The sequence below is a fragment of the Modicisalibacter sp. genome, assembly GCF_055145905.1.
On the sequence record NZ_JBSREH010000001.1, the window covers coordinates 114,324 to 170,309 of the forward strand.

Here is a 55,986-nt window from a genome sequence, read left to right on the forward strand (position 1 = left end):
CTGGTGCGCACCGGCCTGGCCGTGCACATTGCCGATCCCGGGCTCGCCGGCATGATCCTGCCGCGCTCGGGGCTGGGCCACAAGCACGGCATCGTGCTGGGCAACCTGGTGGGGCTGATCGATTCCGACTACCAGGGCGAGCTGATGGTCTCGGTCTGGAACCGTGGCCGCGAGCCCTTCGTGCTCGAGCCCGGCGAGCGCCTGGCCCAGTTCGTGCTGGTGCCGGTCGTGCAGGCCGACGTCACGGTGGTCGACGACTTCGCCGCCAGCCAGCGCGGCGAGGGGGGCTTCGGCCACTCCGGCCGACACTAGGGTTTGTCCGAAAAGTCGGCGAGCGACGACCAGGCAAGGCAAAAATCAGCGAAAAAGCGGAGTTTACGGGGTGTAAATGAGCATTTTGAGATGATTTTTAACGCAGCATGGTCGAGCGCAGCCAGTTTTCAGACAAAGCCTAGGCAGACCGGGCCGCCGAGGGCGGCCCACCACCGGCGGACGACCATCCGCCTCGTTCGTTTTGCATCCCATGACCAAGGAGGGACCCATGAGCGATATCACCCCATCCATCTTCCGTGCCTACGACATCCGCGGCACCGTCGATGACACCCTGACCGAGGCCAATGTCGAGCTGATCGGCCGGGCCATCGGCAGCGAGGCCGCCGAGCGCGGCGAGCAGACCGTCATCGTCGCCCGCGACGGCCGCCATTCGGGGCCGCGCCTGCAGGCCGCACTGATCAAGGGACTGACCGCCGCCGGCCGCGACGTCATCGACATCGGCATGGTGCCCACGCCAGTGCTCTACTTCGCCACGCACACCCTCGAGGGCAGCGCTTCCGGCGTGATGGTCACCGGCAGTCACAACCCGCCCGAGTACAACGGTTTCAAGATCGTGCTGGGTGGCGAGACGCTCTCCGGCGACGCCATCACCGCGTTGTACCAGCGCATCGTCGACGACAACCTGACCCACGGCGAGGGCAGCGTTCGCGAGCACGACGTGCGTGACGCCTATCTCGATCGTATCCTCGGCGACGTCAAGCTGGCCGGCCCGATCAAGGCGGTGGTCGATTGCGGCAACGGCGTGGCCGGCGAGCTGGGGCCCCAGCTGGTCGCGCGCCTCGGCGCCGAGACCGTGACCCTGTTCGACGAGATCGACGGCGACTTCCCCAACCACCACCCGGACCCGGGCAAGCTCGAGAACCTCGAGGACGTGATCCGCACCGTCAAGGAGACCAACGCCGACATCGGCCTGGCCTTCGACGGCGACGGCGACCGCCTCGGCGTGGTCACCCCCAAGGGGGAGGTGATCTATCCCGACCGGCTGATGATGGCCTTCGCCGAGGACATGCTCACCCGCAATCCGGGCGCCAAGGTGATCTTCGACGTCAAGTGCACCGGCAACCTCGCCAAGGTGATCGACGAGGCCGGGGGCGAGCCGGAGATGTGGCGCACCGGCCACTCGCTGATCAAGGCGCGCATGAAGGAAACCGGCGCGCAGCTCGCCGGTGAGATGAGCGGGCATATCTTCTTCAAGGAGCGCTGGTACGGCTTCGATGACGGCCTCTACGGCGCCGCGCGACTGCTGGAAATTCTCTCCAAGCAGTCCGGCGACGCCGATGCCTTCTTCGCGCACTTCCCGCAGGATCTCGGCACCCCGGAACTCAACGTCAAGGTCACCGACGACAACAAGTTCGCGATCGTCGACAAGCTGGCGCGCGAGGGCGACTTCGGCAACGACGGCGTCAAGACCACCCTCGACGGCATCCGCGTCGACTACCCGGACGGCTGGGGTCTGTGCCGCGCCTCCAATACCACGCCGGTGCTGGTGCTGCGCTTCGAAGGCAAGAGCCAGGAAGCGCTCGAGCGCATCCAGGGGTGCTTCCGCGACGCCCTCAAGCAGGTCGCCCCGGACGCCGAACTGCCGTTCTGATCCCCACCCCGCCGCCGGCCTGAGGGCCGGCGGCGCCCCCATCCTGAGGAGACCGATCGCCCATGAGCGAACAACCCCGCGATCCCCGCCTCGTCGTCGAGGTGCTCTCCGAGGCGCTGCCCTACATCCAGCGCTTCTCCGGCAAGACCGTGGTCGTCAAGTACGGCGGCAACGCCATGACCGAGGATACCCTGATCGACTCCTTCGCCCGCGACATGGTGCTGATGAAGGAGGTCGGCATCAATCCGGTGGTGGTCCACGGCGGCGGCCCGCAGATCGGCGAGCTGCTCGCCAAGCTCCAGATCGAGTCACGCTTCGTCAACGGCATGCGGGTCACCGATGCCGAGACAATGGATGTGGTCGAGATGGTACTCGGCGGGCTGGTCAACAAGAGCATCGTCAACCTGATCAACCAGTGCGGCGGCAAGGCCATCGGCCTGACCGGCAAGGACGGCGCTCAGATTCGCGCCCGCCAGCTCAAGGTCGAGCACAAGACGCCCGAGATGGCCGCCTCGGAAATCATCGACATCGGCCACGTCGGCGAGGTCGAACACATCTCCACGGACCTGATCGAGATGCTCACCGCCCGCGACTTCATCCCGGTCATCGCGCCGATCGGCGTCGACGCCGAGGGCCGCAGCTACAACATCAACGCCGACCTGGTGGCCGGCAAGGTCGCCGAGGCACTCCAGGCCGAGAAACTGATGCTGCTGACCAACGTCGCCGGCCTGATGGACGCCGGAGGCGAGGTGCTCACCGGACTGACCACCGAGCAGGTCGACGCCCTGATCAGTGACGGCACCATCCACGGCGGCATGCTGCCCAAAATCCGCTGCGCTCTGGAAGCGGTGAAAGGCGGCGTGGCCAGCTCGCACATCATCGATGGCCGCGTGCCGCACGCCACCCTGCTGGAGATCTTCACCAACGCCGGGGTCGGCACGCTGATCTCGAATCAGCCGGCACCCGGGGAGACGGCCTGACACACCGCCCGACGGCAGGATGACCGCTGCTGCCGAAAACGCCTGAGCATGGTTTGCTACCAGGCAGACCCGCCAGTACGATTGGGGACATCATAAAATATTAGAAGAATCCTCATGACGCAGGTAACCACCAAGCAGAACCGCCGCGAGCAGATCCTCCAGGCGTTGGCGCTGATGCTCGAGGAGGACAGCGGCAAGCGCATCACCACGGCCTCGCTGGCCCGCCAGGTCGGCGTCAGCGAAGCCGCGCTGTACCGCCACTTTCCCAGCAAGGCGCGGATGTTCGAGGGGCTGATTGAATTCATCGAGTCGACCCTGTTCGAGCGCATCCGGTTGATCCTCGACGACACTCAGGAGGCCCTGCCCCGCTGTCAGCATATCCTCATGCTGCTGCTGGGCTTCGCCGAGAAGAACCCGGGACTGTGCCGGCTGCTCAACGGCGACGCCCTGACCGGCGAGACCGCCCGGCTGCGGGTACGCATGGGCCAGCTCTTCGAGCGCCTGGAAACCCAGCTCAAGCAGGTACTGCGCGAGGCCGAGCTGCGCGAGGGGATGCGCCCCTCGATGCCGGTCCCCGCCGCCGCCAACCTGCTGCTGGCCTACGCCGAGGGGCGTATCGGCCAGTACGTGCGCAGCGACTTCCGGCGCCGCCCCACCGAACAGTGGGACACCCAGTGGGCACACCTGTCCCGAGAGCTGCTGGCCGGCGTCGCCCAGCCCCAGGCCGGCTGATCAAGATCCTGAAAACGACGACGCCCGGCCTGGAGCCGGGCGTCGTTCATCATGCGGGGCAACACGGAAGCCGGAATCAGGCCGCCATTGTCATCTCGCCGAGCTGCTGGCGAATCTTCTTCATGGCGTTCTTCTCCAGCTGGCGGATGCGCTCAGCCGATACGCCGTAGACGTCCGCCAGTTCGTGCAGCGTCGCCTTGTTCTCGGCCAGCCAGCGGCGCTGCAGGATGTCGCGGGAGCGGTCGTCGAGGCTCGCCAGCGCGTCCTGCAGGCGGCGGGTCGAGTCGGCCTCCCAGTCACTGTCCTCGAGCTGGGTCGCCGGGTCGTAGCTGGCATCGTCGAGGTAATGGGCCGGCGCCTGGTAGCCCTGCTCCTCCTCCTCACTGGGCGAGGCGTCGAAGCCGGCGTCGAACGCGGACAGGCGACCTTCCATCTCGCGCACCACCTCGGGCTTGACGTCGAGATCCTTGGCGATGGCATCGACCTCATCGCTGTTCAGCCAGGCCAGGCGCTTCTTGGCGCTGCGCAGGTTGAAGAACAGCTTGCGCTGCGCCTTGGTGGTCGCCACCTTGACGATGCGCCAGTTTCGCAGCACGAACTCGTGAATCTCGGCCTTGATCCAGTGCACGGCGAACGACACCAGCCGTACGCCCTGGTTGGGGTCGAAGCGCTTGACGGCCTTCATCAGCCCGACGTTGCCTTCCTGAATCAGGTCGGCCTGGGGCAGGCCGTAGCCGGAATAGCTGCGGGCGATGTGCACGACGAAACGCAGGTGGGCCATGACCAGCCGGCGCGCCGCCTCGAGGTCGTTCTCCTCGTGCAGGCGGAAGGCGAGCTCGCGCTCCTCGTCGGCGGTCAGCACCGAAATGCTGTTGACTGCCTGAATGTAGCCGTTCAGGTCATGGCCGGGTGAAAGCTGGCCAATAGGCTGAAGACTTGTGCTCATGCAAGATGTCTCCATGTTGCCCTTGAAGGATCGATGCCGCGTGACCTCGATCCGGTAACCGTTAGTGTTCTAACCTTGTTTCCCCAACCTCGGACCCTCAGCGTAGAAAGAAGTTCAACTTTCGTGCAAGCCGCCGGGGCACCTGTACAGGGAGTTTCTTGATCCGAGTCTAGCGTGGGCGCATGTCGGCCAGGTGACGATGCACGGCGATCCAGCCGCCCAGCCAGCCCACCAGTGTACTCGAAAGCAGGAGCATTGTTGAGCCTTGCCAGCCCAGGGCGGGCATGCCGAAGTGCGCGCCGTAGCTCTGGGCCAGCTCGTGCAGCGGCGCCGCCAGCCAGCGCCCGCCCAGCGCCAGCAGCAGCCAGGCGACCACGCCGCCCCCCAGGCCGTACCAGGCACCGCTGTAGAGGAAGGGGCGGCGCACGAAGGCATGGGTGGCGCCGATCAGCGTCACCACCTCGATCTCCCGGCGGCGGCTCTCCACCGACAGGCGAATCGTATTGCCCACCACCAGCAGAGCACCGAGCCCGAACAGCCCCCCAAGCGCCAGCGTCAGCCGACGCCCGAACGCCGCCAGCCGCCGCAGACGCTCCAGCCAGGCCAGGTCGACACGCACCTCGTCGACTCCCTCGACCGCCTCGAGCTGGTCACCGAGGTCCCGCACCGCCGCGGGCGAGGTATCGACGGGCGAAATCACCACGCTGGCCGGCAGCGGGTTGTCGTCGAGCTCGGCCAGGGCGTCCTCGAGCCCCAGCGCCTGCTGGAATTCGGCCGCCCCCTCGGCGGCGGTGATCAGCCGGGCGCTCGCCACGTCGGGGTGGCGTCTCAGGGTGTCGGCGACTGTCATGGCCCGGCTCTCGCTGACCGAGGGTGACAGGTAGACGGTGAGTGTGGCGCTGTCCTGCAGCCGCCGGCCGACGTCGTCGGCACCGGACAGCGTCAGCCACAGTCCGGCCGGCAGCACCAGGGCGATGCCGATGGCGAGCATGGTCAACAGGCTGCTCAGTGGATGGCGCAGCAGGCGCCGGGCGCTGTCGAGCCCCACGGCCCGATGATGGCGCAGCCAGGCACGAGCGCGACTGTCGATACCCGCTCGCCGGCTGCGCGCCCCGCGCCGCGGCGGCGACTGACGAGACCCCGATGCCTTCTTCATGCGCCCTCCCCGTCGCCGACCTGCTCATCGCTGACCAGGCGCCCTTCCCGCAGGCGCAGCACGCGATGCCGCAACCGCGCGATCAGCGCCAGGTCGTGACTGGCCACCAGCACCGTGGTGCCGATGCGATTGAATTCCTCGAACAGGCGCATGATATCGGCGGACAGCTGGGGATCGAGATTGCCGGTGGGCTCGTCGGCGAGCAGCAGCGGCGGCTTGTTGACCACCGCCCGGGCGATGCCCACGCGCTGCTGCTCGCCCGTGGAGAGCTCGATGGGCAGGGCCCGCTCGCGGTGCAGCAGGCCCACCTTGTCGAGCGCCGCCCGGACCCGCCGGGCCGACTCGTGCGGCTCGACCCCCTGGATCGCCAGCGGCAGGGCGACATTGGCAAAGACATCGCGATCGAACAGCAGCTGGTGGTCCTGGAAGACCACGCCGATCTGGCGCCGGTAGTAGGGAATCTGGCTGGCGTGCAGGCGGTCGATGTCGTGCCCGGCCACCAGCAGCCGCCCCCGGGACGGCCGTTCGAGGCGCATGATCAGCCGCAGCAGCGAGCTCTTGCCGGCCCCGGAGTGACCGGTCAGGAACAGCATTTCGCCGCGGGTGATGCGGAAGTTGATGTCGGCGAGCGCCTCGTAGCGCCCGCCGTAACGCTTGCCGACGTGTTCGAAGGCGATCATGCGTTCACGAATCCGCCGGCTCGTCGCGATCGAACAGGGCCGTCACGAAGTCGTCGGCGGCGAAGGGCCGCAGGTCGTCGAGCGACTCGCCGACGCCGATGAAGCGGATCGGCGTGGCCAGCTGCTTGGCCAGCGCGAAGATGATCCCGCCCTTGGCGGTGCCGTCGAGCTTGGTCAGGGTGATGCCGGTGACCGGAATCGCCTCGTTGAAGGTCTGGGCCTGGGCCAGGGCGTTCTGGCCGGTGCCGGCGTCCAGCACCAGCATCACCTCGTGCGGGGCCTCGGCGTCGAGCTTGGCCATCACCCGCTGGACCTTCTTGAGCTCCTCCATCAGGTGACTCTTGTTGTGCAGGCGACCGGCGGTATCGGCGATCAGCACGTCGACGCCACGCGCCCTGGCGGCAGCCAGCGCGTCGTAGATCACCGAGGCGCTGTCGGCGCCGGTGTGCTGGGCGATCACCGGCACCGAATTGCGCTCGCCCCAGACCTTGAGCTGCTCCACCGCCGCGGCACGGAAGGTGTCGCCGGCGGCGAGCATCACGCTGCGCCCCTCGTTCTGGAAGCGCTGGGTCAGCTTGCCGATGGTGGTGGTCTTGCCCACACCGTTGACGCCGACCATCAGAATCACGAACGGCCCCTCACCCCTGGGCGGCAGGGTCAGCGGTGTGGTCACCGGCGCCAGCAGCGCGCCGAGCTCTTCCTGCAGGGCGCGATACAGCGCCTGGGGATCATTGAGCTCCTTGCGCGAGACGCGCTCGGTCAGGTTGTCGATGATCTCGGTGGTAGCCTCGATACCCACGTCCGCCATCAGCAGCTGGGTCTCGATCTCTTCCATCAGATCGTCGTCGATCTGCTTCTTGCCCAGGAAGAGGCCGGCCAGCCCTTCGGTCAGGTTGGCGCGGGTCTTGCCGAGCCCGGCGCGGATACGCGCCAACCAGCCCCGCTTCTCGCCGCGCGGCTTCTCGCGGCCGGCAGTGGCGCTATCGGCCCGCGGCTCGGGCTCGGGCTCGGGCTCGGGCTCGGGCTCGGGCTCGGGCTCGGGCTCGGGCTCGGCAACAGGCTGTACCGGCGTCGCGACGGTGTCATCCTCGACGGCTTCCTCGTCCGGCGTCGGCTCAGCCGCATCGGCGGGCCGCCCGGCCGGTTCGGCGAGAGACTCGCGGACGGTACCGGGGTCCACCGGCGCCTCCTCGAGCGCGCTGCGGGCCTCGCCGGGCGCGACGTCACCGCCGAGCGCCTCGCGGGCGGCCACCTGCTCGCGCGTCTCGGGGGTATAGTCGGTGACCTCGTCGGCCTCGGGGTCCACCGTGTGGACGGCCGCCTCCGCCTCGGCGGCGGCCGGCGCGGCACGCGTCTCGCCGCCCTCGCCGTCGGGCGCGGCGTCCGCCGGCGCTTCCTCCTCGAGGTCCTCGACCGACGACTGCCGCGGCTCCTCGCGTTCCGCGGCCTCCTGCTGCTTCTTCTTGCGCTTGAAAAAACCGAACATGGGCAGTCAAAACCTGGACGGAAACAATCGCCGTATCCTAACACCCCCCGCTACCACTGTGGACACGGCGCGCGTACAATCCGCCGGTCATGAGCCGTCATCGTCACCGCAAGCCCGCGTCGCGCCGCAACGCCCGGGCCTCGTCCCCGCACAGCGGCAAGCTGCGCCTGATCGGCGGGTGCTTCAAGCGCCGCCTGCTGAGCGTGCCCGACAGTCCCGGCCTGCGCCCCACCCCCGACCGCGTCCGCGAGACGCTGTTCAACTGGCTGGCCTTCGAGCTCGCCGGGCGCCGGGTGCTGGACCTCTATGCCGGTACCGGCGCGCTGGGCTTCGAGGCGCTGTCCCGCGGTGCGGCCGAGGCGGTGTTCGTCGAGGCGCAGCCTGCCGTGGCCCGGGCCCTGCAGGCCAACATCGACACGCTCGGCGTGACGGCACGGCTGGTCAGCGCCACGACCGAGTCCTTCCTGGCCGCTCCCGCCGAAGCGCCCTTTGCGCTGGTGTTTCTCGACCCGCCGTTTCGTCAGGGGCATGTCGCGCCGACCTGCAGGGCCCTGGAGGAAGGCGGCTGGCTGAGCGAGGACGCCTGGATCTACGCCGAGCACGAAGCCGAGCTGGCACCGGAAGTGCCCCCCACCTGGAGGCTGTATCGCGAGGTCCGCGCGGGCGACGCGCACGGCCGTCTCTACCGCCGCACGCCGCCGCCCGCCGGCGGTGCTTGCTGAGCCCCGCGCCACGGCGTAGTCTGCGCAGACACGGCCCCCGAACGCGATCAGCGACCAGGAGAAACGGATGAGTAGCGAACTTTTCAATCAGCTCGAACAGAAGGTGACCCATGCGGTCGAGTCGCTCGAGATGCTGAAGATGGAAGCCGAGGAACTGCGCGAGGAAAACGCCCGCCTCAAGCAGCAGCACGACGAGTGGGAACGCCGCCTGAGCGGCCTGCTGGAGAAGTTTCGCGAGATGGAAGGCAGCGAGACGTCTTCCGTTTCCTGAGCCGCGCCGCGGCCGCTTACAGCGGCCGCGACATCAATACGGCCGCCTCCCGCCGCCCCGCCTCGGCAGGATAATAGTTCGGCCGCCGCCCGTCCTCCCGAAAGCCCATCGCCGCATACAGCGCCAGCGCCGCCGCGTTGGAGGCGCGCACCTCGAGCAGCAGGCGTTCGCTGCGCCAGGCGGCCGCCCGCACCAGCAGTCGCTCGATCAGGAGTCGGGCGATGCCCCGGCGTCGCGCACCGGGCGCCACGGTGATCGCCTGCAGTTCCGCCTCGAAGGGCAGCCGATACAGCGCGGCATAGCCGAGCAGTTCCGTGCCCGTCGCCGAGTCGTACGCCCCCCAGAGTTCGTACGCTGATGATGCCAGCGCGTCGGCCAGCGCCGCCTCCGACCAGGGATGCGCCTGGCCGGCGCGCTCGACGGCGACCAGCGCCTCCCGCGCCGCCGGGGTCAGCCGTTCGAGTACCAGCATCACGACACGACTCCCTCCAGCGACCGCCAGGCCGCCCGCCATTCGGCAAGGCGCGGCCACAGGGCGCGCTTGGCCTCGGCCGACGTCGCCAGGGCCGGCAGCGTCTCGCCCTGCCACAATGGCAGATCCAGCAGCCCGCTGTGTTCCGCGTCGCTCGCCAGCACCCGCTTCAGCACGGGGTCGTCGCCGAACAGCAGGACCCGTTCAGGCTGCCAGCCCCGCCGACGACGCCCGTCGATAAAGGCCCGCAGCCCGTCCTGCGCCTCCTGCAACGGTGATTCGACACTCGGCCCGTCCATCAGCGGCCAGCGGAACGCCTGGAATGCCGGCATCTCGACCTCGATGCCGGCGGCCTGCAGCAGGTTGCCGAGCAGGCGCAGGGCCCGGGCATCGGGAGGCGTTTCGCCGGGCAGCAGGATCAGCCAGCGCCCCTCCAGCGCCGCCACCTGCAGGGCGAAGCGCAGCGCCTCCTGAGGCGCCTCAGGCGTCGGAGCGGCGTCCGCCTGCGTGGCAGCGGGGGCGGCTTGCGGTGTCTCGGGCTCGGCGGGCTCATCGTCAGGGCCCAGCAGGGCCCGGGCCCGCCGGGCGTGCGTGCGCGGCGCCACCGGGGCTTCGTCGCTCGCCACCGCCAGGCGTGGCTCGGACGCGGCCTCGTCGAGCAGGGCGTGCAGGCGTTGCGCCGGCGGACGCGCCGGTTCGCGCGACGGCTCCGGCCAGTCGCAGGCCTGGCTCTCGCGGGCATTGGGCAGGCGATAGCGGCCGACCCAGGCGGTCAGCCCCATGGCCTCCAGATACTGCGAGCGCTGCGGCTCGCCGAGCGGCTCAGCGACCACCGCCGCCTCGGCAGTTGGGCGAGTCGGGGCGCTGGCTGCCGCGGGCATCCCACTCGGCCGGGGTGTAGAGGTGCAGCGCCAGGGCATGGACCGGCCCGGACAGCTCCTCGGCCAGCAGCGCATAGATCTGCTGGTGGCGTTTGACCGGCATCAGCCCCTCGAAGCGCGTCGACACCAGCGTCACCTTGAAGTGCGTCTCGGAGTTCGGCGGCACGTGATGCTTGTGACTTTCGTTCTCCACACTCAGATGCACGGGCTCGAGGGTGTGCAGCTTCTCTTCGATGCGTGCCTGAACACTCATGACCACTCCTCCTGGCAAGAATACAGCCATTGTAACGTCTGGCGGCGACCCGCGATAAGCCGGGTCACCGAGCATGGCGGGCCAACGGTATCCGCCGCAGGCTCAAGGCCAGGGCCAGGCTCACGGTGACGACACCGAGCCACAGCGCCAGCGTCAGCGAGCCGATCGGCGACTCGGGTGCGCCGAGCGACAGCGCCAGGACCAGCCCCACCAGCGCGGTGCCCACCGCCTGGCCGAAGGTGCGTACCGACGCCATCACCCCGGAGGCATTGGCACTGTAGGCCATCGGCACGCCCCCCAGCAGCTCGCGGTTGTTGGGCGCCTGGAAGATACCGTAGCCGATGCCGCACAGCGCGACCCGCCAGATGATATGACCGAGGGTGGTGTCATCGCCCAGCAGCGCCAGCGACAGCATACCCGCCAGAAACAGCGCCAGCCCCAGCGACGAGATCACCGCCGGATTGAAGCGGTCCGCCAGGCGGCCGGCAAAGGGGCCGGTGACCATCAGCGCCAGCGGCCAGGGCGTGAACAGCATCGCCGATTCGAGGGGACTGCGCCCCATGACGCTCTGGAACAAAAACGGCAGACCGACGAAGGCCGCCCCCTGGGCGATGAAGGCACACATCGAGATCGTCGCCGCGTAACTGAAACGGGCCTCGTGGAACATCGCCAGTGGCACCAGCGGGGTCGCCGCCCGACGCTGGCGCCGGATGAAGCCCGCCAGGCAGGCCAGGCTCACCACCAGCGGCACCAGGGCGATCAGGCGCATCCCGCCGTGCCCCAGCTGGTCGAGCGCCAGAACGAAGGTGGAGACCATGCCGGCGGAGAGCAGCGCTCCCGGCCAGTCGAAGCGCCCCGCCTCGGGCGCCTCGCGGGGCAGCGCCCTGAGCGCCAGCAGCAAGGCGGCAATGCCGATCGGCACGTTGATGGCGAACAGCCAGGGCCAGCTGGCCAGATAGAGGATGCCGCCGCCCAGCGACGGGCCGAAGGCGATGCCGAAGGCCACCACCAGCGCACCGATACCGATCGCCGAGCCCAGCAGCCGCGGTGGGAAGATCACCCGGTACATCGACGGACCGATGGACAGCATCGCCGCTGCGCCCAGCCCCTGGACGACCCGCGCCCCCACCAGCCAGGCAAAGCTCGGCGCCAGCGCACAGGCCAGCGAGGCCACGGTGAACACCGCAAGGCCGCCGATGTAGAGGCGATGCCGCCCCAGCAGGCGGCTCAGTGCCGCGAAGGCCAGCAGCGACGAGGCACTGACCAGCTGGTAGACATTGGTGATCCACACCGCCCGGGATTCGCTGACATCCAGCTCTTGGGCCAGGGTCGGCAGGGCGATGTTGACGATGCCGCCATCGAACACCGCCATCAGCGTACCCATCACCAGCACCAGCAGCGCCCAGCGCCGTTGCGGGCCGGGCAGGCCGGTGTCGCCGGGTCGGGTCTCGAACAGGCGACGCGTCAGCACGCCGAAAACGTCCGGCGGCCGCGGCAGGAACGGCAATCAGGGCAAGGCGAAGGCGGCACCGCGTGGTCAGTCCTCGTCGGCGTCCATCAGCAGGTCGTCGTCGATGTCCGCGATCTCGATGGGCTCATCGTTCTCGAGGTCCAGGGCAAGATAGCTGTGCTCGACGACGAGGAAGCGCTCGAACAGCGCCCAGTCCAGGGATTCCGGCCACTGCCGGGTGTCCTCCTCCCAGGCGCGCAGCTCGTTCTCGAGGATGTCCAGATACCGCTCGCGGACATAGGCCTGCAACGCTTCCGGCGTATCCATCTCGGGGATCAGGTACACCGTGCTCTCGCTGTCGACGTCACCCAGCGTCAGGTCGTCGTCCCCCATCACGGGCTCGAGCGAGTTGACCCAGTCGACGAACGCCTGGGTGGGCTTGACGCTCAGGGCGGAGCGGTTGAGCAGTTTCATCGGGATTCTCCTCGCAGACGGGGCGCGACGCCGAAACGCCGCCCGCCATTATGGGCGCTTGGCGCGCCCCTTACCAATGTTTCCCGATCCCGCCGCCGCGCAGTACCGTCAGTCGGCGGCCGGGCGCATCGCCGGGAACAGCAGCACATCGCGGATGGAAGCGCTGTCGGTCAGCAGCATCACCAGCCGGTCGATGCCGATGCCCTCGCCCGCAGTGGGCGGCAGGCCGTGCTCGAGGGCGCGGATGTAGTCGGCATCGTAGTACATCGCCTCGTCGTCGCCGGCCTCCTTCTCGGCCACCTGGGCGGCGAAGCGCTCGGCCTGATCCTCGGCGTCGTTGAGCTCCGAGAAGCCGTTGGCGATCTCGCGGCCGCCGACGAAGAACTCGAAGCGGTCGGTGACGAAGGGATCCGAGTCCTTGCGCCGCGCCAGCGGGCTGACCTCGGTCGGATAGTCGGTGATGAAGGTCGGCTGCTGGAGACGGTGCTCGACGGTCTTCTCGAAGATCTCGATCTGCACCTTGCCCAGCCCCCAGCCGTCCTTGACGTCGATGTCCAGGCGCTCGGCGATCTGGCGGGCGGCGGACGCGTCGGCCAGCGCCTCGGCACGGATCTCCGGGTTGTACTCGAGGATGGCGTCGAACACGCTCAACCGGCGCAGCGGCTGGCCGAAGTCGTACTCGAAGGTCTCCAGCACCTCGCCGTCGGCGTCACGCACGGTGTTGGTCACCGTGGTGGTGCCCAGCACGGAACGCGTCACCTCGCGCAGCATGGCCTCGGTGAGGTCCATCAGGTCGTGATAGTCGGCATAGGCCTGGTAGAACTCGATCATGGTGAACTCGGGGTTGTGGCGCGTCGACAGCCCCTCGTTGCGGAAATTGCGGTTGATCTCGAAGACCCGCTCGAAGCCGCCCACCACCAGCCGCTTGAGATACAGCTCCGGGGCGATGCGCAGGTACATGTCGAGGTCCAGCGCGTTGTGATGGGTGATGAACGGCCGGGCCGTGGCGCCGCCGGGGATCGGCTGCAGCATCGGCGTCTCGACCTCCATGAAGCCGTGGTCCTCGAAGAAGCGGCGCATGGCGCTGATCACCCGGGCCCGGGTCTCGAACACCCGCCGCGAGTCGGCGTTCATGATCAGATCGACGTAACGCTGGCGATAGCGGGCTTCCATGTCGGTCAGGCCGTGGAACTTGTCCGGCAGCGGGCGCAGGCTCTTGGTCAGCAGTTGCGCCTCGTCCATCTTGACGTACAGGTCGCCCTTGCCGGACTTGTGCACCGGACCGCGGCCGGCGACGATGTCGCCGATGTCCCAGCCCTTGATGTCCTCGAGGGTCGCGGCCGGCAGGCCCTTCTTGTCGACGTAGAGCTGGATCTGGCCGGAGGCGTCCTGAATGACCACGAAGGGCCCGCGCTTGCGCATGATGCGCCCGGCCACCGCGGCCTGGCGGTCCAGCGCCTCGAGCGCCTCCTTGTCCTTGTCGCCCAGCTCGGCCTGCAGCGCCGCGGCGGTGCTGTCGCGGCGGAAGTCGTTGGGAAAGACGCTCGTGCCGTGCGCGGCGGCCTGCTCGCGCCGCGCCGCCAGCTTGGCACGACGCTCCGCGATCAGACGGTTCTCGTCCTGGCCCTCGACGGCCGCTTGGTTGTCCTGGTTCGCCATGGTTCTGCCTGTCTATGGAAGGTCGCTATCGATTGTGGCGCGATGAAGGTGCCACCCAGGTCGAGACGCGTCATGAGCGACGACGAGGCAAGACGCGGCGGTGCGAATCAGCGCAGTGGACGCGGTTGTCCATGAGCATGATGAGCAGCGCCGCAACACCGCCTCGTCGAGCGCAATAGCGTCGCTCAAAGGCCTTGTTTGAGGCTGGCCACGATGAACTGATCCAGATCCCCATCCAGCACCTTCTCGCAGTTGCTGGACTGCACGCCGGTGCGCAGATCCTTGATGCGCTGGTCGTCCAGCACGTAGGAGCGGATCTGGCTGCCCCAGCCGATATCGGCCTTGGATTCCTCGGCCGCCTGCTTGGCGGCGTTGCGCTTCTCCATCTCGTGTTCCCACAGCTTCGCCTTGAGCTGCTTCATGGCGAAGTCACGGTTGGCGTGCTGGCTGCGCTGGCTCTGGCAGGCCACCACGATGCCGGTGGGTTCGTGAGTGATGCGCACCGCCGAATCGGTGGTGTTGACGTGCTGACCGCCGGCGCCGCTGGAGCGATAGGTGTCGACGCGCAGGTCGGCCGGGTTGATCTCGATCTCGAAGCTGTCGTCCACCTCCGGCGACAGGAACACCGAGGCGAAGGAGGTGTGGCGACGGCCGCCGGAGTCGAACGGGCTCTTGCGCACCAGACGGTGCACGCCGGTCTCGGTGCGCAGCCAGCCGAAGGCGTATTCACCCTGGACATGCACGGAGGCCGACTTGATGCCCGCCACCTCGCCGGCGGAGAGCTCGGTGATCTCGGCCTTGAAACCGTGATGCTCGGCCCAGCGCAGGTACATGCGCAGCAGCATGTTGGCCCAGTCCTGGGCCTCGGTGCCGCCGGAGCCGGCCTGGATGTCGAGATAGGCGTTGTTCTCGTCCATCTCGCCGGAGAACATGCGCCGGAACTCGAGCTTTTCCAGCGCCGTCTCGAGCTGCGCCAGTTCGTTTCTGACCTCGTCGACGGTGGCGTCGTCTTCCTCCATCACCGCCAGTTCCAGCAGCTCGCGGTTGTCGGCCAGGCCCTGGTCCAGCTGGTCGATGGTGGCGACGATGTTCTCGAGGGTGGCGCGCTCCTTGCCCAGCTTCTGGGCGTAGTCCGGGTCGTTCCAGATGTCCGGGTTCTCGAGCTCGCGGGTGACTTCCTCTAGCCGATCCTTCTTTTCGGCATAGTCAAAGATACCCCCTCAGGACGTCTGTCCGTTCGGACAGGTCCTTGATGAGGTGATTGATCGGATTGATCTCTTGCATGGTGATCCCGTCTTGATGGGCGATGGCGACACCGGACGCCGGCGAGACGACGGCCGGGCGCCGCGTGTCGAAAGGCGCCCATTGTAGCCAAACAGCCCGAGGGCGTCATCCGCATGACGGGCGCCGGGCCCGGCCGAACGGCCGAGCCCGGCGGGGACGTGAAGGGATCAGAAGCGGTAGGTCAGCTGGCCCCCGATGCCGTGGATCTTGTTGTGGTAGTCGGCCCGGTAGCGGCCGGCCGTGCGGGAGGCTTCGTCGACCGAGGCGGTCGCCTCGTCGATGTAGGTATAGGCGACGTCGAGAGTCAGGTCCGGCACCGGCGTCCAGCCCGCGCCCAGCGAGTAGATGGTGCGGTCTCCGGAGGGCACGCGCACGGTACGCACCGCGTCGCGGATCGGCGAGTCATCGTAGGCGATGCCGGCACGCAGCACCCAGGCCGGCGATACCTGATAGGCGGTCCCCAGCGCATACTGCCAGGCATCATCGTAATCCTGGACTTCGGTACGCGTGCCCAGCGGGCTGTTGTTCTCGATCACCAGCTGATCGAAGCTGCTCCACTTGACCAGCGCCGCCCCGGCCATCAGCGTCCAGCGGTCGTTGACGTCATGTGTCACCGAGAAGTCGATGGTTTCCGGCAGGGTGATGTCCAGCGAGGCATCGTAGGAAGCATCGGGCAGCGTGCTCGTGCCACCGGCATAGACATTGCGGGTCTTGAGGTCGCCGTCCAGGGTGTAGTCGACGTCGGAGCGATAGGTCACGCCGAGGGTGGTGGAGTCGACCGGCTTGTACATCAGGCCGAAGGTGAACCCCCAGGCTTCATCGTCGCCCTGGACATTGACGCTGCCGTCACCGAACGGACCACCGTAAGTGGCTTTTTCCAGCTCACCGTCGATGCGATTGTAGGTCACGCCGAAACCGGCCGAGAACTGGTCGTTGAACTTGATCGACAGCGTCGGCTGGACGGTGATCACCTCGACGTCACTGTAATTGCCGAAGTAACGCCCTTCGAAACTGCTCTCGTAGTCGGTGATCACCCCGAACGGTGCATAGACGCCGAGGCCAAAGTGCAGGTGATCGTTGATCGGCTGGACGAAGTAGCCGAAGGGCACCGTCTTGCCCGGCACCATGTCGCCCTCGTTGGTCCCCGGCGTAACGCGGGTACCCAGCGCCGTGGTCCCCGCGGCGTTGTCGATATTGCTGTTGACGTCGAGGTAGGTCGCCCCCGCGGTGACCTGGGCACGGTCGAGAAACGACATCCCCGCCGGGTTGCCGAAGACGATCGACGCATCGGTGACGTTCGAGGTGCGCCCGGCAAACGAGGTGCCCTGGGCACTGACGCTCTGCTCGTTCAACTGGAAGCCCCCGGCCGCAGCAGAGGTCGAGATCGCGGCCGAGACAGCGGCGATGGCGATGGCGAGCTTGTTCCTGTTGTTATGCATGATTATCGACATCCTGTTCCCCGAAGGGCTGGCGGTGGATCGGCTTGCCCATACCGGACAATGAGACGTCTCACCGTTTTGGCTGATCGCCGATATCAAGTCAAGGACAAACGTCCGTTTTAATACGCCCTGTGCCTCCCCCATTGGTCGTATTCCGCTGCACACGCTTCCTTGACCATTGTGTTACCCAAAGGTTTTAAGCTTTCGGTTACCGTCAGGGAGGAATCAGACATGAAAGTGGGTGAACTGGCCAAGACGGCGAACGTGACCGCGGAAACCGTGCGCCACTACACGCGAGAGGGCTTGCTGAGCCCCGTGCGTGACCCCGACAACGGCTACCAGATCTACGATCAGGCGGATCTCAACCGCCTGCGCTTCATTCAACGCGCCCGGACCCTGGGCTTCAGCCTGCGGGAAATCGGCGAGATCCTCGATCACGCCGACCACGGCGACTCCCCCTGCCCCATGGTGCGCGACCTGCTCGCGGCCCGTCTGCCCGAGATCAAGCAGCGCATCATCGAGCTCGAGCGCCTGGCCGAGCGCATGGAAAATGCCCTGGCCAACTGGTCCGGCATGCCCGACGGTGCCCCCGACGGTCATACCATCTGTCGCTTGATCGAGCACTGGAACCTGCCGCAGGAGACTGAACACCATGAGTGATACCGCGACTCGGCGCCAGCCCCATGCGCTGGCGCTGCAGGGGCTGACTTGCAACGGTTGCGTCAACAAGACGCGACGGGCACTGACCGCGCTCGACGGTGAGGCGGACATCGACCTCGACACGCGCCTGGCCCGCGTTACCACCACGGAAGACACCGAAGCGCTCATCGCGGCGATCCGCGAGGCCGGCTTCGATGCCGCGCCCGTCGATCGCGCGCCCCACGCCTTCCTGACCGAGGGCGTCAGCTGCCAGGGGTGCGTCGGCAAGATCCGCCGGACCATTCAAGAACAGGACGCGGCGGCCGTCGTCGAGGGCGAGCCCAAGGCGGGATGGCTGACGGTCGACAGCACGCTGGACACCGCGACGCTGACCGAGGCCATCGAGGCCGCCGGCTACCATGCCGACCCCGCGCCCTTCACGACCCGCACCCGCCAGGTGCCCGGCATGTCCTGCCAGGGCTGCGTAAAGCGCATGCGCGAGGCGCTTCAGGCACGCGACCCGCTGGCGCGGGTCGAGGGCGAACCCGCGGAAAAGCGACTGACGGTGGCCAGCTACCTGCCGGACGCCCTGATCGACACGACGCTCGCCGAGGCCGGCTACCCGCCGGAAACTGCCGATACCGAATCGGCCTCCGCCGAGGCGCCAGGCGCCGCACCCGCGGCGCCCGAGCCCGAAGCCGACGCCAAGCCGTCTCCGGCGTCCACGGCATCCGAGGGGCAGCCCCGGAACCTCGAGCTGGCGCTGTCCGGCATCACCTGTGCGAGCTGCGTGCGGACCATTCAGCAGGCGCTGGATGCCACCGACGGCGTCGCCCGGGCGGAGGTCAACTTCGCCAGCCGCACCGCCTCGGTCAGCGGCTCGGCCTCGCCGGAGGCGCTGGTCAAGGCGGTGGAAGACGCCGGCTACGGCGCCGAGGTGATCGAGGACTTGGAGCGCGGCGAGGCCAAGCGCGAGGCCAACGAGGCCCACGAGTACCGCCGCCGGCTGCGCGACACCGTCATCGCGCTGGTCCCCGGGCTGGCGCTGATGGGCCTGGCGTTCGTCCACGAGCCGGTACTCGCTGGCGGCGAACGCTGGCTGTGGGTCCTCGTGGGGCTGGCCACCCTGGGCGTGCTGGCCACCGCCGGGCGCGTGTTCTTCGTCGGCGCGCTCAAGGCCTTCCGCCACCACCAGGCCAACATGGACATGCTGGTCGCGGTGGGCACCGGCGTGGCCTGGCTGTACTCGATGGTCGTCGCCCTGGCCCCCGGCATCGTGCCGGAGGCGGCGCGCTCCCTGTACTTCGAGGCCTCGCTGATGATCGTGGGCCTGATCAATGTCGGCCAGGCCCTCGAGGTCCGCGCCCGCGGCCGGACCTCCCAGGCCCTCAAGCACCTGCTCGACCTCAAGGTGCACACCGCCCGCGTGGTGCGTGACGGCGAGGAGCGCGACGTGGCCATCGACGAGGTCCGCGAGGGTGACCAGATCCGGGTCCGCCCCGGCGAGCGCCTGCCGGTGGACGGCGAGGTGGTCGAGGGCGACAGCTTCATCGACGAGTCGATGCTCACCGGCGAGCCGATGCCGGTCGCCAAGCGCCAGGGCGACGAGGTGGTCGCCGGCACCGTCAACGGCAAGGGCTCGCTGGTCTACCGCGCCACCCGCGTGGGGCAGCACACCCGCCTGTCGCGGATCATCGAGCAGGTCCGCAACGCCCAGAACTCGCGCCCGCCGATCAGCCGGCTGGCCGACCGGGTCGCGGCGGTCTTCGTGCCGACCGTGATGATCCTGGCCGTGATCACGGCCCTGGTGTGGTTCAACGTCGGCCCCGAGCCGCGCATCATCCACATGCTGGTGGCCGCCACCACGGTGCTGATCATCGCCTGCCCCTGCGCCCTGGGCCTGGCCACGCCCATCTCGACCATGATCGGCGTCGGCAAGGCCGCCGAGCACGGCGTGCTGATCCGCAGCGGCGAGGCACTGCAGACCGCCAGCCACCTTACCACGCTGGTGGTCGACAAGACCGGCACCCTGACCGAGGGCAAGCCCGGCGTGACCGACTGGCAGGCCTTCGACGACCAAGCGCGCGTGCTGGGCCTGACCCTGGCGCTGGAGCGCGGCTCCGAGCACCCGCTGGCCACGGCGCTGGTGGCCCATGCCGAGGCCGCCTCGACCACGCCCGCCGCCATCCGCGACTTCACCTCGCTCACCGGGCGCGGCGTCCAGGCCCAGGGGCCCGACGGCGAGCGCCTGCTGCTGGGCAATGCCGCGCTGATGCAGGAGGCCGGGGTCGATCTCGCGCCGGGCCGCGACTGGATCGATGACGCCGAGTCACGGGCCCGCACGGTGATCCACCTGGCCGTCGACGGCCGGCTGGCGGCGCTGTTCGCCGTCGCCGACCCGCTGCGCGAGGACGCCGTGGCGGCCGTCGCCCGGCTCCGCGAGGCGGGGCTGAAGGTGGTGATGCTCACCGGCGATGCCGCCTCCACCGCCGCCGCGATCGCCGCGGAAGCCGGCATCGACGACTACCGGGCCGGGCTGCTGCCGGAGGACAAGCACGACGCCATCGCCGAGCTGCAGTCGCGCGGCGAGACCGTCGGCATGGTCGGCGACGGCATCAATGACGCGCCCGCCCTGGCCCGCGCCGACGTGGGCTTCGCCATCGGCGCCGGCACCGACGTGGCGATCGAGTCCGCCGGCATCGCGCTGATGCGCAACTCGCTGCACGGCGTCGCCGACGCCATCGCCATCAGCGGCGCGGCGCTGCGCAACATCAAGCAGAACCTGTGGGGGGCGTTCGGCTACAACGTGCTGGGCATTCCCATCGCCGCCGGGGCGCTCTACCCCGCCACCGGCATGCTGCTGTCGCCGGTCATCGCGGCGCTGGCGATGTCGCTGTCCTCGGTCACCGTGGTCAGCAACGCCAACCGGCTGCGCCTGTTCACCCCGCAAGAAACGACACGGGAGGCTTCGGCATGAGTGTACTCGTCAACCTCATCGGCCTGGCGCTGATCGCCGGCATCGCCTGGTGGTTCTGGGCGCCCCGCCACTGACCCGCCGAGCCCGGGCCGGCCGAGCCATCGGCCGGCCCGGCTGTTTCCCGCCTCAGTCGGGCAGCCGCTCGGCATGCTCGACCATCAACTGCAGCGACTCCCGCCCGCGCCAGCGATTGCGCGACAGCTTGTAGGCACAGCGCAGCCGTGCACCGAGATCGAACGCCGGCAGCTCGCCGGGCGTCAGGGCGCGAAACCAGATCGCCCTCACGCTGACGGCGCCCTGCGACAGCGTCAGCATCAGGTGGCTGCCGTCGGCGCCCACCACCCGCAGCTGCTCGACCCGGAACTCGCCGTCGAACAGCGGTGCCTCGAACTCGCGACCGTAGGGCGCCAGGCGCTCGAGCTCGTCCAGCGTCGTCAGGTCGAGCTGCTCGGGGGCCAGCGCGCCGTCGGTGAGCACGCAGGGATAGAGCTCGCGCTCGCCGAGCTGCGCGTCCACCGCACGGGCGAACGCCTCGCGGAACGCCGCCAGCCGCTCCAGCGGCACGCCGACCCCGGCCGCCCCGCGATGCCCGCCGAAGCGCGGCAGCGCCTCGGGCGAGAGCTCGTGGGCGCGCTGCAGGGCGTCGCGCAGGTGCAGCGCCTCGACCGAGCGGCCCGAGCCGGTCAGCATGCCCGGCTGGGCCGCCGGGGTGAGCACCAGCGCCGGGCGGCCGAAGGCCTGCACCAGCCGGGAGGCGACGATGCCCTGCACCCCGGCATGCCCGGTTTCCAGGTAAACGATCAGCACCCGCGCGCCGTCGGCGACCTGCGCCATGGCCGACGCCCGGGCCTGCTCGACCATCTCCGCCTCGATCGCCTTGCGCGACTGGTTGTCGGCATCGAGCACCTCGAGGTGACGGCGCGCGCTGGCGTCATCGGTGGCGAGCACGAAGTGCAGCGCCGCGTAGGGGTCGTCGAGCCGCGAGCGGGCATTGATGCGCGGCCCCATCTGGAAGGCCAGCGTCTCGGCGTCGAAGGGCACGCTGTCGGGACCCAGGCGTTCGGCCATGACCCGCCAGCAGGGCGCCTCCATGCGATTGATCAGCGTCAGCCCCTGGGCGACCACGGCACGGTTGATGGCGCTGCCGCCCAGCGACACGCAGTCGGCGACGGTGCCCAGCGCCACATAGGAGAGCCAGGGCGAGAGCTTGGGGGTCGAGGGCGGCAGGTGGCCGATCTCGATCAGCACTGCGCGGGTCAGCGACATCACCAGCCAGGCGACCATGCAGCCGGCGATGGTCGGATCGGGGAAGTTGCAGTCGCGGCGAGTGGGATTCACCGTGGCATGGGCCGAGGCCGGTGGCCCCGCCTCGGGCAGGGCGTGGTGATCGCTGACGATCACGTCGATGCCCGCCGCGGCAAGCCGGGCGATGCGCGGCTCGTCGGAGGAGCCGCAGTCGGCGGTGATGATCACGCTGGGTCGCGGCGTCAGCGCCAGGGTGCGCTCCACCAGCGGCAGGCTGATGCCGTAGCCATCGAATATGCGGTGGCCGATCAGGCTGTGGATGCGCTGCTCCGGCACCCCGAACAGCTCGCTCAGGGTACGCCGGATCACCACGTGAGAGGTGATGCCGTCGACATCGTAGTCGGTGAGGATGCCGATGTGCTCGCCCTCGGCCACCGCCCGGGCGAGTCGCTCGGCGGCGCGCCGGGCATCCGCCAGCCGCTCGGGATGCTCGAGATGGCGCAGGCTGGGTGCCACCAGCGGCGCAAGCTCGCCCTGATAGCCGGCCAGGCGTCCGGCCAGCACCCGTGCCTGGAGCTCGGTCAGGCCGGCCTCCCGGGCGCGGCGGTAGAGCGCCTCGTCACGCGTGCGCGGCAGGATGCGGGGAGCGAGATGTTCTTGCAGGTCGTGGGGATCGGTCACGGCATCCAAGCCCGGTTCCTCTGGATGGGATAGCGAATTCGGTCAGACGCCGGGAGGGTCGCCCGGGTCTGAACCGGGGGCAGGCCCGCCGAGGAGGCGCTGTAGACCCCTCCCTGGGCGCTACCGGCGCCGTCCCTGGCGCCGGACCTCCTCTTCGGGCCTGCCCCCGGCGCCCCTCGCCCGAATGGCGAGTCAGCTCACCGGCGACAAGGACTCACCGGCGGTTGTCGGCGACGAACCGCTGCACGGCGTCGAGCTCGGCCGGCAGCACGCTGTAGCGCTCCTCGCGCTCGAGCAGGTCGTCCATGTGGCTGGGCAGCGGCACGCCGGGGAAGCCGGCCTTGACCACCGCATCGGCGAACTTGGCCGGATGCGCGGTGGCCAGGGTGATCATCGGCACGGCCGCATCGCCGCGGCAGACCTCGGCCGCCCGGTAGCCGGTGGCGGTGTGCGGGTCGAGGATCTCCTTGGTGCGATGGTGCGCCTCGCGGATCACCTCGAGAATCGTCGCGTCGTCCACGCTGTGGCTGGCAAACTTCTCGCGCAGCCGGGCCAGCGGCGCGTCGGCGAGCGCGGTGGGTTCGTTCTGGAAGCGCTCTAGCAGCGCGCGTACCGCCGCGCCGTCGCGCTCGTAGGCGTCGAACAGCAGCCGCTCGAAGTTCGACGACACCACGATGTCCATCGACGGCGCCAGCGTCGCCTCGAGCTCGCGCTTCGAGAAGTCGTTGGCGGCCAGGGTGCGATGCAGGATGTCGTTGGCGTTGGTGGCGATCACGAAGCGCTCGACCGGCAGCCCCATCTGGTAGGCCATGTAGCCGGCGAAGACGTTGCCGAAGTTGGCCGACGGCACGCAGAAGCTGACCTTGCGCTGCGGGGCGCCGAGCGCCACGCCGGCGGCGACGTAGTAGACGATCTGGGCCATGATGCGCGCCCAGTTGATCGAGTTGACCGCCACCAACCGGGTGCCGTTCAGGAAGGCCTGATCGGCGAAGCTGGCCTTGACCATCGCCTGGGCGTCGTCGAAGTTGCCCTCGATGGCGATGTTGAAGACGTTGTCGGCGAGCACCGTGGTCATCTGCCGGCGCTGCACCTCCGAGACCCGGTTGTGCGGGTGGAGGATGAAGATATCGAGGTTGTCGCAATGGCGGCAGCCCTCGATCGCCGCCGAGCCGGTGTCGCCGGACGTGGCGCCCATGATCACCGCGCGCTCGCCACGCTTCTTCAGGAAGTGATCGAGCAGCCGGCCGAGCAGCTGCAGGGCGACGTCCTTGAAGGCCAGGGTCGGGCCGTGGAACAGCTCGAGCAGGAAGTGATTGGCGCCGAGCTGGTTGAGCGGCACCACCGCCTCGTGGCTGAAGGTGGCGTAGGCGTCGTGAACGATCTCGCGGAAGGTCGCGTCGTCGATCTCGCCGCCGACGAACGGCTTCATCACCCGGAAGGCGATCTCGGCGTACGACAGCCCGGCCATCTCGGCCAGCTCGTCGCGGGACAGCTGCGGCACCGTCTCGGGCACGTAGAGGCCACCGTCGCTGGCCATGCCGGTCAGCACCACATCCTCGAAGTTGAGCGCCGGCGCCTGGCCGCGCGTACTGATATAACGCATCTTGATTTCCACTCGGTCGTGAGCTGTCAGCCCCTACTGTAAGCTCATACTGCAAGTCGCGCCGAAGGCGGAGGCGAGCGATGGCCAGGCTAGACGAAACGTGGCGCGGACGCGGAGTTTACCGAGGTAAATGAGCAGTCCAAGCCGCGTTTCAACGACGCATGGCCGAGCGCAGCCCCGGATTCGGGGTGACTTACTCCTGTTCGTCCAGGGACTCGACCCGGATCCGCATCACCGGCCCGGCGATGTCGGCCAGCGACTCGAGCTGACGGATCGCCTCGTTCATGTGCTGCTCGCGGGTACGGTGCGTCAGCAGGATGATCGGCACCAGTTCGCCCTCGGTGGCTTCCTTCTGGATCAGCGCCTCGATCGAGATGCCCTGCTCGGAGAGGATCGTCGCCACCCGCGCCAGCACCCCGGGGCGGTCCACCGCCAGCAGGCGCAGGTAGTAGGCGGTGACGATCTCCTCCATGGGCAGGATCGGCAGGCTCTGGTCACCCTCGCGGATGCCGCTGAAGGCCAGGTACGGCACCCGGTAGTGATGGGCGGTGGTGATGTCGCGGGCCACGTCGAGCAGGTCGGCGACCACCGCCGAGGCGGTCGGCTCGGCCCCCGCGCCGGCGCCGTAGTAGAGGGTCGGTCCCACGGCGTCGCCCATCACGGCGATGGCGTTCTTGACCCCGTGGACGCTGGCCAGCAGCCGCTCCTTGGGGATCAGCGTGGGATGCACGCGCAGCTCCAGCCCGGTCTCGGTGCGCTTGGAGATGCCCAGGTGCTTGATGATGTAGCCCAGGTTGTCGGCCTGCTCGACGTCCTCGGCGGTGATCCGCGAGATGCCCTCGGTGTAGGCCTTCTCGAACTGCAGCGGCACGCCGTAGGCGATGGAAGCGAGGATGGTCAGCTTGTGGGCGGCGTCGATGCCCTCGACGTCGAAGGTCGGGTCGGCCTCGGCATAGCCCAGCGCCTGGGCCTCGGCGAGCACGTCCTCGAAGGCCCGGCCCTCGTCGCGCATGTGGGTGAGGATGTAATTGCCGGTGCCGTTGATGATGCCGGCGACCCACTGGATGCGGTTGGCGCCCAGCCCCTCCCGCAGCGACTTGATCACCGGGATGCCGCCGGCCACCGCGGCCTCGAAGGCGACGATCACGCCCTTGGCGTGGGCGGCCTGGAAGATCTCGTTGCCGTGCACGGCGATCAGCGCCTTGTTGGCGGTGACCACGTGCTTGCCGTGCTCGATGGCCGTGAGCACCAGCTCGCGGGCCACGTCATAGCCGCCGATCAGCTCGACCAGCACGTCGACGTCGGGGTTGCGCGCGACCTCGAAGATGTCCGCGGTGACCTTGACCCCGGCGGTGTCGCACTCGGGGTTGTCGCGGCGGGCACCGATCTGCTCGATGACGATCGGCCGCCCCGCGCGTCGCGCGATCTCGTCGGCATTGCGCATCAGCACATTGAAGGTGCCGCCGCCGACGGTCCCCAGTCCACAGATCCCAACTCTCACCGGTTTCAACGTCTTGCTCCCCCGATTTTCCGTGCTTCGATCGCGGCCCGCCGAGGGCCGCCTGTGTCCAGTCTCCCCGAGAACCCGGGGCATGTCATTGTCGATCGGCGCCCGGGTTGCCCCGAGAGCGGCGCCGTGGGCGGCTCAGCCGGCCGGGTCCAGCCCCAGCATGGCGGCCAGGCGCCTGGGCGGCACATAGCCGGGCACCAGGCGGCCGTCGGGCAGGACGATCGCCGGCGTGCCCTGAACGCCGAGTTTCAGGCCCAGATGATACTGGTCAGCCACCGGATTGTCGCAGTCCGGCGGGTTGGTGGGTGCCTTGCCGTGCATCGCGTCGGTCAGGGTTTCCTGACGGTTGTCGGCACACCAGACCTGCGCCATCTGCCGCGCGCCGGCGGAACCCAGCCCGCTGCGTGGAAAGGCCAGGTACTCCACCGCGATGCCCATGCGATTGAGGGTCGGCACCGCCTCGTGGAGCTTGCGACAGTACGGGCAGGTCACGTCGGTGAACACCCGCAGCACCGCCTTTGGCTTGCCGGTGCCGCGGAAGATGACGCGTTGCGACTCGGGAATGGCGGCCAGGCGCTTGTCGCGCTCGGCATTCTCGGCCTGTCGGGTCAGGTTGACCAGCCCCGTGTCGCGATTGGCATAGAGTTCACCGGCGATGAAGTAGGTCCCCTCGGCATCGCTGTAGAGCGTTTCCCCGGTGGTCAGGCGCACCTCGTAGAGACCCTTCAGGGGCGTTTCGCTGACCGTCTTGACGGGGACCGGCTTGCCATTGACGGTGAAGGTGTCGGTCAGCGCCTCGGGGACCGCCGCCCGGGCCACACCGGCCAGCATCAGGCCACTCAGAAGAAGAAGGGACAGGATCCGTGTCATTCGCTGCATGATTCAACCTCGCGGGTGGTGTGCCGCATGCAGGGCTTCCAGGCGGGCCTGGGCCACATGGGTGTAGATCTGGGTCGTCGACAGGTCACTATGCCCCAGCAATAGCTGCACGACACGCAGATTGGCACCGTGGTTGAGCAGATGCGTGGCGAAGGCATGGCGCAGCGTGTGCGGCGAGAGCGGCTTGTCGATGCCCGCCAGGCGCGCATAGTGCTTGATGCGGTGCCAGAAGGTCTGGCGGGTCATGAAGTTGTCGCCGCGGCCGGGAAACAGCGGCGCCCGCCGCACGTCGCTCATCAGCGCGGGACGACCCGCACGCAGATAGCGTTCCAGCCACGCCTGCGCCTCCTCGCCCAGCGGCACCAGGCGCTCCTTGTCGCCCTTGCCCAGCACGCGCACCACGCCCTGGCGGCTGTTGATGCTGTCGTGGCGCAGGCCGACCAGCTCCGAGACCCGCAGGCCGCAGGCATAGAGCACCTCGAGCATGGCCCGGTCGCGCAGCCCCAGCGGGGTGTCGGTGGCCGGTGCCTCGAGCAGGCGCTCCACCTCGCCCTCATCGAGGGTGTCGGGAAGCTTCGCCCGCACCCGCGGCAGGCGCACGTCGGCCAGCGGGTCGTGCTCGCACTCGCCCTGCTCGAGGGCCCAGCGGTAGAAGCGCCGCAGGCTGGACACCAGCCGGGCATTGCTGCGCAGTTGATAACCGGCTTCCCGGCGACCGTCCAGCCAGGCCGGCAGCGCCTCGCTCGCCGGCTGCAGCAGCGACCCGCCCGTCTCGTCCAGCTGCGCGAGCCAGGCCAGCAGGTCATGGCGATAGGCGCTCAGGGTATGCTCGCTGGCGCCCTGCTCCAGCCACAGCGCATCGAGAAACGCCTCGACACGCCGTTCATCGCGGTCCCGCGTGTGGCTCATGGACGCGACTCGCCTCCTTCCGGATACGACAAACCCCGCCCCGCATTACGCGGCGACGGGGTCGCACGGCGCGGAGCACGGCTCGCGCCATGCTCCGGAACGAAGGCCGTATCAGGCCAGCTTTTCCTTGATGCGTGCCGACTTGCCGCTGCGCTCGCGGAGGTAGTAGAGCTTGGCCTGGCGCACGTCGCCGCGACGCTTGACGGCGATGGAGTCGACCAGCGGGCTGTAGGTCTGGAAGGTCCGCTCGACGCCGACACCGTGGGAGATCTTGCGCACGGTGAAGGCGGAGTTCAGACCCCGGTTGCGCTTGCCGATCACCACGCCCTCGAAGGCCTGCAGACGCTCGCGGTTGCCCTCGACGACCTTGACCTGCACGACCACGGTGTCGCCCGGACCGAACTCCGGAATGGCCTTTTCCATCTGCTCGGCTTCCAACGCCTGGATCACCTTGTTCTTGCTGCTCATGATGCAAACTCCTTGACTGATAGTGTGCCGGGCGGGCCCGCCGCGTTGCGCTGACGGCCCGAGGCCGTGGCGATACCCGCCCGACGTGTGATCCCGACGTTCGAAGACGCGGGAACGACTGTATGGGTGACGCGTGGCGCTCAGTCGTCGACGACCGATCGGTCACGCTCCTCCGCCATTGTGGCGTGCTCCTCGATGAACGCCTCGAGCAACGCGCGCTGCTCCGTGTTCAGCGTGCGCCCCTCCAGCAGCTCCGGCCGCCGCAGCCAGGTGCGGCCCAGCGCCTGCTGGAGACGCCAGCGACGAATCCGCTCGTGGTTGCCGCTGAGCAGGACCTCCGGCACCCGGCGCCCGTCGATCACCTCGGGGCGCGTGTAGTGCGGGCAGTCCAGCAGCCCATCGGTGAAGGAGTCCTCCTCGGCTGAGCCCTGGTGGCCCAGCACGCCGGGCACCAGCCGGGCCGCGGCGTCGATCAGCACCATGGCCGGCAGCTCGCCGCCGCTGAGCACATAGTCGCCGATCGAGATCTCCTCGTCGATGTCGCTTTCCACGACGCGCTCATCGATACCTTCGTAACGCCCGGCGACCAGTACCAACGGGCCGTCGGCCGCCAGCTCGCCCACGCCCCGCTGATCCAGAGGTCGCCCCTGCGGCGACAGGTAGACCACCTTCGGCGGGACGCCGAACTGCGCTTCGCCGCGATCACGCGCCGCGTGAATCGCCTGGCGCAGCGTGTCGACCTTCATCAGCATGCCGGGGCCACCGCCATAGGGCCGGTCGTCCACCGTACGGTGGCGGTCCGTGGCGTAATCCCGCGGGTTCCAGAACTCGAGATCCAGAAGCCCCTGCTTGACCGCCCGCCCGGTCACGCCGTAGCCGGTCACGGCCTCGAACATGTCCGGAAACAGGGAAACGACACCAATCCACACGGCTTGCCCCATGGCCCAATCACGGCTGCCACGCCATGGCGCGGCATGCGGCCGGGTTCCCCCGGTCCTAGAATTCCGGATCCCAGTCGACCGTCAGACGGCCGGCCTCGAGATCCACCTCGAGGATCACCTCGTCGGGCAGAAACGGCAGCAGACGTTCCTCGGCATCGCGACTGTCCGCGTCACCCCGCACCACGAGCACATCGTTGGCGCCGGTTTCGAACAGGTAGTCGACGAAGCCCAGGTCGACGCCCTCGCGCGTCACGACCCGCAGGCCCTCGAGCTGGTGCCAGTAGTAATCCCCGGGATCGAGCGTCGGCAGCTGCTGCTTGGCCAGACGAATCTCGGCACCGGCCAGCTGCTCGGCCCGCTCGCGGGTATCCACACCCTCCAGATCGGCCACCAGGCCCTTGCCATGGCGGCGCCCCCCGGCCACGCGGTAGACATGCTGCGTGCCGCGCTGCACGAGGATCCACTCCGGATAGTCGAGGATGCCCTCCATCGGGTCGGTGTACGAATACACCTTGAGCCAGCCCTTGACACCATAGGGGCTGGTCAGCTTGCCCAGCACGACGTAATCGTCCGCTGCCGCCTCGGGCGCTGCGTCAATCGGCATGCCGGGAGCCATCTCAGGCCTGGGCCTGAGCCTGCTGCTTGCGTGCTTCCTTGACCAGCTCGGCGACGCGCTCGGTCACCTGGGCGCCCAGGCCTTCCCAGTGGCTGACGCGGTCCAGGTCGAGACGCAGACGCTCTTCCTGACCCCGGGCGACCGGGTTGAAGAAGCCGACGCGCTCGATGAAACGGCCATCGCGAGACTTGCGGGAATCGCTGACGGTCACGTGATAGAAGGGACGCTTCTTGGCGCCACCCCGTGCCAAACGAATGGTAACCATTGCGTTATGAGTCCTTCGGTTGAATTTAGACATTACGCCGCCGCACCAACGGCGACGGCATCTCGTGCCACGCGCCTACGCGCAGCCTGCCACGAAGACGCAGCATTTTACGGAAACCAGCCCGGCTTGGGAACCTTTTTCCTTGACAACGCAGCCGGCGCGCCCCGTTCAGCGCTTCGGGAATCCGCCGCCGAAGCCGCCCGGGCCGCCCATGCCACCGGGGCCACCCATGCCGCCTCCAGGGCCGCCCATACCCGGCATGCCGCCCATGCCGCGCATCATCTTCTGCATGCCGCCCTTCTTGCCGGCCTTCTTCATCATCTTCTGCATCTGCTTGTGCTGCTTGAGCAGACGGTTGAGGTCGGGCACCTGCAGGCCCGCGCCCATGGCGATGCGCCGCTTGCGGGACCCGTTGATGATCTCCGGCTTGTGGCGCTCCCTGGGCGTCATCGAGTTGATCAACGCCTCGAGCTTGCCCAGCTCCTTCTCGACACCGGGGCCCTGGGCCATCTCGGCCATCTGCCCCATGCCCGGCAGCTTGCTCATCAGGCCGCCCATGCCGCCCATCTTCTTGAGCTGCTGGAGCTGATCGCGGAAGTCCTCCAGATCGAAGCCGTCGCCCTTCTTGACCTTCTTGGCCAGCTTCTCGGCCTTGCCCTTGTCCACCGTGCGCTCGGCTTCCTCGATCAGCGACAGCATGTCGCCCATGCCGAGGATGCGCGAGGCCACGCGATCCGGGTGGAAGGGCTCGAGGGCATCGACCTTCTCGCCCATGCCCATGAACTTGATCGGCTTGCCGGTGATGTGGCGCACCGACAGCGCGGCCCCGCCGCGGGCGTCACCGTCGGCCTTGGTGAGGATCACCCCGGTCAGCGGCAGGGCCTCGTGGAAGGCCTTCGCGGTATTGGCGGCATCCTGGCCGGTCATGGCATCGACGACGAACAGGGTCTCCTGCGGCGCGATGGCCTTATTCAGCGCCTGGATCTCGTCCATCATGTCGCTGTCGACGTGCAGGCGCCCCGCGGTATCGACGATCACCACGTCATGGAACTGGATACGGGCGTGCTTGAGCGCCGCCTCGGCAATGGCCACCGGCTGCTGGTCGCTGCGCGACGGGAAGAAGTCGACCTCGACCTCCCTGGCCAGCGTCTCGAGCTGGTCGATGGCCGCCGGGCGATAGACGTCGGCGGAGACCACCAGCACCTTCTTCTTTTCGCGCTCGCGCAGGTACTTGGCCAGCTTGGCCACCGAGGTGGTCTTGCCCGCCCCCTGCAGGCCGGCCATCAGGATCACCGACGGCTGCTGCTTGAGCTCGAGCGGGACGTTGCCCTCGCCCATGATCGCCTCGAGCTCCTGCTGGACGATCTTGACGAACTGCTGGCCCGGCGACAGGCTGCGCGAGACCTCCTGGCCGACCGCGCGCTCGCGCACGCGCTCGACGAAGGCCTTGACCACGGGCAGGGCGACGTCGGCCTCGAGCAGCGCCCGGCGGACCTCGCGCAGCGTATCCTTGATGTTGTCCTCGGTCAGGCGCGCCTGACCGGTGATCGACTTGAGCGTCTTCGACAGACGTTGCGAGAGACTTTCGAACATGTGACTCTCCGGCAGTGGGTGCACGAGGCCCCGGGGCGGGCCGTGATGGCCGGCCCGGCGGGTGCCGACGCGTTGGCCGACGATTATACGCGTTACGCCGCGCCGTCTCCATGCTTGCCCCGCGCCGCGATCAGGCTGGGCGGCGCCGGGCGATTCCGATATAGTGACCCGCGAATGATTCTCTCTCGTTGAGCCACTCCACGGGTCGATTAGGTCCTCATGCAGGTGCTTCCGTTCGCGTTTCTGGCCATCGCCTTCTATCTCGGCGCCGGTTCCTGGCAGAGCCTCGTGCTGCTGCGCCGCGTCCCCGCCCGTCCGGTCCTGGTCCGCGGCCTCGGCCTGCTGGCCGTGGCCTGTCATACCGTGGTGGTGGCCTCCGCCCTGCGCGAGCTGGGCGAGGTCAGCCTGGGCATCTCGGCCAGCGCCTCGCTGATCAGCTGGCTGGTGGCCATCCTGCTGGTGCTGACGAGCTTCATCAAGCCGGTGCTCAGCGCCGCCGCCGGGCTGTTTCCGCTCGCCGCGCTGACCATCGTGCTGGCCACCGAGCTGCCGGTGGGCAGCCACCCCGCCGGCCTGACGCCGGGCATCATGGTCCACGTGCTGACCTCGATCCTGGCCTTCGCGCTGTTCGCCATCGCCGCCGTGCAGGCCATGCTGCTGGCCCGCCAGAACCAGGCCCTGCGCCGCCATCATACCCGCGGCCTGGTGCAGTCGCTGCCGCCGCTGACCGCCATGGAGCGCCTGCTGTTCGAGCTGATCTGGGCCGGCATGATCCTGCTCACCGTCTCGCTGATCAGCGGCATGCTGTTCATCGACAACATGTTCGCCCAGCACCTGGTGCACAAGACCGTGCTGTCGCTGGCCGCCTGGGTGATCTTCGCCGCCCTGCTCGCCGGGCGCCATTTCTTCGGCTGGCGCGGCGCCCGGGCGGCCCGCTGGACGCTCGGCGGCTGCCTGCTGCTGCTGCTCGCCTACTTCGGCAGCAAGTTCGCCATCGAGGTGGTGTTCCACGACGTCTAGCCGCGTCGCGCCTTGACACCGCGCGCTCCCATTCCCTACAAACGAGCCTGGTACGCGACTGAGGATCCTCCGACCTTGAGCGACGACATCCCGTTGGGACTGCTGTTCGGCCTGCTTGCCCTGCTGATACTCCTGTCTGCCTACTTCTCGAGTTCCGAGACCGGCATGATGTCGATCAACCGCTACCGCCTGAGCCATCAGGCGAGAAGCGGCGAACGTCGCGCCCAGCGCGTGCTGCGCCTGCTCTCCCGCCCCGACCGGCTGATCGGCGTGATCCTGATCGGCAACAACTTCGTCAACAACCTGGCCGCCTCGATCGCCACCATCATCGCCATCCACTACTTCGGCGAGGTCTCCGGCCCGGCCATCTCCACCCTGGCGCTGACCATCGTGGTGCTGATCTTCGCCGAGGTCACGCCCAAGACCTACGCCGCCATCAAGCCCGAGCGCATCGCCTATCCGTCGTCGCTGGCACTGGAGCCGCTGCTCAAGCTGCTCTACCCGCTGGTGTGGCTGGTCAACGCCATCTCCAACGGCCTGCTGCGCCTGATGGGGGTGAAGAACATCGAGGGCGGCGCCGACAGCCTGTCCCGCGACGAGCTGCGCACCGTGGTCCACGAGGCCGGCACCATGATCCCGCGCCGCCACCAGTCGATGCTGCTGTCGATCCTCGATCTCGAGAACGTCACGGTCAACGACATCATGGTGCCGCGCCACGAGATCGCCGGCATCGACCTCGACGACGACCTCGACAGCATCCTCGCCCAGATTCGCGCCAGCCAGCACACCCGCGTGCCGGTCTACAAGGGCGACATCAACAACGTCATCGGCATCCTGCACCTGCGCAACGCCGCTCGCTTCCTCTCCAGACCCGAGGTCACCAAGGCCTCGATCGTGCAGGAAGCCCGCGAGCCCTACTTCATCCCCGAGTCGACCCCGCTGCACACCCAGCTGCTCAACTTCCAGCAGCAGAAGCGCCGCATCGGCATCGTGGTCGACGAGTACGGGGACGTGGAAGGTCTGGTGACGCTGGAGGACATCCTCGAGGAGATCGTCGGCGAGTTCACCACCGACGTGGCCGGCATGCATCAGGAGATCCACCTGCAGGACGACGGCAGCTACGTGATCGAGGGCACCGCGAACATCCGCGAGATCAACAAGACTCTGGGCTGGCAGCTGCCCACCGACGGCCCCAAGACCCTCAACGGCCTGATCATCGAACACCTCGAGTCCTTCCCCGACGCTCCGGCCTGCCTGCAGCTCGGCCAGACGCGCATGGAAATCCTGCAGGTCAAGGACAACCTGATCACCGCGGCGCGCTGCTGGCAGCCTGCGGTTCGCCGCCCGCGCAACGCCTGAGCGGGCTCAGTTCGCCAGAAGCGCGTCGGCCTCGCGCTTGAGCGCGCGCACCCGGGTCTCCAGCGTCTCGCGATCGGCCGCCTCGGGCGCCACCGGCTCGCCGAAGATCAGCGCCACCCGCGCCCGGAAGCGGCGCGGGCGGGTGGAAAAGGCGCGTCCGTGGCGATGCGAGGTCCACGAGCCCCACAGCCCGGCCAGCGCCGCCGGCACCACCGGCACGGCATCACGCGCCAGAATCATGTCCACGCCACGCCGGAAGCGATGAATCTCGCCGTCGGTGGTCAGGCGCCCTTCCGGGAATACCATCACCACCTCGCCGGCACGCAGCGCCCGGCTCACTTCCGCCATGGCCCGGCGCACGCCGCCCGGGTCACGGCGCTCGGAATCCACCGGGATCGCCCCGGCCAGACGGAAGAACCAGTTCAGCCAGGGGGACTCATAAATCGGCCGGTCCATCAAAAAGCGCAGCGGCCGCGGGCAGGCACCGCCGATGATCAGCGCATCCATGAAGCTGACGTGATTGCAGACCACCAGCGCCGGCCCTTCGGCGGGCACCCGGCTGCGGCCCCGGAAGCGCAGGCGATAGACCAGATGCATCAGGGTGAAGATCGCCAGGCGCAGTACCGCTCGCGGATTGATGATCATCACGCCCAGACAGATGGCCAGCGCCACGCCCGCCAGCGCGGCAAAGAAGACGGCCAGGGGCAGGTCGAGCAGCGTCAGCAGCACAATGCCGAACAGCGCGGCCAGGATCATGAACAAGGCATTGAGCAGGTTGTTGGCGGCGATCATTCGCGCTCGGTGGCCGTCGCTGCTGGCCACCTGTACCAGCGTGTAGAGCGGCACGATATACAGCCCCCCGCCCACGCCGACCAGAGTCAGGTCGAGACTCATGCGCCAGAATGCGGGCATGAGCAGCAGCTCGGACAGTACCGTCTCGCTCCCCGCCAGAGCGGGGCGAATCGCAAAATCGAAGCCGCCCAGCGCGATCAACAGCGCGCCCAGCGGCACCAGCCCCAGCTCGAGTCGCCCGGCGGAAAGCCGCGCACAGAGCAACGCCCCGCCGCCGACGCCCAGCGCGAAGGCACCCAGCAGCCAGCTCACCGCGGTTTCCTGGCCGTGTACCATGTCGCGCACCCAGGCGGGCAACTGGGTCAGGTAGCAGGCCCCCAGAAACCAGAACAGGCTGATTCCCAGCAACCCCCGGAAGACACGCCGGTGGCGCCAGCTGTCGCGCAGCACGGCGATGCTGCCCGCCAGCGGCTGCCAGCTGACGCGACCCGGGTCGCTGGACGGTGCCGCCGGCACCGCCAGGCTGGCCAGATACCCCATGACCGCCACGCCGATCAGTGCGGCAGCAATGGCTCCGCGTGCCAGCGCCCCTTCCAGCGACGCCAGCACGCCGGCCAGCAGCGTGCCCAGCAGGATCGACACGAAGGTGCCCAGATTGACCCAGGCATTGCCCTTGACCAGCTGGGTGCGCGGCAGATGCTGCGGCAGGATGGCGTACTTGACCGGTCCGAAGAGCGCCGACTGGGTGCCCATCAGAAACAGCAGCGCCAGCAGCAGCAGGAACTGCTCGAACCATACCGCCGCCGCCGCCAGGGTCATGGTCGCCAGTTCGAGGAGCTTGAGCCGACGCACCAGCACCTGCTTGTCGAGGCGGTCGGCCAGCGTCCCGCCCCAGGCGGAGAACAGCAGGAACGGCAGGATGAACAGCCCCGCCGCCAGATTGTTGAGCAGCCCCGTGTCCCAGCCGAAACGCGGCACGGCGACGAAGGTCAGCAGCAACAGCAGGACGTTCTTGAAAACATTGTCGTTGAAGGCCCCCAGTGCCTGGGTCCAGAAGAAGGGGGCAAACTCGCGACGCAGCAGCAGCGGACGACTCATGCCATTCCCGGTGACGCCCTGAGACCGGCCAGAATGGTGGAGAGCAGCTGGTCGAGCAGTTCGCTCACCTCGAGCGGCTGCCCCTGCCAGTAGCCCAGGCGCTCGTTCAGCCCCAACTGCACCAGGCCATGCACGCTGCCCCACAGCGTCCGCGCCATGCGGCGGGCGTCGAGGTCACCGAGCGCCGGCTGGTACTCCTTGAGGGTCGCCTCGACCCGAGTGAAGAGCCCCTCGATCATGCTGTGCTGACGCTGGTCGAGCTCGCCCTCCTGGGCCAACGGATAGTCGAAGAGCAGCTGCCAGCGGTAGGGCTCCTGCTGCGCAAACTGCCAGTAGGCCAGGGCCAGCGACTTCAGCCGCGGTTCGGGCGGCGCGTCGTGCAGCCCCTCGACGGCGCCGCCCAGATGCTCCAGGGTCTGGATGTTGACGTGCTGCAACAGATTGTTGAAGCTGCCATAGAGTTTCAGCAGGGTACTGGGCGCACAACCGATCTCGCGCGCCAGCGCACGCAGGGACAGCGTGTGCACGGGGTTTTCCCGCAGCCAGGCATCGCATGCCGCCATTACCTGGGCATGCAACGCCTCGGGCGCGTGCTGTCTGGGACGTGCCATGAAATCGCCTCGTCAATCGCCCGTCCATGGGGGACGGCGTGGTCGAACAGTGTTTTCACCCCAGCATATCGACACCGCGCGCAAACGCAAGCCCGCCGGGGCCCCTTGTGCTACACGGTTTCCCGTGGCGACTGATACCATGCCGCCTGCGACACGACCGGCAACGGTCGCGCCGCTTCGCTTGCCTATCGAGTTCGGGAGGCCCGATGGCCGGACGCCTGCACATTGCCGACCTGGCACTCAACACCCTGGTGCCGTCGCTGCAGCGTGACCAGCCGCTGCGCACCAGCCCCAACCGGGCCCCGCGCCATCCGTTGTCGGCGATCCGGCGGGAAAACGGCACGCCCCGTCTCGTCACCCTGTTCTGGGGGCTGACGCCGCCCTGGCTCAAGGTGCTCGACCATGCGCCGCACTGCGCCCGGGCCGAGTCGCTGGACGAACGCCCGATGTTCCGCGACGCCTTCGCCGCCCGACGTTGCGTGGTACCGGTCAGCGGCATCTACGCCTGGCGACCCCAGCCACGCATGAAGCAGCCCTACCTGATCACCCGCGCCGATCGCGGCCCGCTGTTGCTGGCCGCCCTGTGGTGTCGCTACCACACCACCCTGACCACCTGGACCGACTCCACGGCGCTGATCACGGTGGCCACCAGCCCGCTGCTGAGCCCGCTGACCGACCGCCTGCCGGCGCTCATCGCCGCCGAGGACCTCGCCACCTGGCTCGACCCGGACACTCCGCTGACCACGGCCCGGGGCCTGCTGAAACCGGCCCCCGTGGAACTGTTGGGCGCATTTCCGGTATCAAGACAGGTAAACGATCCTTCGAATCAGGACTGGGCCTGCGGACGCCCCACCGGCCGGATGCTCCGCTGGGACCCCGAACAGGAGAGATGATGCCTGCACTGCGATCCCCCCTCGGCGCCTGGGCGCTGGTCATCGTCACCGCGCTCGGCAGCCCTGCGGTGGCCACGGCGGCCGATGCACCGAGCACCGCGTCGCCCCTGCCGACCTCCGGCGGCGTTATCGTCAGCCCCAACGACAACCGCGACTATCGAAGCCTGACCCTCGACAACGGCCTCGAGGTCCTGCTGATCCATGATGCCGATGCCGACAAGGCGGCCGCAGCGATGAACGTGGCGGTGGGCAGCGACCAGAACCCGGATGCCGTGCCCGGGCTGGCCCACTTCCTCGAGCACATGCTGTTCCTGGGTACCGACAAGTACCCCGAGGCCGACAGCTACCAGCAATTCATCAGCCAGCACGGCGGCGACCACAACGCCTTCACCGCCGACCGCGACACCAACTACTTCTTCGATGTCGAGCCGCAGGCCCTCGAAGGCGCACTCGACCGCTTCAGCCAGTTCTTCGTCGCACCGCGCTTCAACGCCGAGTACGTCGACCGTGAGCGCCATGCCGTGCACTCCGAATATCAGGCGCGTCTGCGCGACGATGCCCGGCGGGTCAACGAGGCCATGGATCGGGCACTCAATCCCGATCATCCCGCCACGCGCTTCTCGGTGGGCAGCCTCGAGACGCTGAAGGACGGCAAGCAGCCGCTGCGCCAGTCGCTGATCGACTTCTACAAGGCCCATTACGGGGCGCACGTCATGGACCTGGTGGTCATCGGCCCGCAGCCGCTGGACCAACTGGGCACCTGGGTCCGCCAGGACTTCGCGGCGGTTCCCGACCGCGGCCTGTCGCGCCCGACGATCCCCGAGGCCCTGGTGACCCCGGACCAGCTGCCAGCCCGACTGCAGGTCCAGAGCCTCAAGCAGCATCGCCAGGTGCGCTTCGCCTTCCCGATCCCCGACCCGCAGCAGGATTATCGCCACAAGCCGGTGGACTACCTGGCCAACCTGCTCGGCCATGAAGGCGAGGGCAGCCTGCTGGCGGCCCTGCGCCATGCCGGCTGGGCCGACGGACTGTCCGCGGGCAGCGCCCGCGGCGACGGCGACGATGCCCTGTTCATGGTCAATGTGGATCTGACCCCCGAAGGCGCCCGCCACCTCGACCGCATCCAGGCCAGCCTGTTCGCGATGATCCAGCGTATCCGCGATAACGGCATCAACGCCTGGCGCTATCGCGAGCAGGCCGAGCTCGCCGAGCAGGACTTCCGCTTCCAGCAGCGGGGCGAGCCGATCCACACGGCCAGCAGCCTGGCCATGAACCTGGGCTACTATCCCTTGAAGGATGCCCAGTACGGACCCTATCGGATGGACGGCTTCGAGCCCGGCAAGCTGCGTGACCTGCTCGGCCGGCTGACGCCGCAGCACCTGTTGCGCGTCTACAGCGGTCCGGATGTCGAGGGTGACAAGACCACCCGCTGGTTCGATGCCCCCTACCGCCTCGCCCGGGTCGATCACTGGCCCGAGGCCACGCCGCTCGACGGCCTGGCCCTGCCCGGCCACAACCCCTATATCGCCGATGACCTCGAGGTGAAACCGCTCGAGGCCCAGCCGCCCAAGGCGCTCGTCGACACCGCCGAGCACACCCTCTGGTACCGGCCTGACAGCCACTTCGGCACGCCGCGGGTGGAGTGGCGCTTCAGCCTGCAGACCCCGGACGCCGCCGACTCGCCGCGCGATGCGGTGCTCGCTCGCCTGCTCGCCGGCTGGCTGGGCGACAGCCTCAACGAGGCGCTGTATCCGGCACGCCTGGCCGGCCAGTCGTTTTCCGCCTACGCCCACGGCCGCGGCATCACCCTGGCCTTCTCCGGCTGGCGCGATCATCAGGACGTGCTGGTGAAACGGGTTCTCGACCAGCTGAAGACGGCCGCCATCGACGCGGACAGCGTCGCGCGGGTCAAGCTGCAGCTGAAGCAGCAGTGGCAGAACGCCCCGGACTCCCCCCTCTACCAGCAGATGCAGCGCACCCTGGGCGATGCCCTGATCCGGCCGAGCTGGTCCCCCGAGACCCTGCTCGCCGCCCTCGACGAAACGTCGCCGGACGCCCTGCGCGCGTATCGCCGCCGGTTCCTGGCCGAGTTGCATCTGGAAAGCATGGCCGTGGGCAATCTGAGTGCTGACCAGGCTCGGCAGGTCGACGCGCAGGTCCAGCGAGCCCTCTCGCCGACCCTCGACGAGACCGGCGTGCCCGCTCTGACGCCGCTGGCCGTGCCCACTACACCGCCCGTGCTGCACCCGGCCTCGACGCGCAACGACAGCGCCGTGCTGCGCTACCTGCAGGGGCCGGACAGCAGCCTTGCCAGCCAGGCCCGCCTGGCGGTGCTCGGCCAGCTGATTCAGGCGCCCTTCTACAGCCAGCTGCGCACGCAGGAACAGCTCGGCTACATCGTCAACGCCGGCTACCAGCCACTGCTCGACGCGCCGGGCCTGGGGCTGCTGGTGCAATCACCGAGTACCGACGTGGCGACGATCCGCTCGCGCATGGATGCCTTCCTGGCCGACTTCGACAAGCGCATCGCCAGCCTCGACGAGGCGAGCCTGGCGCCCTACCGCAAGGCGGTGCACGACCGCCTGCTGGAGCGCCCCTCGTCGCTGTCCGAACTGACCGGGCGGCTGTGGCAGGAAACCGTCCACCCGACGCCCGACTTCCAGCGCCGCCGGCACCTGGCCGAGACGGTCACCGCGCTGACGCCGGAGGACGTTCGCGGCGCCTGGCAGGCCCTGCGCGACAGCACGCCGCTGAGCATCCGTTTCGCCCCCGGCGACACCGCCAGTGACGTCGGCGAACTGACCGACGGCTTCACGCCGTTGCCGGAAACTCGCTGAAAGCAGCCCGCCCGCCTCGTGGCGGGCGGGCTGGCGATTACCCGAAGGCCTGGGGCGGGACGATCGCCTCGACGTGCATCACCAGCTCCTCGAGAATCTGCCGCTCGCGATCACCGAGCGGCTGCTGGTTGAGCCGCTCGATCTCGCGGGCGAAGCCCTTGAGGGTCAGGATGCCGAGGCTGGCATCGTTCATGCGCGCCCAGCGGTAGGCCTCCCACTGCGCCTGTTCCTCGGCACTCAGGGTGTCCGGGTAGCTGCGCGCGCGCAGGCGAAAGAGCATCTCCTCGAGCCGCGGATCCTGAAAGGCGAAGACGGTGTCGCCCAGCGACTCCGGTGGCGTCTCGTGGACCCGCTGCATCTGCTGGCGGTCGGCCGGCGAGAAGAAACCGCCCGAGTAGAGCATCAGATCCGGGTCCCGGGGTACGTCGGCGGGCGGCTCGGCGAATACCTCGGCCGCCTTGCGCGCCGCATCGGGCCGGCCACTCAGCGCCTTCCAGTGGCGGCGGCAGGCGGCGATGTCCAGCCCCAGGCGCTCGACGATATCGCCGTACTCACCGCGCCGCGGCCCGTCGACGTCCTTGAGGAAGGTCGCCGGCATGACCACCGGACTGCGGTTGATGTGAATGACCTTGAGCGGGATGCGCGATTCGCCCTCGCTGAGCTCGTCGGCGCTGGCAAAGACTCGCTCGCGGATCGCCGCGGCATCGAGCTCGAACAGCGGCGCCGGGTCGACGCCGAGGTCGTAGACGATCACGCCGTTGGGGTTCGAGGGATGCTCGGCCAGCGGCATCACCAGCGCGCTGCACGCGCGGCTGGCCGGATAGCGGCGCGAGATGTGCAGCATCGGCTTGCCTGACGGCACGTCCAGCTGGCGGGCCACGGTGCGCTTGTCGCGCAGCGTCAGCAGGTAGTCGAAGAGCTTGGCGTTGCAGCGTTTGAGCAGGCGCGCCAGGTCGATGGTCGCACGCACATCGGCCAGCGCATCGTGGGCGCCGGCATGGGCGATGCCGTTGGCGGCGGTGAGATCCTCGAGGCGAAAGCTCGGCGAGCCGTCCTCGCGCCGGGGCCACGCGATCCCGTCGGGGCGCAGCGCATGGAAGGCACGCACCACGTCGATCAGGTCCCAGCGCGAATTGCCGTTCTGCCATTCGCGGGCATAGGGATCGAGCAGGTTGCGATAGAAGAGATGCCGCGACACCTCGTCGTCGAAGCGCAGGCTGTTGTAGCCCAGCGCACAGGTGCCGGGCTCGCTCATCAGCGCATTGACGCGCTCGGCGAAGGCCATCTCGGGCAGCCCGCGGCGCAGCGCGGCCTGGGGGGTGATGCCGGTGATCAGGCAGGCCTGCGGCGAGGGCAGGTAGTCGTCGGCCGGCCGACAATAGAGCGTCAGCGGCTCGCCGATCTCCCGGAAGTCGCCGTCGGTACGGATTGCCGCGAACTGGGACGGCCGGTCACGCCGGGGGTCGGCGCCGAACGTCTCGTAGTCGTGCCAGAGAAAGGTCTGCTGCGAATCGCCGCGACGGGCCATGCTCGCTCTCCCAACGCCTCAGAGGAAAGCGCCCAGCCTAGCACAGCCCCGGCGACGACTCAGCCGCACCTCAGCGCGGCAGCGTGACGTTGAGCTCGAGCACCGAGCAGTCGTCCTCGCTGTCCAGGCTGATGTTGATGGCTTCCTGGTCGACGTTGACATAACGGCGAATCACTTCCAGCAGCTCCTTCTCGAGCAGCGGCAAATAATCCGGCTGATCACGCTGGCTGCGCTGGTGCGCCACGATGATCTGCAGCCGCTCCTTGGCCACCGACGCCGACTTCTTGCGTTCACGCTTGAGAAACTCGAGTAGCTTCACCGACGACCTCCTCCGAACATGCGCGAGAGCAGCCCCTTCTTCTGGTACTCGTGGAAGCGCAGCGGGACTTCTTCGCCCAGCAGCCGTGCCACGGTATCGACATAGGCCAGCCCCGCATCGCTCTTCTGGTCATGTGTCACCGGAATCCCCTGGTTGGAAGCCCGCAGCACCGCCTCCGACTCGGGGATCAGCCCGATCAGGTGGATGGCCAGGATCTCCTGGATATCCTCGAGGTTGAGCATGTCGCCACCGGTCACCCGCTCCGGGTCGTAGCGGGTGATCAGCAGATGCTCCTTGACCGGCTCGCGGTTCTGCTCGGCGCGGCGGGTCTTCGAGCCCAGCAGGCCGAGGATCCGGTCGGAGTCGCGCACCGAGGAGACCTCGGGGTTGGTGACCACCACCGCCTCGTCGGCATAGTACATGGCCAGCTGGGCGCCGCGCTCGATGCCCGCCGGCGAATCGCAGACCACGTAGTCGAAGTCGGATGACAGCGTGTCGAGCACCTTCTCCACGCCCTCGGCGGTCAGCGCGTCCTTGTCCCGGGTCTGGGAGGCCGGCAGGATGTGCAGGTTCTCGACCCGCTTGTCGCGGATCATCGCCTGGTTGAGTCCGGCCTCGCCCTGAATCACGTTGATCAGGTCGTAGACCACGCGCCGCTCGCAGCCCATGATCAGATCGAGGTTGCGCAGCCCCACGTCGAAGTCGATCACCACGGTCTTCTTTCCACGCAGCGCCAGTCCGGTCGCGATTGCCGCTGCACTGGTCGTCTTTCCGACCCCGCCCTTGCCGGAGGTCACTACAATGATCTTGGCCAAGGTAAGCTTCCTGTTGCTGAAATCGAAGATCGTCCGTTCACGCCGCGGTCATCAGTCCAGCGGCGTGATGCTCAATTGGTCGTTGTCGAGGGTCGCCTGCACGGCCCGTCCCAGCAGCCTGGGGTCGATGTCCTCGAGACGCTTGTAGTTCCCTGCCAGCGACAGCAGTTCCGCCCGCAGTTCCCGGCAGAAGATGCCGGCCTCGCGGTCGCCGTGGATGCCGGCCAGCGCCCGCCCGCGCAGCGCGCCGTAGACATGCACGTTGCCGCCGGCCAGCACCTCGGCCCCGGCATTGACCGCACCGACCACCACCAGATCCCCCTCCGGGGCGCTGACCTGCTGCCCCGAACGCACCGTGCCGCGATGAATGCGGCTGCCGACCCCGCCCTGCACGACCGGCGCCGCGGCTTCCGGAGGCGCGGTGTCCTCGGCGGACGGCTCGCCGGCCCCGGGCAGCACGCTCTCGAGGGTGCGCGGGCGCACCTCCTGGGGCGGAAACCAGCCCAGCCCCAGCGCCCAGGCCGACTGCTTGACGGGATCGCCCCCGCCGCGCACGGCCACCGGCAGCAGCTTGTGGGCTCGGCACACGGCACAGATCCGCTCCAGCGCCAGGTGCGGCTCCTCGAGCTTTTCGACACTCAGCATCACTGGCGTATGCTGAAAGAAGGCCGGCGCCTGATTGAGCTTGCCGACCAGCTGCTCGCGTATCTGTTCGGGGTCTGCACTGGTCAGCTCCATGACCGTCATGGGCAGCATCCCCCCCTTGAAGGCGAAGGCACTGCCGGCCCTGTCCATGTTGAGGCTCATTGCCGGTCTCCACAGTCGGATGGTGACATTTAAAGCTAAGCGAGGGGTTGCCGGGCTGCAACCGATCATACGCCCTGTGGACATGACCTGTCAGTGTCTCCGGGCACCGACGCCCGGCCTTTTCGGCCACGCCGAGCCATGCTTAGATAAACGACTGGAACGCCTTGCGCGCACGCCGCGTCGACAGGCCCGGCCGACGCCGTGCCGGCCGGCGTCTTCCGCGCCTCTTTCAGGGATGTATCGCGACCTATGCCCGGATTCCTACGACGATTCTTCGCGCCCCGCTGGCAGCACCACGACCCCGCCGTGCGCCGCCAGGCCATCGAGCGCCTCGACCCCGACACCGACGACGACCGGCGGCGTCTCGAGCGACTTGCCGGCGACCCCGACGCGGCCGTGCGCCGCGCCGCGCTGGCGGCGCTCGACGAGCCGGCCGCCCTGCTGGCCCTGCGGGACACGCACGACAGTCCCGAGTTGCAGGAGCGCCTGCGCGAGCTGCTCAGCGGCCGCGAGGGCGCCACCCCGCTGGCCCGGCGCCTGACCCTGGTCGAGACGCTCGATGACCCCGACCTGCTCGAGACCCTGGCCCGGGAGGGAGACAATCAGGCGCTGCGCCTGGCCGCCCTGGCCCGCCTCGACGACGAGGAACGCCTGCTGCGCCAGGCCTGCGACAACGGCATCGCCGCGGTCCGCCACGCCGCCGCCGAGCGGATCACCAGCGAGACCGGACTGACCCGCCTGGCCCGCCGCTCGCGGCGCGACAAGCAGGTGGCCCGGCTGGCCAAGGCCCGACTCAACCGGCTGCGCGAGGACGAGGCTCAGGCCCGCGAGGCCCGCGAGCGCCGTGAACGGATCCTCGCCGCCCTCGAGGCCCATGCCCAGCACGCCTGGGAACCGCTCTACCCGGGTCGCTACCGCCATCTCGAGCGCGAGTGGGAGGCGCTCGGCGACCTGCCCACCGCCAGCCAGGAGCAGCGCTACCAGGAGGCCTCGCAGCGCTGCCGCAAGGTGATCGCCGACCACGAGGCCCGGCATCATGCCCTGGCCGCCGCCGAGGAGCGTCGCGACGACGCCGACGAGACCCGGCGCTCGCTGATCGAGTCGCTGGAGGACACCCTGGCCAGCTTCACCCAGGGCGAGTGCCTCACCGAGCAGGACATGGCCAGCCTGCAGGCCCAGAAGCACCTGGTGGCACACCAGTGGCAGACCCTCTCCGACCGCCACGCACCGGAGGCCGCGCTCAGCGAACGCTATGCCCGCGCACTGGAGGAATACGACCGCCTGCTGCAGGCCTGGGAGCGGCTCGACCGCCAGGGGGCCGAGCTGGCTGCGTCGCTGGAAGCCGAGGACGCCGCCGCCCTGACCGGCATCCTCGACCGGATCGACTGGCCCGGCGACCTGCCGCCCACGCCGCAGCTCGCCCGCGCCCGGCAGGTACTCGCCACACCGCCCGCGGAGCCGGCCGGGTCGCCGCAGCAGAGCGCCCGCTTCGCCCGCGATCTCGACGCCCTGGACGACCTGCTCGACCGCGGTGCCTTCAAGCGCGCCAGCCGCCTGCACCAGAGCCTGCGCCAGCGCCTCGCCCTGCTGCCCGAGGCGGAGCGGCGTCGCCACCAGCCCACCCTCAAGCGGCTCGGCGCCCAGCTTGCCGAACTGCGCGACTGGCGCGGCTTCGTCGCCGGCCCCAAGCGCGAGCAGCTGTGCGACGCCATCGAGGCGCTGGCCGAGGACACCACCCACAGCGATGCCGAACTGGATCGCCAGCACCGGCAGCTGGTCAAGGACTGGAAGAACCTCGGCGACGCCGCCGCCGACCGCGCGCTCTCCACGCGCTTTCGTGCCGCCTCGGATCGCATCCACGAGCGCCTGGGCCCCTGGAAGCAGCGCCGCGAGGCCGAGCGCCAACAGAACCTGTCCGCCCGCGAAGGCCTCTGCGAGCAGCTCGAGGCGCTGCTCGACAACCCCGACCCGCACGCCGACCCGGACGCCCTGCGCCAGATCCGCGACCGCGCGCGCGAGCAGTGGCAGCGCTTCGCCCCGGTGCCCCGCGACCAGGCCCGGGTGATCGGCCAGCGCTTCGGCCGCATCCGCCACGCCCTGCAGCAGTTGATCGACCACCGCGCCCAGGAGATCGCCACGGCCAAGCGCGAGCTGGTCGAGGCGGCCCGCCTGCTCCAGGAGGACACCGACACCCGGGCGGCCTCCCGTGCCGAGCAGGCCAAGGCGCTGCAGCGGCGCTGGCGCGAGCTCGGCCGGGCGCCCAAGGGCGAGGAACAGACCCTGTGGCGAACGTTTCGCGGCTACTGCGACAGCATCTTCGCGGCGCGCGAGAACGAGCGCGACGACCGCGCCCAGCGCAGCCGCCAGCGCCTCGAGGCCATGCAGGCCCTGATCGAGCGCCTGGATGCCTGGCAGCCCGCCACCAGCGACGACGAAGCCACCCTGGATGCCGCCATCGCCGAGGCCGAAAGCCTCGAGCCGCTGCCCCAGGGGCGGCGCAGCGACGGCATGCGCCGGCGGTGGTCGGGTATCGTCCGCGCCCGGCGCGATCGCCTGGCACGCCTGGCGGTCAGCGAGACGATCGCCCGCTGGCAGGCGCTGCGGCCGCTGCTCGAGGCCCACCTGGCCGCCGACGCTCGCCTGCTCGACGGCCGCCCGGCCGAGGACGTCCCGGCGCCCCCGGCGCTGGCCTCCCCGCTGCAGTCGGCCCACGAGCGGCGCAACGCCGCCCGGCTGGACCCGTCGCCGGCGACCGAGGTCGAGGAGCACCTGACCCGGTTGCGCGTGCACCTCGCCCTGCTGGCCGGCGCCACGGTGAGCCGCGAGGACGAGCCCCTGCGGCTGGCCATCCAGGTGCAGCGGCTCAACGACGGGCTGGGGCGCGACCTGACCCGCGCCGAGGAGCTAGAGGGCGTGCTCGCCGACATCCTCGCCACCGGCCCGGTCGCCCCCGAGCCCTGGCAGCGCGAGGCCGCCGACATGGATCATCACCTGGCGGTCCTGGCCGAACTGCCGCCGCCGTGAGCGAGCCCCGAAACGCCGCGAGCGAGGCCTTGGCCTCGCTCGCGGATGCGGATGATGGCAGGGCGTCGACGCCTAGCCCATGAACTGCCCGCCGTTGATGTCCAGGTTCGCCCCGGTGATGAAACCGGAGCCCTTCTCGGCCAGGAAGCACACCGCCCGCGCGATCTCGTCGGGCTCGCCGAAGCGCTTGACCGGAATCGACTCGCGGATCGACTCGCGGATCTTCTCCGGCACCTTCTGGATCATGTCGGTGGCAATGTAGCCCGGCGACACGGTGTTGACGGTGATGCCCTTGGCCGCCGTCTCCTGGGCCAGCGCCATGGTCAGGCCATGCATGCCCGCCTTGGCCGCCGAGTAGTTGGCCTGACCGAACTGGCCCTTGCGCCCGTTGATCGAGGAAATGTTGATGATCCGCCCGTACCCCGACTCGAGCATGTCCTCGATGACGCAGCGGCAGGTGTTGAAGACGCTGTTGAGGTTGCAGTCGATCACCTCGCGCCATTGCTCGGGGCTCATCTTCTTGAGCGTGGTGTCTCGGGTGATGCCCGCGCAGTTGACCAGCACGCTGACCGGCCCGTAGGTATCACGGATCTCGCGAACCCCGGCCTCGCAGTCTTCGAAGTCGATCAGGTTGGTGCCCGACAGCGCGATATTGTCGAAACCGGCCGCTCGCTGCTCCTCGAGCCAGTTCCGGGCCTTGTCGGGATTGTGATAGCCGGCCACGACCTGGTAACCCTCCTTGGCCAGTGCACGACAGATGGCGGTACCGATGCCGCCGGTGCCACCGGTTACCCAGGCGACGGGTGCTGCTTGTGTCATGTGTTCTCCCCCTGAGTCATGACGTTCAACCACTAACAGTCTCCTCGATCGACGATGTCATCTTTGTGACCTCGCCCCCGCCAGTATGGTCAATATTCGCCACGGCGTGCGAATACCCGACGGACTCTTGACATGACGCAGTTTCTGCGTATACTGGGCTCCACAATTTGATGCGGGGTGGAGCAGCCTGGTAGCTCGTCGGGCTCATAACCCGAAGGTCGTCGGTTCAAATCCGGCCCCCGCTACCAAATTTCGAAGAAGCGGATCAGTCATCGACTGGTCCGCTTTTTTTCGTTGCCGGCCCCACAGCCAGTCCGGAACACGCCACGCACGAGAGCCGGGCAGGCGCGCCTGCCCGGCGGCCTGCCGGACCACCTAGCCGAACAGGCTCAGGCGAACCACCACGGCCAGATGGCACGCCACCACGACAGGCGAAAGCAGGCTGCGCAATCCCTGGTACCAGCCCGGCAACCGCGCGAGGCTGTCGTCGGTCCGCTCGTAAAGACGCAGCAGCCAGAAGCCGATCATCAGCACCAGCGTCGCCAACCGATACTCGATCATCAGCGCCGCCCAGCCGAGCAGGCCGGGCATCAGGCTCACCCACAGCCGCATGGAGAACGCCGGACTCGATTCGCGATCGAGGCTCATGGCGACGCCCCAGTGGACGCCGCCCAGAAAGGTCAGGGTCAGCGCGCTGTAGAACAGGAAGACCTTGATGGCCAGGGCCTGCCACAGCACCGGGGCGACGTAGACCCCGGCCGTGGCAAGAACGAAGGGAAACAGGCCGACCACCCCCACCCCGAAAGGCAGGCGGGCGGGCGGCGACATCTCAGTGAGCATGGCAGCATCCTTGCAACCGTTGATTATCCGAGTAATGCCACAGCGTAGATGGCTTGCAGGTTACTGACCAGTAACACTTGCCGGTGTCATCATGACATGCTGCCAGGCGGCCGGCTCCACACACGGCCCGGCGAAGCGGGTCGGCTGATGGCGCCAGGGGGCGTGGCGGGCCGGCCCCGGCGGCAGCGATGCCAGCTCGGGAAGCCAGTGGGCGACGTATTCGCCGTCGGCATCGTAGCGCAGCGCCTGACGCATCACGTTGAAATAGCGATCCCGGCGCGGGTCCCGGCCGCTCCCGGCCACGTAGCGCCAGTTCTCCCAGTTGCTGGCGGCATCGTAGTCGACCAGCCAGCGCTCGAACCAGGCGGCGCCCAGGCGCCAGTCGACCTGCAGATCCTTGACCAGGAAGCTCGCCACGTTCTGCCGCGCCCGGTTGGACAGCCAGCCGGTGCCCACCAGCTCGCGCATGGCGGCATCGATGAAGGGCACTCCCGTGGCCCCCGCACACCAGGCCTCCAGGGCCGGCTCATGGGCCAGCGGCAGGCGGTGCTCGCCGAACAGCGCCGCCCCGTCCTGACGGGCGGCCCAGTGAAAGTACTCACGCCACAGCAGTTCGTCGACGAAGGCCCGGCGCGACGCGCTCACCCCCTCGCCGGCCGGCCGCTCGGCCAGCTGCGCCATGACCTGCCCCGCGGACAGGCAGCCCCCGGCCAGCCAGGGCGACAGCCGGCTCGAGAAGTCACTGCCCCGCAGGCCATTGCGGGTGTCCCGGTAATGCTCGAGCGGCCCGTCGAGGAACCGCTTCAACCGCTCGCGCCCGGCCCGCTCGCCCCCCTCGGGCCAGGGCCCGCCCCTGGGATCGGCACGCCACTCGGCGGCCTCCGGCGACACCCGGGTCAGCGGCGGCAGGCCACGCGGCGCCTCGTCGGGCCACGGCGGCAGCGTCACCGGCGCCGCCTGCGGCGGGCACGCCTCGAGCCCCGCGACACGGCGCCGGAAGGCGCTGAAGGTGGCGGGCAGCGCGGACAGGGAAAAGGGCAGCTGCTCGCGGGTGAACAGCGTGCCGCCGGCGACGGTCTCGAGCCTCACCGCCGGGGGCAGGCGGCTGGCCAGGCGCTGGACATCGTCGGCCTCCTGCCAGCCGGGGTCGTCGCGCACGCGGACCACGTCCGCGGGCGCGCGGCGCAGCACGGCCTGCAGCTCGTCCACCGGATCGCCGATGCACACCAGCAGGTCGCTGCCCCGCACCAGCAGCTCCCCGCGCAGCGCCATCAGGCTTTCCCAGAGAAAGCGCAGCCGGGCCGGGCCGACCCGGCCACGCGCATCGCCCGGCCGCCACGGCGCCAGCCAGCGACGATCTAGCACATAGACACACAGCATCGTCTCGACGGGGGCGCCGACGGCCCACAACGGATTGTCGGCAACGCGCAGATCATTGCGCAACCACACCAGTACGCGACTCATCGAGCCTCCTCACGATCCACCGGGCGCAGCGACGCCCGCATCGTCTCGGCCTTGCGGGAACCACTCTTGTAAAATATTTTACCCTTAAAGATACACATTTTGTACATGAATGGCCCGGCCCGGCGGCTGGATACACCGCGGGGGGCATGGTAGAGTCGAACACTGACTTCATTTCGGCGCTGTCTTTCCGACTTATTTCCATAATCAAATCAGTCGACTAGCCATTCCCGACGCGCCAGGGAGCCATGAAGGGAGGAAGACACCATGACGGAGCGTCCCCCGCACGGTATCGGCCGTGTGCGCCGCCATTTCGGTGCCGACACTCTGCCCATCGCGCGCCTCGCGGATCGCACGCCTGCCTGGATGCTGACGCCCCGCGCCGTACGCCGCCCCTTCCTGACCGACCCGCCCCGCATTTCCGCTTGATGGTCGTATCCGCAACGACTGAACTGTGAGCCATGCCGCGGCGCCGCGCGCCGGGCCCGCCAGAATGCCAACGACAAGAGCGAGTCGTTCATGTCCGTGTTACTGATCGTGCTGCTGCCCCTGGTCGGCAGCCTGCTGCCCATCATGGGCTCGAATGACCGACGCGGCCGCTGCGCCCTGATGACGGCGATTCCGCCGGCGCTCGCGCTGATCGTCGCCGGCCGGCACGCCGGCACGGTCTTCGCCGGGGGCGTGCCCCGCGCCGCCTTCGACTGGATACCGGCGCTGGGGCTCGAGTTCGCCATGCGCCTCGACGGGCTGTCGCTGCTGTTCGTGCTGCTGATCCTGGGCATCGGCCTGCTGATCATCCTCTACGCTCGCTACTACCTGTCGCCACGGGACAACCTGCCGCGCTTCTACGCCTTCCTGATGCTGTTCATGGCGGCGATGCTGGGCATCGTGATGGCCGACAACCTGCTGCTGCTGTGGTTCTTCTGGGAGCTGACCAGCCTGTCGTCCTTCCTGCTGATCGGCTTCTGGTATCGCCAGAGCGAGGCCCGCAAGGGCGCCCGCATGGCGCTGACGGTGACCGGCGCGGGCGGCCTGTGCCTGCTGGCCGGCTTCCTGCTGCTCGGCCATATCGTCGGCACCTACGACCTGCAGACCGTGCTCGACAGCCGGGACATGATCCAGGCCGACCCGCGCTACCTGCCCGCGCTGCTGCTGGTGCTGCTGGGCGCCTTCACCAAGTCGGCCCAGTTCCCCTTCCAGTTCTGGCTGCCCCACGCCATGGCCGCGCCGACCCCCGTCTCGGCCTTCCTGCATTCGGCGACCATGGTCAAGGCCGGGGTCTTCCTGCTGGCCCGCCTGCACCCGGCCCTGGCCGGCAGCGAGGCCTGGCTCTACCTGGTCGGCCTGACCGGCCTGGCGACCCTGCTCTACGGCGCCTACTTCGCGCTGCTCAAGTACGATCTCAAGGGCGTGCTGGCCAACTCCACGATCAGCCACCTGGGGCTGATCACCCTGCTGCTGGGGCTAGACCAGCGCATGGCGGTGGTCGCCGCGCTGCTGCATATCCTCAACCACGCGACCTTCAAGGCGGCGCTGTTCATGACCGCCGGCATCGTCGACCACGAGACCGGCACCCGCGACATCCGCAAGCTGCAGGGGCTGTGGCGGGCCATGCCGCTGACCGCGACCGTGGCGGTGATCGCCGGCGCGGCCATGGCGGGGGTGCCGCTGTTCAACGGCTTCCTGTCCAAGGAGATGATGCTCACCGAGACCCTGGAGACCTCGCTGCTCGGCGGCCTGGGCTGGCTGATTCCGGCGCTGGCGACCCTGGGCAGCCTGCTGTCGGTGGCCTACTCGATTCGCCTGGTACACAACGTCTTCTTCAACGGCCCGCAGCCTGAGCTGCCCCGGACCCCGCACGAACCGCCGCTGCCGATGGTCGCGCCGGGCCTGCTGCTGGCGGCGCTGTGCCTCGTGGTCGGCGTGATGCCGGCGCTGACCGCCACGACCCTGATCGGTACCGCCGCCCGGGCCGCCCTCACCGGACCGGCTCCCGAGCTGCACCTGGCGGTATGGCACGGCTTCAACCTGCCGCTGTTGATGAGCGCCTTCGCCCTGATCGGCGGCACCGTGCTGTATGTCCAGCGTCGCCATCTGTTCGCCTTCCAGCGCCAGTTCCGCCCGCAGAACGCCCGCCTGAACTTCGAGGCGGGCGTGCAATGGATGGTGCGCGGTGCCCAGCAGCTGATCGACACCCTGGAGAACGGCTCACTGCAGCGCTACATGCTGTGGTTGGTGATCACCATCCTCTGCCTGGTGGGCGGCGCGCTGACCCATACCGTGCAGCTGCGCGGCTCCCAGCCGCTGCAGCCGCTCGACGGACTGCTCGTCGCCGGCGCGCTGATGGCCATGTTCGCGGGGCTGGCCACCGCGGTGCTGCACCGCCGGCGACTGATCTCGCTGCTGATGCTGTCGATCGTCGGCCTGGTGACCTCGCTGGCCTTCGCGCGCTTCTCGGCACCCGATCTGGCGCTGACCCAGCTGGCGGTGGAAGTGGTGACCATGATCCTGCTGATGCTGGCGCTGTTCTTCCTGCCGCAGCGAACGCCCAAGGAATCCGGTGCGCCACGCATCCTGCGTGACGCCCTGCTGGCGGCGGGCTTCGGCGGCATCGTCGCCAGCCTCAACTTCGCGGTGCTGACCCGGCCGCTGGAGTCGATCTCGCAGTTCTTCGTCGACAACAGCGTCTCCGGCGGCGGCGGTCACAACGTGGTCAACGTGATCCTGGTCGACTTCCGCGGCTTCGATACCCTGGGCGAGATCACCGTGCTGTGCATCGCCGCGGTGGGCATCTACAAGCTGCTCAATCGCCTGCGCCTGTTCATGCCCTCGAGCGATGCCGACGGCCGCCCCTGGTCGAAGGATCGCCATCCGATGATTCTGGTCAGCGTCTCCCAGACCATCCTGCCACTGGCCCTGCTGGTGTCGGTGTTCATCTTCCTGCGCGGCCACAACGCCCCGGGCGGCGGCTTCATTGCCGGACTGGTCACCGCAGTGGCCCTGATCCTGATCTACATTGCCCGCGGCGTGGACTGGAGCCAGCGCCGGCTGTCCTTCCAGTACCAGCCGATCGCCGTCGCCGGGGTCGGCGTCGCCGCGCTGACCGGCCTGGGCAGCTGGGCGTTCGGCCACCCCTTCCTGACCTCGTCGTTCGGCCACTTCCACATCCCGCTGATCGGCGACGTGGAGCTGGCCACGGCGATGCTGTTCGACCTGGGCGTCTACCTCACGGTGGTCGGCGCTACCCTGATGATCCTGGCCAACCTGGGCAAGCTGACCACGCCCCACCGACCCAGCAAGCAGAAGGAGAAGGCCTGATGGAAGCGCTGTTCTCGATGACCACCGGCGTGCTCGCCGCCTGCGGCCTGTTCCTCGCCCTGCGCGGCCGCACCTTTCCGGTGGTGGTGGGGCTGACCCTGCTGTCCTACGCGGTCAACCTCTTCCTGTTCTCCATGGGCGGGCTGGACACGGGCGGTGCCGTGGTGCTCGGCGACAAGGGCGGCCCCCATGCCGACCCGCTGCCCCAGGCCCTGGTGCTCACGGCGATCGTGATCGGCTTCGCCATGACGGCGTTCTCGGTGATTCTCGCCATGCGGGCACGCGGCGACCTGGGCAGTGACCATGTCAACGGCAATCGTGTCGACGAGCCGCGGGAGGAGCGCAGTTGATGAACCACCTGATCGTCCTGCCGATCCTGATCCCGCTGTTCGCCGGGCTGGGCCTGCTGCTCAAGCGCGAGGGGCCGGCGCTGCCGCGCCGGCTGATCGCCCTGGCCGCCACGGTGGCCCTGCTGGTCTGCGGCGTGCTGCTGATGCGCGAGAGCGCCGGCGGCACCATCCAGTACTACGCGCTGGGCGACTGGCAGCCGCCGTTCGGCATCATCCTGGTGCTCGACCGGCTATCGGCGCTGATGGTCACCCTCACCGCGCTGCTGGCACTGGGCAGCCTGTGCTATGCCAGCGCCGGCACCGACGAGGAAGGCTCCAACTTCCACGGCCTGTTCCAGTTGCAGCTGATGGGCATCAACGGCGCCTTCCTCACCGGCGACCTGTTCAACCTGTTCGTGTTCTTCGAGGTGCTGCTGATCGCCTCCTACTCGCTGCTGATGCACGGCGGCGGCAAGGCGCGCATCCATTCCGGCTTCCACTACGTGGCGCTGAACCTGGCCGGCTCGGCGCTGTTCCTGATTGGCCTGGGGGTGCTCTACGGCACCATCGGCACACTCAACATGGCCGACATGGCCGCTCGGGCGCCGGGGCTGGACAGCGGCCGGCTGGTGCTCGCCGAGGCCGGGGCCATGCTGCTGCTGGTGGTGTTCGGCCTGAAGTCGGCGATCCTGCCGCTGTACTTCTGGCTGCCGCGCGCCTATGCCGCGGCACCCGCCCCGGTCGCGGCGTTGTTCGCCATCCTCACCAAGGTCGGCATCTATGCAATCCTGCGCGTGTTCACCCTGATCTTCGGCCCCCAGGCGGGCTCGCTGGCGAATCTGGCCCAGCCCTGGGTGTGGTGGCTGGCGCTGGCCACCCTGGCGCTCGGCGGGGTCGGCGTGCTGTCGTCGCGGGACCTGCGCACCCAGGTCGCCTACCTGATCATCATCTCGGTGGGCACGCTGCTGGCCGGCATCGGCATGAACAGCATCGACGCCCACGGCGCCCTGCTCTACTACATGGTGCATACCACACTGATCACCGGCGGGCTGTTCCTGCTCGTCGACAGCATCGCGCGCCAGCGCGGCAAGGCCGGCGCCCGGATCGTGCGCGGCCGGTCGGTGCAACAGGTCGCCCTGCTGGGCACGCTGTTCTTCATCGCCGCACTGACCGTCGCCGGCGTGCCGCCCTTCTCGGGCGCGGTGGGCAAGGCGTTGCTGCTGCAGGCCGCGACCCCGGGCCAGCAGGTCTGGCTGTGGCCGATCCTGCTGTCGAGCAGCCTGGCGGCGATCGTCGCCCTGTCGCGCAGCGGCTCCACGGTGTTCTGGCGCGCTTCGGGCAACGAGCGCAGCGAGGCCCGGGACAATAATGGTGACACGCCGGGCATCGGCGCCCTGCGCGCGCTGGGCCTGCTGCTGCTGATCGGCGCCTCGCCGCTGCTGGTGGCCTTCGCCGGGCCGCTGAGCGCCTACACCGAGGCCGCAGCCGACCAGCTGGCCGATCACGAGGCCTATATCCAGGCGATCCTCGAACGCCACCGGACGGAGGGTGACTCATGATTCCCGTGCAACCGTGGCTGCCCATGCCGCTGCTGTCGATCCTGCTGCTGGCGGTGTGGCTGATGCTGCAGCAGAGCATGGCCCTCGGCCAGGTGCTGCTGGGCGGCTTTCTGGCCATCGTCATCCCGCTGCTCACCCGACGCTTCTGGGAGCACCAGCCGACCATCAAGCGGCCCTGGCTGCTGGTGCGCTACATCCTGCGCCTGCTCGGCGACATCATCGTCGCCAACCTGGAGGTCTCGAAGCTGATCCTCGATCCGCGCGGGCGCATGCAGCCGGCCTTCGTCGAGTATCCGCTGGAACTCGAGGAGCTGTTCCCCATCACCATCCTCGCCAGCACCATCACGCTGACGCCGGGAACGGTATCGGCCAACCTGCGCCAGGACCGCCGCACGCTGCTGATCCACGTGCTGGACACCGACGACATCCCGGCCACCATCGACACGATACGCGAGCGCTACGAACGACCGCTCAAGGAGATCTTCGGATGCTAGACATCGCCTTCTGGATCAGCCTGGCCCTGTTCACCGCCGCCATGCTGCTGTGCCTGTATCGCGCGGCGATCGGCCCCGGCCAGCCCGACCGCCTGCTGGCGCTCGACACCCTGTACGTCAACTCCATCGCGTTGATCGTGCTGCTCGGCATCTGGCTCAACGACAAGACCTATTTCGAGGCCGCCCTGCTGATCGCCATGCTCGGCTTCATCAGCACCGTGGCCGTCTGCAAGTACCTGCTGCGCGGCGACATCATCGAATGACGCCGGCCCGACACCGGCCAAGGAGCGAGACATGATCGGCTTCTACAACCTCATGGAGGGCGTGATCGCCGTCCTGCTGATTGCCGGCGGCGCCTTCGCCTTCATCGGCTCGCTGGGGCTGACCCATCTGCGCGACATCTACATGCGCCTGCACGGCCCCACCAAGACCACCACCCTGGGGGTGGGCTGCGTGCTGCTGGCCTCGATGCTCTACTTCTCGCTGGTCGGCAAGGGCCCGAGCCTCCAGGAGATGCTGATCACCATCTTCCTGTTCATCACCGCGCCGGTGTCCGCCCACCTGCTGGCCAAGAGCGCGCTGCACCAGAAGCTGCCCCGCGATCCGCGCACCCGGGGCGAGATCGAGGAGCTGGCCGAGGACGAGGAGAGCGAGGCCAACGGCGACCGCCTGCCCTGACGCCCTACCAGCCCCGGGTGTGCTGTTCCACCAGCTGCGCGAACAGCGCGATGTGATCGGCGCGGTCGTTGAGCGCCGGGATGTAGCGATAGACCCGGCCGCCGGCGCCGAGGAAGTTATCGCGGTTTTCCACCTCGAGCTCCTCCAGGGTCTCCAGGCAGTCGGCGGCGAAGGCCGGGCTGATCACGTCGACGTGCTCGACGCCTTCGTGGCCCCAGGCCTTCAGCGTCTCGTCGGTGTAGGGCCGGAG

Annotated in this window: 52 protein-coding genes and 1 tRNA gene (2 of these 53 running past the window's edge); 21 read left to right on the forward strand and 32 right to left on the reverse strand. The window is 68.7% G+C overall.

Annotated elements, in window-relative coordinates:
- From dut to slmA, 4 genes are all read left to right on the forward strand, one after another.
- On the forward strand, positions 1–312 hold the 3' portion of the coding sequence (dut, locus tag ACTCB7_RS00515; RefSeq protein ID WP_463005183.1) for a dUTP diphosphatase. 177 nt of this gene lie to the left of the window's left edge; only the last 312 of its 489 coding nucleotides appear in the window; its start codon lies off the left edge, out of view; it ends in the stop codon at positions 310–312.
- A gap of 229 nt (positions 313–541) precedes the next feature.
- Positions 542–1,924, forward strand: a complete 1,383-nt coding sequence (locus ACTCB7_RS00520; RefSeq protein ID WP_463005184.1) for a phosphomannomutase/phosphoglucomutase — start codon at positions 542–544, stop codon at positions 1,922–1,924.
- 62 nt (positions 1,925–1,986) lie between these two features.
- Entirely contained in the window at positions 1,987–2,904 is a 918-nt protein-coding gene (argB, locus tag ACTCB7_RS00525; protein ID WP_463005185.1) for an acetylglutamate kinase, read from the forward strand.
- A gap of 114 nt (positions 2,905–3,018) precedes the next feature.
- The gene (gene slmA / locus ACTCB7_RS00530) at positions 3,019–3,636 is read left to right on the forward strand and encodes a nucleoid occlusion factor SlmA (RefSeq protein WP_463005186.1); all 618 of its coding nucleotides are present in this window, start codon (positions 3,019–3,021) and stop codon (positions 3,634–3,636) included.
- Positions 3,637–3,712: 76 nt separating this feature from the next.
- Here slmA and rpoH read toward each other — a convergent pair whose 3' ends face one another.
- The 4 genes from rpoH to ftsY all read right to left on the reverse strand — a co-directional run bounded on the left by rpoH (position 3,713) and on the right by ftsY (position 7,904).
- Complete coding sequence (gene rpoH / locus ACTCB7_RS00535) at positions 3,713–4,582, reverse strand: RNA polymerase sigma factor RpoH (protein WP_463005187.1); 870 nt, start codon at positions 4,580–4,582, stop codon at positions 3,713–3,715.
- A 169-nt stretch (positions 4,583–4,751) separates the two neighbouring features.
- Positions 4,752–5,738 (reverse strand): permease-like cell division protein FtsX, encoded by a 987-nt coding sequence (gene ftsX / locus ACTCB7_RS00540; protein WP_463005188.1) that lies wholly within the window; start codon positions 5,736–5,738, stop codon positions 4,752–4,754.
- Positions 5,735–6,418 (reverse strand): cell division ATP-binding protein FtsE, encoded by a 684-nt coding sequence (gene ftsE / locus ACTCB7_RS00545; RefSeq protein WP_463005189.1) that lies wholly within the window; start codon positions 6,416–6,418, stop codon positions 5,735–5,737. Before ftsE ends, ftsX begins: the two co-directional genes overlap by 4 nt.
- 4 nt (positions 6,419–6,422) lie before the next feature.
- Entirely contained in the window at positions 6,423–7,904 is a 1,482-nt protein-coding gene (ftsY, locus tag ACTCB7_RS00550) for a signal recognition particle-docking protein FtsY (protein WP_463005190.1), read from the reverse strand.
- Between the two features lie 89 nt (positions 7,905–7,993).
- Here ftsY and rsmD point away from each other — a divergent pair, with 89 nt between their 5' ends.
- Complete coding sequence (rsmD, locus tag ACTCB7_RS00555) at positions 7,994–8,626, forward strand: 16S rRNA (guanine(966)-N(2))-methyltransferase RsmD (protein WP_463005191.1); 633 nt, start codon at positions 7,994–7,996, stop codon at positions 8,624–8,626.
- A 67-nt stretch (positions 8,627–8,693) separates the two neighbouring features.
- A complete protein-coding gene (zapB, locus tag ACTCB7_RS00560) occupies positions 8,694–8,897 on the forward strand; it encodes a cell division protein ZapB (RefSeq protein ID WP_163648311.1) in 204 nt (67 codons plus the stop codon).
- 16 nt (positions 8,898–8,913) lie between these two features.
- Here the strand turns inward: zapB and rimI are convergent, their stop codons facing one another.
- From rimI to ACTCB7_RS00600, 8 genes are all read right to left on the reverse strand, one after another.
- Positions 8,914–9,369 (reverse strand): ribosomal protein S18-alanine N-acetyltransferase, encoded by a 456-nt coding sequence (rimI, locus tag ACTCB7_RS00565; RefSeq protein WP_463005192.1) that lies wholly within the window; start codon positions 9,367–9,369, stop codon positions 8,914–8,916.
- A complete protein-coding gene (locus ACTCB7_RS00570; protein ID WP_463005193.1) occupies positions 9,369–10,202 on the reverse strand; it encodes a hypothetical protein in 834 nt (277 codons plus the stop codon). Before ACTCB7_RS00570 ends, rimI begins: the two co-directional genes overlap by 1 nt.
- The gene (locus ACTCB7_RS00575) at positions 10,192–10,503 is read right to left on the reverse strand and encodes a BolA family protein (RefSeq protein WP_463005194.1); all 312 of its coding nucleotides are present in this window, start codon (positions 10,501–10,503) and stop codon (positions 10,192–10,194) included. The genes ACTCB7_RS00570 and ACTCB7_RS00575 overlap by 11 nt, the downstream gene beginning before the upstream one ends.
- A 64-nt stretch (positions 10,504–10,567) precedes the next feature.
- Positions 10,568–11,974, reverse strand: a complete 1,407-nt coding sequence (locus ACTCB7_RS00580; protein WP_463005195.1) for an MFS transporter — start codon at positions 11,972–11,974, stop codon at positions 10,568–10,570.
- 66 nt (positions 11,975–12,040) lie between these two features.
- Entirely contained in the window at positions 12,041–12,427 is a 387-nt protein-coding gene (locus ACTCB7_RS00585) for a hypothetical protein (RefSeq protein ID WP_163648307.1), read from the reverse strand.
- 108 nt (positions 12,428–12,535) lie between these two features.
- On the reverse strand, positions 12,536–14,086 hold the full coding sequence (gene lysS, locus ACTCB7_RS00590) for a lysine--tRNA ligase (protein ID WP_463005196.1): 1,551 nt from the start codon (positions 14,084–14,086) through the stop codon (positions 12,536–12,538).
- A 185-nt stretch (positions 14,087–14,271) separates the two neighbouring features.
- Positions 14,272–15,370, reverse strand: a protein-coding gene (gene prfB / locus ACTCB7_RS00595) for a peptide chain release factor 2 (protein WP_463005197.1) whose coding sequence is annotated in 2 segments (ribosomal slippage) — positions 14,272–15,294 and positions 15,296–15,370 — 1,098 coding nt in all. Because the reading frame shifts where the segments join, the coding sequence is not laid out codon by codon here.
- A gap of 167 nt (positions 15,371–15,537) precedes the next feature.
- A complete protein-coding gene (locus ACTCB7_RS00600; RefSeq protein WP_463005198.1) occupies positions 15,538–16,809 on the reverse strand; it encodes an OmpP1/FadL family transporter in 1,272 nt (423 codons plus the stop codon).
- 231 nt (positions 16,810–17,040) lie between these two features.
- Between ACTCB7_RS00600 and ACTCB7_RS00605 the strand changes: the two genes are divergently transcribed.
- Positions 17,041–17,469, forward strand: a complete 429-nt coding sequence (locus ACTCB7_RS00605) for a MerR family transcriptional regulator (RefSeq protein ID WP_463005199.1) — start codon at positions 17,041–17,043, stop codon at positions 17,467–17,469.
- On the forward strand, positions 17,462–20,425 hold the full coding sequence (locus ACTCB7_RS00610; protein WP_463005200.1) for a heavy metal translocating P-type ATPase: 2,964 nt from the start codon (positions 17,462–17,464) through the stop codon (positions 20,423–20,425). Before ACTCB7_RS00605 ends, ACTCB7_RS00610 begins: the two co-directional genes overlap by 8 nt.
- Positions 20,426–20,551: 126 nt before the next feature.
- Here ACTCB7_RS00610 and ACTCB7_RS00615 read toward each other — a convergent pair whose 3' ends face one another.
- The 10 genes from ACTCB7_RS00615 to ffh form a co-directional block, all read right to left on the reverse strand.
- The gene (locus ACTCB7_RS00615) at positions 20,552–22,360 is read right to left on the reverse strand and encodes a single-stranded-DNA-specific exonuclease RecJ (protein WP_463005201.1); all 1,809 of its coding nucleotides are present in this window, start codon (positions 22,358–22,360) and stop codon (positions 20,552–20,554) included.
- A 205-nt stretch (positions 22,361–22,565) separates the two neighbouring features.
- Positions 22,566–23,954 (reverse strand): threonine synthase, encoded by a 1,389-nt coding sequence (thrC, locus tag ACTCB7_RS00620; RefSeq protein ID WP_463005202.1) that lies wholly within the window; start codon positions 23,952–23,954, stop codon positions 22,566–22,568.
- Between the two features lie 193 nt (positions 23,955–24,147).
- Positions 24,148–25,464, reverse strand: a complete 1,317-nt coding sequence (locus tag ACTCB7_RS00625) for a homoserine dehydrogenase (protein WP_224415761.1) — start codon at positions 25,462–25,464, stop codon at positions 24,148–24,150.
- Positions 25,465–25,599: 135 nt separating this feature from the next.
- Positions 25,600–26,343 (reverse strand): DsbC family protein, encoded by a 744-nt coding sequence (locus tag ACTCB7_RS00630; protein WP_463005203.1) that lies wholly within the window; start codon positions 26,341–26,343, stop codon positions 25,600–25,602.
- A gap of 3 nt (positions 26,344–26,346) precedes the next feature.
- Positions 26,347–27,252 (reverse strand): site-specific tyrosine recombinase XerD, encoded by a 906-nt coding sequence (gene xerD, locus ACTCB7_RS00635; RefSeq protein WP_463005204.1) that lies wholly within the window; start codon positions 27,250–27,252, stop codon positions 26,347–26,349.
- Positions 27,253–27,363: 111 nt separating this feature from the next.
- Complete coding sequence (gene rplS, locus ACTCB7_RS00640; RefSeq protein WP_163648297.1) at positions 27,364–27,720, reverse strand: 50S ribosomal protein L19; 357 nt, start codon at positions 27,718–27,720, stop codon at positions 27,364–27,366.
- Between the two features lie 140 nt (positions 27,721–27,860).
- Complete coding sequence (trmD, locus tag ACTCB7_RS00645; protein ID WP_463005339.1) at positions 27,861–28,649, reverse strand: tRNA (guanosine(37)-N1)-methyltransferase TrmD; 789 nt, start codon at positions 28,647–28,649, stop codon at positions 27,861–27,863.
- A gap of 67 nt (positions 28,650–28,716) precedes the next feature.
- The gene (gene rimM / locus ACTCB7_RS00650) at positions 28,717–29,265 is read right to left on the reverse strand and encodes a ribosome maturation factor RimM (protein ID WP_463005205.1); all 549 of its coding nucleotides are present in this window, start codon (positions 29,263–29,265) and stop codon (positions 28,717–28,719) included.
- Between the two features lie 13 nt (positions 29,266–29,278).
- A complete protein-coding gene (gene rpsP, locus ACTCB7_RS00655) occupies positions 29,279–29,542 on the reverse strand; it encodes a 30S ribosomal protein S16 (protein ID WP_163648295.1) in 264 nt (87 codons plus the stop codon).
- A 168-nt stretch (positions 29,543–29,710) separates the two neighbouring features.
- A complete protein-coding gene (gene ffh / locus ACTCB7_RS00660; RefSeq protein WP_463005206.1) occupies positions 29,711–31,135 on the reverse strand; it encodes a signal recognition particle protein in 1,425 nt (474 codons plus the stop codon).
- Positions 31,136–31,354: 219 nt separating this feature from the next.
- On the opposite strand from ffh, the gene ACTCB7_RS00665 reads away from it, so the two are divergent.
- Together ACTCB7_RS00665 and ACTCB7_RS00670 are read left to right on the forward strand one after the other, a co-directional pair.
- Positions 31,355–32,155 (forward strand): cytochrome C assembly family protein, encoded by an 801-nt coding sequence (locus tag ACTCB7_RS00665; RefSeq protein ID WP_163648293.1) that lies wholly within the window; start codon positions 31,355–31,357, stop codon positions 32,153–32,155.
- Positions 32,156–32,230: 75 nt separating this feature from the next.
- The gene (locus ACTCB7_RS00670; protein WP_163648292.1) at positions 32,231–33,514 is read left to right on the forward strand and encodes an HlyC/CorC family transporter; all 1,284 of its coding nucleotides are present in this window, start codon (positions 32,231–32,233) and stop codon (positions 33,512–33,514) included.
- Between the two features lie 6 nt (positions 33,515–33,520).
- Here the strand turns inward: ACTCB7_RS00670 and ACTCB7_RS00675 are convergent, their stop codons facing one another.
- On the reverse strand, positions 33,521–35,404 hold the full coding sequence (locus ACTCB7_RS00675; RefSeq protein WP_163648291.1) for an MFS transporter: 1,884 nt from the start codon (positions 35,402–35,404) through the stop codon (positions 33,521–33,523).
- A complete protein-coding gene (locus ACTCB7_RS00680; RefSeq protein WP_163648290.1) occupies positions 35,401–36,015 on the reverse strand; it encodes a TetR/AcrR family transcriptional regulator in 615 nt (204 codons plus the stop codon). The genes ACTCB7_RS00675 and ACTCB7_RS00680 overlap by 4 nt, the downstream gene beginning before the upstream one ends.
- A 206-nt stretch (positions 36,016–36,221) precedes the next feature.
- Here ACTCB7_RS00680 and ACTCB7_RS00685 point away from each other — a divergent pair, with 206 nt between their 5' ends.
- The gene (locus ACTCB7_RS00685; protein ID WP_163648289.1) at positions 36,222–36,908 is read left to right on the forward strand and encodes an SOS response-associated peptidase; all 687 of its coding nucleotides are present in this window, start codon (positions 36,222–36,224) and stop codon (positions 36,906–36,908) included.
- Positions 36,908–39,745, forward strand: a complete 2,838-nt coding sequence (locus ACTCB7_RS00690) for an insulinase family protein (RefSeq protein WP_463005207.1) — start codon at positions 36,908–36,910, stop codon at positions 39,743–39,745. The genes ACTCB7_RS00685 and ACTCB7_RS00690 overlap by 1 nt, the downstream gene beginning before the upstream one ends.
- Before the next feature lie 37 nt (positions 39,746–39,782).
- Here ACTCB7_RS00690 and sbcB read toward each other — a convergent pair whose 3' ends face one another.
- The 4 genes from sbcB to minC all read right to left on the reverse strand — a co-directional run bounded on the left by sbcB (position 39,783) and on the right by minC (position 43,214).
- Positions 39,783–41,273: an exodeoxyribonuclease I gene (sbcB, locus tag ACTCB7_RS00695; RefSeq protein WP_463005208.1), complete on the reverse strand. Its 1,491-nt coding sequence runs from the start codon at positions 41,271–41,273 to the stop codon at positions 39,783–39,785.
- Positions 41,274–41,343: 70 nt separating this feature from the next.
- The gene (minE, locus tag ACTCB7_RS00700; RefSeq protein ID WP_163648286.1) at positions 41,344–41,592 is read right to left on the reverse strand and encodes a cell division topological specificity factor MinE; all 249 of its coding nucleotides are present in this window, start codon (positions 41,590–41,592) and stop codon (positions 41,344–41,346) included.
- Positions 41,589–42,407 (reverse strand): septum site-determining protein MinD, encoded by an 819-nt coding sequence (gene minD / locus ACTCB7_RS00705; protein ID WP_163648285.1) that lies wholly within the window; start codon positions 42,405–42,407, stop codon positions 41,589–41,591. Before minD ends, minE begins: the two co-directional genes overlap by 4 nt.
- A 51-nt stretch (positions 42,408–42,458) precedes the next feature.
- Positions 42,459–43,214: a septum site-determining protein MinC gene (minC, locus tag ACTCB7_RS00710; protein ID WP_224415773.1), complete on the reverse strand. Its 756-nt coding sequence runs from the start codon at positions 43,212–43,214 to the stop codon at positions 42,459–42,461.
- Positions 43,215–43,463: 249 nt separating this feature from the next.
- Here minC and ACTCB7_RS00715 point away from each other — a divergent pair, with 249 nt between their 5' ends.
- Positions 43,464–46,238 carry a DUF349 domain-containing protein gene (locus ACTCB7_RS00715; protein WP_463005209.1) on the forward strand — a complete coding sequence of 925 codons (2,775 nt, stop codon included), beginning with the start codon at positions 43,464–43,466 and terminating at the stop codon, positions 46,236–46,238.
- Between the two features lie 72 nt (positions 46,239–46,310).
- Here ACTCB7_RS00715 and phbB read toward each other — a convergent pair whose 3' ends face one another.
- The gene (phbB, locus tag ACTCB7_RS00720) at positions 46,311–47,057 is read right to left on the reverse strand and encodes an acetoacetyl-CoA reductase (RefSeq protein ID WP_463005210.1); all 747 of its coding nucleotides are present in this window, start codon (positions 47,055–47,057) and stop codon (positions 46,311–46,313) included.
- A gap of 171 nt (positions 47,058–47,228) precedes the next feature.
- Here phbB and ACTCB7_RS00725 point away from each other — a divergent pair.
- Positions 47,229–47,305: transfer RNA gene (locus ACTCB7_RS00725), tRNA-Met, on the forward strand.
- A 127-nt stretch (positions 47,306–47,432) separates the two neighbouring features.
- Here the strand turns inward: ACTCB7_RS00725 and ACTCB7_RS00730 are convergent.
- Positions 47,433–47,897, reverse strand: coding sequence for a DUF3429 domain-containing protein (locus ACTCB7_RS00730; RefSeq protein ID WP_463005211.1), 465 nt, complete (start codon positions 47,895–47,897; stop codon positions 47,433–47,435).
- A gap of 60 nt (positions 47,898–47,957) precedes the next feature.
- Positions 47,958–49,361, reverse strand: a complete 1,404-nt coding sequence (locus ACTCB7_RS00735; protein ID WP_463005212.1) for a DASH family cryptochrome — start codon at positions 49,359–49,361, stop codon at positions 47,958–47,960.
- Between the two features lie 264 nt (positions 49,362–49,625).
- Between ACTCB7_RS00735 and ACTCB7_RS00740 the strand changes: the two genes are divergently transcribed.
- The 7 genes from ACTCB7_RS00740 (at position 49,626) to ACTCB7_RS00770 (ending at position 55,736) form a co-directional block, all read left to right on the forward strand.
- Positions 49,626–49,787, forward strand: a complete 162-nt coding sequence (locus ACTCB7_RS00740; protein WP_224415778.1) for a hypothetical protein — start codon at positions 49,626–49,628, stop codon at positions 49,785–49,787.
- Between the two features lie 90 nt (positions 49,788–49,877).
- On the forward strand, positions 49,878–52,676 hold the full coding sequence (locus tag ACTCB7_RS00745; RefSeq protein ID WP_463005213.1) for a monovalent cation/H+ antiporter subunit A: 2,799 nt from the start codon (positions 49,878–49,880) through the stop codon (positions 52,674–52,676).
- Positions 52,676–53,026 (forward strand): Na+/H+ antiporter subunit C, encoded by a 351-nt coding sequence (locus ACTCB7_RS00750; RefSeq protein WP_163648278.1) that lies wholly within the window; start codon positions 52,676–52,678, stop codon positions 53,024–53,026. Before ACTCB7_RS00745 ends, ACTCB7_RS00750 begins: the two co-directional genes overlap by 1 nt.
- Positions 53,023–54,564 (forward strand): monovalent cation/H+ antiporter subunit D, encoded by a 1,542-nt coding sequence (locus ACTCB7_RS00755; protein ID WP_463005214.1) that lies wholly within the window; start codon positions 53,023–53,025, stop codon positions 54,562–54,564. Before ACTCB7_RS00750 ends, ACTCB7_RS00755 begins: the two co-directional genes overlap by 4 nt.
- Complete coding sequence (locus ACTCB7_RS00760) at positions 54,561–55,058, forward strand: Na+/H+ antiporter subunit E (protein WP_163648276.1); 498 nt, start codon at positions 54,561–54,563, stop codon at positions 55,056–55,058. Before ACTCB7_RS00755 ends, ACTCB7_RS00760 begins: the two co-directional genes overlap by 4 nt.
- Complete coding sequence (locus ACTCB7_RS00765; RefSeq protein WP_224420603.1) at positions 55,052–55,321, forward strand: K+/H+ antiporter subunit F; 270 nt, start codon at positions 55,052–55,054, stop codon at positions 55,319–55,321. Before ACTCB7_RS00760 ends, ACTCB7_RS00765 begins: the two co-directional genes overlap by 7 nt.
- Positions 55,322–55,352: 31 nt before the next feature.
- Complete coding sequence (locus ACTCB7_RS00770; RefSeq protein WP_163648274.1) at positions 55,353–55,736, forward strand: Na+/H+ antiporter subunit G; 384 nt, start codon at positions 55,353–55,355, stop codon at positions 55,734–55,736.
- A gap of 4 nt (positions 55,737–55,740) precedes the next feature.
- Here the strand turns inward: ACTCB7_RS00770 and hemH are convergent, their stop codons facing one another.
- A protein-coding gene (gene hemH, locus ACTCB7_RS00775) for a ferrochelatase (protein WP_163648273.1) crosses the window boundary here: on the reverse strand, positions 55,741–55,986 show its 3' end. The gene runs 744 nt beyond the window's last position; the window shows 246 of its 990 coding nt (coding positions 745–990); its start codon lies beyond the right edge, outside the window; it ends in the stop codon at positions 55,741–55,743.

What these genes read in the sequence shown, in the direction of transcription:
- ACTCB7_RS00520 (WP_463005184.1), top strand. Translation starts at nt 542, where the DNA reads ATGAGCGATATCACCCCATCCATCTTCCGTGCCTACGACATCCGCGGC.
- argB (WP_463005185.1), top strand. Translation starts at nt 1,987, where the DNA reads ATGAGCGAACAACCCCGCGATCCCCGCCTCGTCGTCGAGGTGCTCTCC.
- slmA (WP_463005186.1), top strand. Translation starts at nt 3,019, where the DNA reads ATGACGCAGGTAACCACCAAGCAGAACCGCCGCGAGCAGATCCTCCAG.
- rpoH (WP_463005187.1), bottom strand. Translation starts at nt 4,582, where the DNA reads ATGAGCACAAGTCTTCAGCCTATTGGCCAGCTTTCACCCGGCCATGAC.
- ftsX (WP_463005188.1), bottom strand. Translation starts at nt 5,738, where the DNA reads ATGAAGAAGGCATCGGGGTCTCGTCAGTCGCCGCCGCGGCGCGGGGCG.
- ftsE (WP_463005189.1), bottom strand. Translation starts at nt 6,418, where the DNA reads ATGATCGCCTTCGAACACGTCGGCAAGCGTTACGGCGGGCGCTACGAG.
- ftsY (WP_463005190.1), bottom strand. Translation starts at nt 7,904, where the DNA reads ATGTTCGGTTTTTTCAAGCGCAAGAAGAAGCAGCAGGAGGCCGCGGAA.
- rsmD (WP_463005191.1), top strand. Translation starts at nt 7,994, where the DNA reads ATGAGCCGTCATCGTCACCGCAAGCCCGCGTCGCGCCGCAACGCCCGG.
- zapB (WP_163648311.1), top strand. Translation starts at nt 8,694, where the DNA reads ATGAGTAGCGAACTTTTCAATCAGCTCGAACAGAAGGTGACCCATGCG.
- rimI (WP_463005192.1), bottom strand. Translation starts at nt 9,369, where the DNA reads ATGCTGGTACTCGAACGGCTGACCCCGGCGGCGCGGGAGGCGCTGGTC.
- ACTCB7_RS00575 (WP_463005194.1), bottom strand. Translation starts at nt 10,503, where the DNA reads ATGAGTGTTCAGGCACGCATCGAAGAGAAGCTGCACACCCTCGAGCCC.
- ACTCB7_RS00585 (WP_163648307.1), bottom strand. Translation starts at nt 12,427, where the DNA reads ATGAAACTGCTCAACCGCTCCGCCCTGAGCGTCAAGCCCACCCAGGCG.
- lysS (WP_463005196.1), bottom strand. Translation starts at nt 14,086, where the DNA reads ATGGCGAACCAGGACAACCAAGCGGCCGTCGAGGGCCAGGACGAGAAC.
- ACTCB7_RS00600 (WP_463005198.1), bottom strand. Translation starts at nt 16,809, where the DNA reads ATGCATAACAACAGGAACAAGCTCGCCATCGCCATCGCCGCTGTCTCG.
- ACTCB7_RS00605 (WP_463005199.1), top strand. Translation starts at nt 17,041, where the DNA reads ATGAAAGTGGGTGAACTGGCCAAGACGGCGAACGTGACCGCGGAAACC.
- ACTCB7_RS00610 (WP_463005200.1), top strand. Translation starts at nt 17,462, where the DNA reads ATGAGTGATACCGCGACTCGGCGCCAGCCCCATGCGCTGGCGCTGCAG.
- thrC (WP_463005202.1), bottom strand. Translation starts at nt 23,954, where the DNA reads ATGCGTTATATCAGTACGCGCGGCCAGGCGCCGGCGCTCAACTTCGAG.
- ACTCB7_RS00630 (WP_463005203.1), bottom strand. Translation starts at nt 26,343, where the DNA reads ATGCAGCGAATGACACGGATCCTGTCCCTTCTTCTTCTGAGTGGCCTG.
- xerD (WP_463005204.1), bottom strand. Translation starts at nt 27,252, where the DNA reads ATGAGCCACACGCGGGACCGCGATGAACGGCGTGTCGAGGCGTTTCTC.
- rplS (WP_163648297.1), bottom strand. Translation starts at nt 27,720, where the DNA reads ATGAGCAGCAAGAACAAGGTGATCCAGGCGTTGGAAGCCGAGCAGATG.
- rimM (WP_463005205.1), bottom strand. Translation starts at nt 29,265, where the DNA reads ATGCCGATTGACGCAGCGCCCGAGGCGGCAGCGGACGATTACGTCGTG.
- rpsP (WP_163648295.1), bottom strand. Translation starts at nt 29,542, where the DNA reads ATGGTTACCATTCGTTTGGCACGGGGTGGCGCCAAGAAGCGTCCCTTC.
- ffh (WP_463005206.1), bottom strand. Translation starts at nt 31,135, where the DNA reads ATGTTCGAAAGTCTCTCGCAACGTCTGTCGAAGACGCTCAAGTCGATC.
- ACTCB7_RS00665 (WP_163648293.1), top strand. Translation starts at nt 31,355, where the DNA reads ATGCAGGTGCTTCCGTTCGCGTTTCTGGCCATCGCCTTCTATCTCGGC.
- ACTCB7_RS00675 (WP_163648291.1), bottom strand. Translation starts at nt 35,404, where the DNA reads ATGAGTCGTCCGCTGCTGCTGCGTCGCGAGTTTGCCCCCTTCTTCTGG.
- ACTCB7_RS00680 (WP_163648290.1), bottom strand. Translation starts at nt 36,015, where the DNA reads ATGGCACGTCCCAGACAGCACGCGCCCGAGGCGTTGCATGCCCAGGTA.
- ACTCB7_RS00685 (WP_163648289.1), top strand. Translation starts at nt 36,222, where the DNA reads ATGGCCGGACGCCTGCACATTGCCGACCTGGCACTCAACACCCTGGTG.
- ACTCB7_RS00690 (WP_463005207.1), top strand. Translation starts at nt 36,908, where the DNA reads ATGCCTGCACTGCGATCCCCCCTCGGCGCCTGGGCGCTGGTCATCGTC.
- sbcB (WP_463005208.1), bottom strand. Translation starts at nt 41,273, where the DNA reads ATGGCCCGTCGCGGCGATTCGCAGCAGACCTTTCTCTGGCACGACTAC.
- minC (WP_224415773.1), bottom strand. Translation starts at nt 43,214, where the DNA reads ATGAGCCTCAACATGGACAGGGCCGGCAGTGCCTTCGCCTTCAAGGGG.
- ACTCB7_RS00715 (WP_463005209.1), top strand. Translation starts at nt 43,464, where the DNA reads ATGCCCGGATTCCTACGACGATTCTTCGCGCCCCGCTGGCAGCACCAC.
- phbB (WP_463005210.1), bottom strand. Translation starts at nt 47,057, where the DNA reads ATGACACAAGCAGCACCCGTCGCCTGGGTAACCGGTGGCACCGGCGGC.
- ACTCB7_RS00730 (WP_463005211.1), bottom strand. Translation starts at nt 47,897, where the DNA reads ATGCTCACTGAGATGTCGCCGCCCGCCCGCCTGCCTTTCGGGGTGGGG.
- ACTCB7_RS00735 (WP_463005212.1), bottom strand. Translation starts at nt 49,361, where the DNA reads ATGAGTCGCGTACTGGTGTGGTTGCGCAATGATCTGCGCGTTGCCGAC.
- ACTCB7_RS00740 (WP_224415778.1), top strand. Translation starts at nt 49,626, where the DNA reads ATGACGGAGCGTCCCCCGCACGGTATCGGCCGTGTGCGCCGCCATTTC.
- ACTCB7_RS00745 (WP_463005213.1), top strand. Translation starts at nt 49,878, where the DNA reads ATGTCCGTGTTACTGATCGTGCTGCTGCCCCTGGTCGGCAGCCTGCTG.
- ACTCB7_RS00750 (WP_163648278.1), top strand. Translation starts at nt 52,676, where the DNA reads ATGGAAGCGCTGTTCTCGATGACCACCGGCGTGCTCGCCGCCTGCGGC.
- ACTCB7_RS00760 (WP_163648276.1), top strand. Translation starts at nt 54,561, where the DNA reads ATGATTCCCGTGCAACCGTGGCTGCCCATGCCGCTGCTGTCGATCCTG.
- ACTCB7_RS00765 (WP_224420603.1), top strand. Translation starts at nt 55,052, where the DNA reads ATGCTAGACATCGCCTTCTGGATCAGCCTGGCCCTGTTCACCGCCGCC.
- ACTCB7_RS00770 (WP_163648274.1), top strand. Translation starts at nt 55,353, where the DNA reads ATGATCGGCTTCTACAACCTCATGGAGGGCGTGATCGCCGTCCTGCTG.